This window comes from Mesorhizobium sp. M0898 (assembly GCF_040319695.1).
Classification (GTDB): domain Bacteria; phylum Pseudomonadota; class Alphaproteobacteria; order Rhizobiales; family Rhizobiaceae; genus Mesorhizobium.
On record NZ_JAMYOE010000036.1, the window covers coordinates 1 to 57671 of the forward strand.

Annotated in this window: 36 protein-coding genes, 11 pseudogenes and 1 riboswitch; of the genes and pseudogenes, 21 read left to right on the forward strand and 26 right to left on the reverse strand. The window is 59.4% G+C overall.

The annotated features are described in order from the left end of the window. Positions 1–472: 472 nt before the first annotated feature. Positions 473–3187 (forward strand): lyase family protein, encoded by a 2715-nt coding sequence (locus NKH90_RS26815; RefSeq protein WP_352822048.1) that lies wholly within the window; start codon positions 473–475, stop codon positions 3185–3187. A 289-nt stretch (positions 3188–3476) separates the two neighbouring features. Here the strand turns inward: NKH90_RS26815 and NKH90_RS26820 are convergent. The 3 genes and pseudogenes from NKH90_RS26820 to NKH90_RS26830 form a co-directional block, all read right to left on the reverse strand. Beyond that, positions 3477–3619: pseudogene (locus NKH90_RS26820) on the reverse strand (transposase); the annotation flags it as partial. A gap of 119 nt (positions 3620–3738) precedes the next feature. After that, positions 3739–3969 carry a 3-methyl-2-oxobutanoate hydroxymethyltransferase gene (locus NKH90_RS26825; protein WP_352822051.1) on the reverse strand — a complete coding sequence of 77 codons (231 nt, stop codon included), beginning with the start codon at positions 3967–3969 and terminating at the stop codon, positions 3739–3741. A 163-nt stretch (positions 3970–4132) separates the two neighbouring features. Continuing rightward, a pseudogene (locus tag NKH90_RS26830) lies at positions 4133–4899 on the reverse strand (transposase); the annotation flags it as partial. A 304-nt stretch (positions 4900–5203) separates the two neighbouring features. Between NKH90_RS26830 and NKH90_RS26835 the strand changes: the two are divergent. The 4 genes from NKH90_RS26835 (at position 5204) to NKH90_RS26850 (ending at position 11294) form a co-directional block, all read left to right on the forward strand. Further along, a complete protein-coding gene (locus tag NKH90_RS26835; RefSeq protein WP_352822054.1) occupies positions 5204–6436 on the forward strand; it encodes an ATP-grasp domain-containing protein in 1233 nt (410 codons plus the stop codon). Between the two features lie 278 nt (positions 6437–6714). Next, complete coding sequence (locus NKH90_RS26840) at positions 6715–6921, forward strand: hypothetical protein (RefSeq protein WP_352822057.1); 207 nt, start codon at positions 6715–6717, stop codon at positions 6919–6921. 611 nt (positions 6922–7532) lie between these two features. Continuing rightward, positions 7533–10211: a condensation domain-containing protein gene (locus NKH90_RS26845; protein WP_352822060.1), complete on the forward strand. Its 2679-nt coding sequence runs from the start codon at positions 7533–7535 to the stop codon at positions 10209–10211. A gap of 15 nt (positions 10212–10226) precedes the next feature. Next, entirely contained in the window at positions 10227–11294 is a 1068-nt protein-coding gene (locus NKH90_RS26850; protein WP_352822063.1) for a methyltransferase domain-containing protein, read from the forward strand. 541 nt (positions 11295–11835) lie between these two features. Here NKH90_RS26850 and NKH90_RS26855 read toward each other — a convergent pair. The 7 genes and pseudogenes from NKH90_RS26855 to NKH90_RS26885 all read right to left on the reverse strand — a co-directional run. Beyond that, a pseudogene (locus tag NKH90_RS26855) lies at positions 11836–12651 on the reverse strand (ATP-grasp domain-containing protein); the annotation flags it as partial. Between the two features lie 271 nt (positions 12652–12922). Next, positions 12923–14559, reverse strand: a pseudogene (gene tnpC, locus NKH90_RS26860) (IS66 family transposase). A 76-nt stretch (positions 14560–14635) separates the two neighbouring features. Continuing rightward, entirely contained in the window at positions 14636–14980 is a 345-nt protein-coding gene (tnpB, locus tag NKH90_RS26865; protein WP_258597190.1) for an IS66 family insertion sequence element accessory protein TnpB, read from the reverse strand. Then, on the reverse strand, positions 14977–15363 hold the full coding sequence (locus NKH90_RS26870; protein WP_352611277.1) for a transposase: 387 nt from the start codon (positions 15361–15363) through the stop codon (positions 14977–14979). Before NKH90_RS26870 ends, tnpB begins: the two co-directional genes overlap by 4 nt. 227 nt (positions 15364–15590) lie before the next feature. After that, positions 15591–16586, reverse strand: coding sequence for a D-alanine--D-alanine ligase family protein (locus tag NKH90_RS26875; protein WP_352822067.1), 996 nt, complete (start codon positions 16584–16586; stop codon positions 15591–15593). 272 nt (positions 16587–16858) lie between these two features. Beyond that, positions 16859–17407: a GNAT family N-acetyltransferase gene (locus tag NKH90_RS26880; RefSeq protein ID WP_352822070.1), complete on the reverse strand. Its 549-nt coding sequence runs from the start codon at positions 17405–17407 to the stop codon at positions 16859–16861. A 245-nt stretch (positions 17408–17652) separates the two neighbouring features. After that, positions 17653–17873 (reverse strand): annotated as a pseudogene (locus NKH90_RS26885) (transposase); the annotation flags it as partial. 252 nt (positions 17874–18125) lie between these two features. On the opposite strand from NKH90_RS26885, the gene NKH90_RS26890 reads away from it, so the two are divergent. Next, positions 18126–18452 carry a LysR family transcriptional regulator gene (locus NKH90_RS26890; protein WP_352822073.1) on the forward strand — a complete coding sequence of 109 codons (327 nt, stop codon included), beginning with the start codon at positions 18126–18128 and terminating at the stop codon, positions 18450–18452. 849 nt (positions 18453–19301) lie between these two features. Further along, positions 19302–20806 (forward strand): annotated as a pseudogene (locus NKH90_RS26895) (trimethylamine methyltransferase family protein). Positions 20807–20879: 73 nt separating this feature from the next. Here NKH90_RS26895 and NKH90_RS26900 read toward each other — a convergent pair. After that, positions 20880–22036: pseudogene (locus NKH90_RS26900) on the reverse strand (IS110 family RNA-guided transposase). 44 nt (positions 22037–22080) lie between these two features. Between NKH90_RS26900 and NKH90_RS26905 the strand changes: the two are divergent. From NKH90_RS26905 to NKH90_RS26920, 4 genes are all read left to right on the forward strand, one after another. Next, a complete protein-coding gene (locus NKH90_RS26905; protein WP_502898881.1) occupies positions 22081–22308 on the forward strand; it encodes a trimethylamine methyltransferase family protein in 228 nt (75 codons plus the stop codon). Between the two features lie 8 nt (positions 22309–22316). Beyond that, entirely contained in the window at positions 22317–23426 is a 1110-nt protein-coding gene (locus NKH90_RS26910) for a mandelate racemase/muconate lactonizing enzyme family protein (RefSeq protein ID WP_352822076.1), read from the forward strand. Then, positions 23426–24481, forward strand: a complete 1056-nt coding sequence (locus NKH90_RS26915; protein WP_352822078.1) for a GlxA family transcriptional regulator — start codon at positions 23426–23428, stop codon at positions 24479–24481. The genes NKH90_RS26910 and NKH90_RS26915 overlap by 1 nt, the downstream gene beginning before the upstream one ends. Positions 24482–25036: 555 nt before the next feature. After that, on the forward strand, positions 25037–25762 hold the full coding sequence (locus NKH90_RS26920) for an autoinducer binding domain-containing protein (protein WP_502898882.1): 726 nt from the start codon (positions 25037–25039) through the stop codon (positions 25760–25762). 232 nt (positions 25763–25994) lie between these two features. Here NKH90_RS26920 and NKH90_RS26925 read toward each other — a convergent pair. From NKH90_RS26925 to NKH90_RS26935, 3 genes and pseudogenes are all read right to left on the reverse strand, one after another. Beyond that, positions 25995–26191: pseudogene (locus NKH90_RS26925) on the reverse strand (hypothetical protein); the annotation flags it as partial. Between the two features lie 65 nt (positions 26192–26256). Further along, positions 26257–26937, reverse strand: coding sequence for an OmpW/AlkL family protein (locus NKH90_RS26930; protein ID WP_352822082.1), 681 nt, complete (start codon positions 26935–26937; stop codon positions 26257–26259). A gap of 184 nt (positions 26938–27121) precedes the next feature. Then, positions 27122–29209 (reverse strand): prolyl oligopeptidase family serine peptidase, encoded by a 2088-nt coding sequence (locus tag NKH90_RS26935; protein WP_352822084.1) that lies wholly within the window; start codon positions 29207–29209, stop codon positions 27122–27124. 982 nt (positions 29210–30191) lie between these two features. Here NKH90_RS26935 and NKH90_RS26940 point away from each other — a divergent pair. Further along, on the forward strand, positions 30192–30338 hold the full coding sequence (locus NKH90_RS26940) for a hypothetical protein (RefSeq protein WP_352822087.1): 147 nt from the start codon (positions 30192–30194) through the stop codon (positions 30336–30338). Positions 30339–30645: 307 nt separating this feature from the next. Here NKH90_RS26940 and ggt read toward each other — a convergent pair. Next, a pseudogene (gene ggt, locus NKH90_RS26945) lies at positions 30646–32339 on the reverse strand (gamma-glutamyltransferase). 333 nt (positions 32340–32672) lie between these two features. Then, a pseudogene (locus NKH90_RS26950) lies at positions 32673–33062 on the reverse strand (prolyl oligopeptidase family serine peptidase); the annotation flags it as partial. A gap of 1570 nt (positions 33063–34632) precedes the next feature. On the opposite strand from NKH90_RS26950, the gene NKH90_RS26955 reads away from it, so the two are divergent. From NKH90_RS26955 to NKH90_RS26970, 4 genes are all read left to right on the forward strand, one after another. Further along, the gene (locus NKH90_RS26955; RefSeq protein ID WP_352822089.1) at positions 34633–35937 is read left to right on the forward strand and encodes a lysine N(6)-hydroxylase/L-ornithine N(5)-oxygenase family protein; all 1305 of its coding nucleotides are present in this window, start codon (positions 34633–34635) and stop codon (positions 35935–35937) included. 506 nt (positions 35938–36443) lie between these two features. Then, positions 36444–37223 (forward strand): phytanoyl-CoA dioxygenase family protein, encoded by a 780-nt coding sequence (locus tag NKH90_RS26960; RefSeq protein WP_352822091.1) that lies wholly within the window; start codon positions 36444–36446, stop codon positions 37221–37223. A 22-nt stretch (positions 37224–37245) separates the two neighbouring features. Beyond that, positions 37246–39561: a class I tRNA ligase family protein gene (locus tag NKH90_RS26965; protein WP_352822093.1), complete on the forward strand. Its 2316-nt coding sequence runs from the start codon at positions 37246–37248 to the stop codon at positions 39559–39561. A gap of 129 nt (positions 39562–39690) precedes the next feature. Beyond that, positions 39691–40020 carry a hypothetical protein gene (locus NKH90_RS26970; protein WP_352822095.1) on the forward strand — a complete coding sequence of 110 codons (330 nt, stop codon included), beginning with the start codon at positions 39691–39693 and terminating at the stop codon, positions 40018–40020. Positions 40021–40391: 371 nt separating this feature from the next. Here NKH90_RS26970 and NKH90_RS26975 read toward each other — a convergent pair whose 3' ends face one another. From NKH90_RS26975 to NKH90_RS26985, 3 genes are all read right to left on the reverse strand, one after another. Beyond that, entirely contained in the window at positions 40392–41849 is a 1458-nt protein-coding gene (locus NKH90_RS26975; protein WP_352822121.1) for an NAD-dependent succinate-semialdehyde dehydrogenase, read from the reverse strand. 505 nt (positions 41850–42354) lie between these two features. Continuing rightward, on the reverse strand, positions 42355–43776 hold the full coding sequence (locus NKH90_RS26980) for a M16 family metallopeptidase (RefSeq protein WP_352822098.1): 1422 nt from the start codon (positions 43774–43776) through the stop codon (positions 42355–42357). A gap of 962 nt (positions 43777–44738) precedes the next feature. Beyond that, a complete protein-coding gene (locus NKH90_RS26985; protein ID WP_352805403.1) occupies positions 44739–44993 on the reverse strand; it encodes a hypothetical protein in 255 nt (84 codons plus the stop codon). A 345-nt stretch (positions 44994–45338) separates the two neighbouring features. Here NKH90_RS26985 and NKH90_RS26990 point away from each other — a divergent pair, with 345 nt between their 5' ends. Further along, positions 45339–45551, forward strand: a complete 213-nt coding sequence (locus tag NKH90_RS26990) for a cold-shock protein (RefSeq protein ID WP_023679670.1) — start codon at positions 45339–45341, stop codon at positions 45549–45551. A gap of 213 nt (positions 45552–45764) precedes the next feature. Here NKH90_RS26990 and NKH90_RS26995 read toward each other — a convergent pair whose 3' ends face one another. Further along, a complete protein-coding gene (locus tag NKH90_RS26995; RefSeq protein ID WP_023679671.1) occupies positions 45765–46235 on the reverse strand; it encodes a Ros/MucR family transcriptional regulator in 471 nt (156 codons plus the stop codon). A gap of 1341 nt (positions 46236–47576) precedes the next feature. Between NKH90_RS26995 and NKH90_RS27000 the strand changes: the two genes are divergently transcribed. Beyond that, on the forward strand, positions 47577–48632 hold the full coding sequence (locus tag NKH90_RS27000) for a cytochrome-c peroxidase (protein WP_352822123.1): 1056 nt from the start codon (positions 47577–47579) through the stop codon (positions 48630–48632). A 274-nt stretch (positions 48633–48906) separates the two neighbouring features. Here the strand turns inward: NKH90_RS27000 and NKH90_RS27005 are convergent, their stop codons facing one another. From NKH90_RS27005 to pdxR, 5 genes and pseudogenes are all read right to left on the reverse strand, one after another. Further along, complete coding sequence (locus tag NKH90_RS27005) at positions 48907–49233, reverse strand: helix-turn-helix domain-containing protein (protein ID WP_352822101.1); 327 nt, start codon at positions 49231–49233, stop codon at positions 48907–48909. A gap of 191 nt (positions 49234–49424) precedes the next feature. Next, entirely contained in the window at positions 49425–49946 is a 522-nt protein-coding gene (locus tag NKH90_RS27010) for a hypothetical protein (protein WP_502898879.1), read from the reverse strand. A 44-nt stretch (positions 49947–49990) separates the two neighbouring features. Beyond that, on the reverse strand, positions 49991–50398 hold the full coding sequence (locus NKH90_RS27015) for a B3/B4 domain-containing protein (protein WP_352822104.1): 408 nt from the start codon (positions 50396–50398) through the stop codon (positions 49991–49993). Between the two features lie 193 nt (positions 50399–50591). Beyond that, positions 50592–50687, reverse strand: a pseudogene (locus tag NKH90_RS27020) (MOSC domain-containing protein); the annotation flags it as partial. A gap of 162 nt (positions 50688–50849) precedes the next feature. Next, complete coding sequence (pdxR, locus tag NKH90_RS27025; RefSeq protein ID WP_502898880.1) at positions 50850–52346, reverse strand: MocR-like pyridoxine biosynthesis transcription factor PdxR; 1497 nt, start codon at positions 52344–52346, stop codon at positions 50850–50852. An 83-nt stretch (positions 52347–52429) separates the two neighbouring features. On the opposite strand from pdxR, the gene NKH90_RS27030 reads away from it, so the two are divergent. The 3 genes from NKH90_RS27030 to NKH90_RS27040 are packed head-to-tail and all read left to right on the forward strand — an operon-like array spanning position 52430 to position 54870. Further along, on the forward strand, positions 52430–53662 hold the full coding sequence (locus NKH90_RS27030; protein WP_352822107.1) for a trans-sulfuration enzyme family protein: 1233 nt from the start codon (positions 52430–52432) through the stop codon (positions 53660–53662). A 52-nt stretch (positions 53663–53714) separates the two neighbouring features. Then, on the forward strand, positions 53715–54617 hold the full coding sequence (locus NKH90_RS27035) for a dihydrodipicolinate synthase family protein (protein ID WP_352517524.1): 903 nt from the start codon (positions 53715–53717) through the stop codon (positions 54615–54617). Positions 54618–54651: 34 nt separating this feature from the next. Next, complete coding sequence (locus tag NKH90_RS27040; protein WP_352517525.1) at positions 54652–54870, forward strand: FMN-binding negative transcriptional regulator; 219 nt, start codon at positions 54652–54654, stop codon at positions 54868–54870. Between the two features lie 98 nt (positions 54871–54968). On the opposite strand, the gene metE is transcribed toward NKH90_RS27040, so the two are convergent. Next, positions 54969–57314, reverse strand: a complete 2346-nt coding sequence (gene metE, locus NKH90_RS27045) for a 5-methyltetrahydropteroyltriglutamate--homocysteine S-methyltransferase (protein ID WP_352822110.1) — start codon at positions 57312–57314, stop codon at positions 54969–54971. Positions 57315–57409: 95 nt separating this feature from the next. Next, a riboswitch (cobalamin riboswitch) is annotated at positions 57410–57610 on the reverse strand. Positions 57611–57671: the final 61 nt, after the last annotated feature.

The window sequence follows — 57671 nt, forward strand, 5'->3', positions numbered from 1 at the left end:
GCCTGGTCGGAGTTGACACCTTCAATAGCGTCATCTTTGGCCAACCGGACGGCGAACGGAAACTGCGGGGGCTGGGGAACAGTCTTGTCCCCAAGAACGTGAGGCACGAACTGTATGACGAGGTGCATTTGCTCTCCGCTCCGCTCTCATTTGCGGCAACTCGCACCCTCCACGAGCGGCATGCCGTTTTCGCCGGTCCGACCTCAGGAGCGAGCTACATCGTTGGGCGTTGGCGCGCTCGGCAGGATCCGAAAGAAATCGTAGTTGTAATATGTCCTGATGAAGGGCACCGCTATGTCGAAGCTGCTTACGACCACGAGTGGCTCCAGCAGAACGGGTGTCTACATGAAGGTGTTCTTCTGGACGCTCCCTCTAGCGAAGAGCATCCTTCGACGGCTCTCCCACCATGGAACCGATATCATTGGAATCGGAGAAGCCGGGAAGCTGTCCTAAACGTGCTGGAGAATGCTTCATGATGAACCGAGGTAGCTTCCTTTTCGTGGAAAGCAACACGACGGGCACTGGCGAACTATTGATGAAGCGGGCCAGGGTCCTGGGCTTTGAGCCCTATCTCGTCACGCGCAATCGTGCGCGCTATCCGTTTCTCAAGGGCTCCTTCGCCCAAGTGATCGAAGCTGAAACGCGTAGTCCGGATGAACTCATCGAGGTCGCCGCCAAATTAAGAGGGCTGGAAGGAATATATTCATCGTCGGATTATTTTGTGGAAGCAGCGGCGCGTGTAGCGACGGCAATGGGGTTACCAGCGCCGAATCCGGAGGCTATAGCCACATGCCGGAACAAATGGAAGCAAGCGGCCGAGTTAGAGCGACAATCAATCACGATCCCTGAAACTCGGTTGGCCACATCCATCAGAGACGTTGAGAACATTCTTGCCCAAGCTTCTCTGCCCGTCGTCGTGAAGCCGGTCTCCGGAAGCGGTAGCAGCGGCGTGCGGTTGTGCGATAGTGCCACAGCCGCCATCAAGGCGTTTGAAAGTGCAAAGGACGTATTGTTGGATCAAGTGGCTTTGCCCAGTCCCGACATCCTCATCCAGCAATATATAGAGGGTAAAGAATACTCTGCAGAGATAATTGCCTACGATGGGGCGCTGCATTGCCTAGGTATCCTTGCCAAGCACAAGGGACCGGCTCCTTGCTTCGTCGAGGTAGGGCACGACTTCCCGGCCCCGCTTCCGGAACCATCCCTCCAGGAACTGGCTTCTTTTTCTGCGCGAGCGGTGTCGGCGCTGGGCCTGAAGTTCGGACCGGCTCATGTAGAGTTCGTGATGGCGAAATCGGGCCCCGTCATCATCGAAGTCAACCCCAGGCTGGCTGGAGGAATGATTCCAGTCATGCTCTCGCATGCCTTGGGCACGCCAATCCTTGACATGGTGATTAGACTTTATGCGGGAGAAGGGTTCACGCCTCCACGCGCGAGCACAAGGGCGGGAGCCATTCGTTTCTGCCTTGCTGATAGGCCTGGAAAGCTCAAACACCTGAGCTTTTCTCGAAGTCCAGACGAGGCAGTACCAGAAGCGGGTCTTCTGAAATCTGAGGGAGTGGAAGTTCAAATAAATGGCGACTTCAGAGACCGGGTAGCCTACGTCATAGGCGTCGCTGATGAACTCAATGCCGCCGCCGCGGCAGCTCAACGGATGATCGATTCCATTGTGATCAATATCGAGTCGGCTGCTGGCGAATCGAACAACAAGCAGGTCGCTGGGTCAAGCGAGGGCAGGTGGAACCTACATCCCGAAGCGATGAAGTTGCTCGCTCCGCCTATCGAGATTTCGCGTGACGGTCGCCTTCTGCGGTACCAGGCGACCATAGACGAAGCACATCTGGTGATGCTCGCGGACCAGGGCTTGGTCAGCCAAGCAGACGCTGCCGAACTCCTCAAGCACATCTTGGCCCTCCAGGACGAGGGCTTTCAGTCTTTGGAGGGCCGTGATGCTCCGCGTGGTGTCTATCTGGCTTATGAGGCAGAACTTACCGCGAGAGCTGGCCCCGAAAAGGCCGGCTGGCTGCACCTTGCGAGATCCCGCAACGACTTGAACGCGACCATTTCTCTCCTGGTGCTTCGGGAAGCTGTCTGTTCCATCTCTCAACAGATCGGAACTGCACAAGACGCCTTGCTTCAGCGAGTGGATGAAGCATCGAGACTTGTGGCGCCGTTGTACAGTCAGTATCAGATTGCACTCCCCGGATCGCCAGGGCACTACCTGCTCGGCGTCTTCTTCGCTCTGGCGCGCGAGCGCCAGCGGCTCCATTTCCTGCTGGAAGACATCAGAAATTGCCCTATGGGGGCCGGGGCAGGCGGAGGCACAACCGTCCCAATAGATCCCTTGAAGACTGCGAATCTTTTAGGATTTAAACTGCCGTCATTCAACTCTCTTGATGCGGTCGCAAGCCGTGACCATCATCTACATGGGCTTTCACTCTTCGCTGGCGTTTCAATCTTGCTCAGTCGTGTGGCCCAGGACCTGCAGGTTTGGACGACGAGGGAGTTCGCGCTTATGGATGTTCCTAACAATCTTGCTGGCGGCTCTTCCATGCTGCCCCAAAAGAAGAATCCCTTTCTGCTGGAACATATCAAGGGGTCGGCAAGCACCGTAATTGGCGCATATGTTTCTGCAGCAACGGCAACCTGCAAAGCGCCTTTCAGCAACTCGATCGAGGTAAGCAACTACGGCTGCTCTTCACTGAGCCTTGCAGAAGAAGCGCTAAAGCGCGCGTTAACCCTCACGTCGCTAGTCGTGAAGTTCATGTCTTTCAACGTTCTGTCGATGCGTGAAAATCTGGAGGATGGTTTATCGATGACGACGGTCGCCGTAGAACGGATGGCGTCGCAAGGGGTTCCTTTTAGAGAAGCGCACACAAAGATTGGCGAGATCGCCAGGCGCTTGTCTCTGGATAGCAGCGTCGGTGAACGCCGAAGCCAGTTGATCAGATATCTCGGTGAGGTATTGCCAGCGAGTCCTGAAGAGTGCAGGGACGCTCTGCAGTTCGGAGGCGGTCCCGGAAAAAGGTCAACCGTGGAGCAGCTTTCTGCAGCAAAAGGGGTATTTCTGGACATGCAGGTCAAATGCGCGGATGTGCGAAAGCGCTGGACGCATACTGACATGCATCGCAAGTTAAGGGTGAGAAAACTCATTGACGAGCACCAAGCCACCTCTAGGATCGTCTGATCGTCATTGGCACGCAAGCATCTTGGCGCTTGGAGATGTGATGCCAGGTACACGGTTGTTTTGGCGGTCGACATAGGTCGCACATGATCGAGCTTCGTGGGATCAGCCTTCAACGTCGATAATGCACTTCTAGCCCGTCCTATTCATGAGCCCTGTGGTTCGAGCGCCGCTGAGCTTTGGTCATGCAGCTGCGGGCGTGCTTTTCACCGTGCTGTGTCCGGACTTGTGACTTGTGAGCGCGCTGGGGGTTCGAAGCTGTCTGGTTCGACCCGGGCTGCTGCCCCGGCCGTTATGGTCCAGCGGGCAGCAGATTGCTGGCGAGTGCCCGGAACACGCTGGCCTGGGGACAGGTGAGGCAAAGGCCAGGCGAATGCGCGAGACGGTTTCGATGACGCTGGCGCCGGGCTTGAGGAGCCTGAGGCGCAACGTGGCCAAACGTACGCCTCCGGCGAAGGCGTCACTGGGCGCTTACGCTTCTGCTACCCTGACGGTTTTTGGTTGCTCGCCGAATGTTCGGCAGCTGGAAAGCGGCGCGCGCGCACGTCCTGCGCCTAGGCCGCAATGGCCGCAGATGCGGTATCGGCGAGTACAGGGAGCGCTTGACACATTTCGCCCGGAACTCGCCGACAGGCCAAGCATGTCATCGACGTCTGCCCGTCGCAGGCTGGGGAGGCGCCGATGCCGATCATCGGGATCGCGATTTCTTCGGTGATCCTGCGGGCGAGCGCCTCGGGTGGCTCGCGCGGGCGCAGCTCAAACTCGATGCGATCGCCAAGGGACAAGAATAGTGTCGATCAGGGCTGTCCTCCATCAGCCGACGTATCGAAAACTTCTGTCGACCCTTAGCCTCGCGCCTGCCCTTACCACTCCGCACTACACCCATTGTCATTAATGTTTGTTGAGCTCGATAGAAGTGAATGGAACCATGCGCCATTCCGGTGGCTAGACCCGGGCTGTCTTGCCGCTTCTCCTGGAGACCAGACAGGCTTCCTCGAGGGCCGGGGCGATCTTGGTTTCCAGTCGTTCGTTGCGGGCGAGCCCGAAGACGTAATCGACGCGGTTGATCTCGCACCAGGCCATCAGTTCCTCGCGCGCAAAGCTGGATCAGCGCGCAGGATGATGCTGACCCTGGGCCAATTTTGAGGATCTGGGTCACGATCCGCTCAACGTCCTCGACCTCCTTGCTGGCGTCGATGTGGAACGCCTGAGCTTTGCCGCCAGCAGGTGCCGGTCGCAGAAGATGTAGAGCGGCAGGTAGCAGTTGTAGTAGCCGTGGAAGAATCTGTCTTCCTACCGGCCGTGCAGCGGATCATTGGCGGCGTCGAGCACGATCTCGGCCGGCGCCTTGTCGGGCTTCCAGGAACAGGTCCACGAACAAACCCTCCAACGCGACCTTGTCCTAACTGATCTTGTGATAGGCGTTTCGGCTCCCCGACCCGGCCATGCTCCAGTCGGTTCAGCGTCGACTTGCCAGCAAGCACCGCACAATCTTCTTCCGACACAAGCGCGAGCACCGGGTCGTGCCGAAGCCTGTCGTGGTCGTCGATGTCCTAGTATCCCAGCGCGAGCACTGCGATGCGTTGCCCGACTAGCGTGCAGACGCGGTGAACCGTGAGATCCTGATTGCGAAATCGACGAAGCACGTCGAACCGCCCTCTGGCCCGATCAGCATGACTCAGAAGCAAGGCACCAGCGTCGGAGGTAATAGCTCCGCACGACTTGTCGAACGGCGGCATTATGCGCCGAAACATGCCCTGGCACCTTACTGAAGTTCCAGATTGGATTGCTTTCGACTACTGGCAGAGATCGCTCGATGCCCCTTGAGGCTATGCAAAGCAGGATCACTGATTGAGCCCGGCGTCCCTGAACACCTCAAGGAAAACGCTGCAACAATCCTTTAAAGTAAATTCACTGACTCTTTGCGACGACAGATCGGTCAGAGTGGTACCTTGCCTTCGCCAGAAGCCTGAGGCCAGGCACACTAGAAAGCTGCGCACCAACTGAGGGTCTATAGCAATGGCAATAAGAACGCTCATATTGCTTGAAGGACACAGGAGTATTGGTCTGCTATATATCAAGGCGGCTCAGCATCTTGGGCTTCATCCAATCACCCTGGCATCAGATCCAAGTCAATACGGATATCTTTCGACGGAGGGAATTCACTCAGTCAAGGTCGATACAAGCAATCTGGATGCCATTATCGATGAATGCTCTAGGTTGTGTGATACACATAACATTGCTGGCGTTACCGGCTTCACGGGAGCCGACGAGTCGATATATATAATGGTTTCTAAGCTCTGCCGACATTTCGGTCTACTTGGGCCGGACCCCGCATCCATTGAACGATGCTGCGACAAGTTCGTTCAACGTCAGTTCCTCGCGCAAGCTGACGTTTCAATGCCTGCATATAGATTGGCATCTGATTTGATAGGTGCGAAAAGTTCTGCGGCGGAGATTGGCCTGCCGGTCATTGTTAAGCCAACGGTCGGCAGCGGCAGTTGCGGTGTCCGATTGTGCCGCACGGTCGATGAGTTGACTGAACATGCGGCCTATCTGTTGGGCCGGAAGCACACATCGCACTCCTCGGCGAGGATACTGGTCGAAGAATTCGTACAAGGTCCCCAGTATAGCGCTTACGCGATGGGAAATTCGATCGTTGGCATTTGTGCCGCAGACTTCGGTTCGCCACCGTATTTCGTGTACCGACATTTCAGCTTTCCGGCCCCGCTGTCCAATCACGAGCATGAGCGTATCGCCCACATGTCGCTGAGCTGTTTGCGAGCCCTCGGTCTTGGCTGCGGGCCGGCGCACATCGAATTCCGGTGGACGAACCGTGGCCCAGTGGTCATTGAAGTCAATCCGCGCCTCCCAGGTGGGACCGCTCCTCGGCTGATTCAGTTGGCGCACGGTGTCGATCTCGTCACAGAGCACATCAGGTTTGTCATCGGCGAGGAATGGGATTTGCGCAGAAGGCACTCGCACAATGCGGCCGCGCACTTCCTAGTTCCTGATCGCGATGGCATGCTCGACTCGATCGATGGCGACAGGGCAGCTGCTATACAAGGTGTCGCCGAGGTCAAATTTTACGTTGAACCCAAGTCCCCAATCCTCAGGACAGGCGATTACCGCGACACGATCGGACATGTCATCGCTACTTCACCCAGCCCTGCCCAGACCGAGGCGATACTTCAGCGCGCCGTCGATTTGATCGAGTGGTCGATCACACCATATCCGCCTCTTGGCCAATAGATCAATCGCACGCCTCTCATCTCTCGCGCGGCCCGAGGTGATGCCCACGTCAGAGAGTGATCGTCACTCACATTGGTATAGTCAAGATCGGACAGGTTGGCAGAACTACGAGCGAACCACCGTCTCCTAGCTTTATACGTCGAATATGTTAGCCATCTAGCATCAAAGGAGAGACCCATGCGAATAGCCGTCGTGCGGAATTATGATCATACGGGCGTCATTAACCAGTCCGGTCAGCCTTGTCCGCAGGAATATAGCCTCGACGGGGAGCTGAAGACGTGCAGGCGGCGCTGCAAGAGGGCGGCGGTCACGAGACGCTGATGTGTGAAGGCGATAAAGGACTGCTTGCTGAGCTCGAGCGATTCATGCCACCCGATCCGCAAAGCCGCCCGTCGGGAATCGTCTTCAACATGGCACCGGGAATTCAAGGCGATCACCGTTACACCCACGTTCCGGCCATGCTCGAGATGGCCGGCCTTCCGTAAACCGGATCGAGCCCGCTCGGGCATGTGCTGGCGCAGGACAAGGTCCTCGCAAAGAGTGTTCTGCGCGATGGCGGCGTGCCAACGCCGAACTTTCGCGTGATGCGTCGCGGCACCGAGAGTACCGGCGACCTGCGATTTCCTGTGGTAGTGAAGTCGCGTTTCGAAGAGTGCAGCCTCGGATTGCAAGGCGTGCAGACACCGGGGGCGCCGGCCGTCGTCCTTGCGACCGATTCCGGCGGTCTCGAGCAGCCGTCTCGATGCATGGTCGACATTGTGCTTCCTCACCTGCGTTCCGTCACGGTTTGCAAGGAAGGCGGACGCTATCCCTTGTGGCAGCGGACGGTCCGAACGTCGTTCGGCATAAGCCCTAAGCGCGCCGGCGAGTTGGGGAGCGACGGGACCGTAACTCCGTCCCGGCCGTATCGGGTTGAAGACACTCTGTGTTCGGAAAGCGACACACTTAAGGGAAGTATTCCGCGGTATGCGGCGCGAAACATGGAGTGGCGGCTCTTGCTCGTGCGACCTCTTCGGTGGCACGCCGATTGCTTGGGACACGGTGACGGACGGTCACGACCATAGCGGCATCGCAATCCGCCGCCCAGGAGGTCTACATGAAACTTGCTCGAACAATCCCACTCAATGCGGCGGACGCTGCAGTATCGAGTGCGGTCCTGCTAATTGAAGCTTTGCCGCGTCCGTCACGGGTGCCACTGTCGCTCCCCCAGCAGCGGCTTTGGTTCCTGTCACATCTGAAGGGCGGCAGTATGGCCGATCTTATCTATGTGGGGCTTCGGCTCCGCGGCGAGTTGGACGAGGCGGCCCTGCAGTCGGCCTTGGACGGGTTGGTGGCACGTCATGAGGTGCTGCGCACCACCTTCGGGGTGGACGACGGCGAGCCGTTCCAAAGGATTGGACCAGCGGACGTCGGCCTGCCGCTGAAAAGAGACGATCTGACGGCGGCAGCGGATGCGGAGGCGATCCTTGCGGAGCTGATGCGCTATGAAGAGCAGGCGGGATTCGATCTGGAAGCCGGGCCGCTGATCCGCGCACGATTGTCGCGCTTGGCGGAGGACGATCATATGCTGCTGATCGTGATGCATCACATAGTCTCGGACGAGCCGTCGCGGGAGATTCTAATCCGCGACCTTAGCGAGCTCTACGCCGCGGCCCGGGAAGGCAGCGCGGATCGGCTGCCGCGATTGCCCGTGCAGTATGCGGACTACGCGATTTGGCAGCGAGGTTGGCTGGCAGGTGAAAACTTGGAGCGGCAGTCGAATTACCGGCTGCCAATGCTGGATGGCGTGCCAGCGGTGCTGGAGCTGCCGACAGACCGGCCGCGTCCGGCGCAGCAGGACCATAGCGGCAGTTACGTTGAGTTCGTGTTGCACGAGCCGCTGAGTGCACAGCTCAAGGCGCTGAGCCAGCGTAATGGAACGACGCTGTTCGTGACCCTGCTGGCGGGCTGGGCGCTGGTTCTGGCGCGGCTGTCGGGTCGCAACGAGCTGGTGATTGGCACATCTAGCGCCAACCGCACCCACTCCGAGATCGAGGGGCTGATCGGCTGCTTCGTCAGGACCTCGGCGCTGCGGATTGATCTGTCGGGAGACCCGACACTGGAAACATTGCTAGAACGGGCGAATGCCGCCGCGCCTGGGGCGCAGGATGATCAGGACCTGCCATTTGAGCAGGCGGTGGAACTCGTCGATCCGCCGCACAAACCGGAGGTTATACTTACATGGGAAAATAATCCCGGGCAGGCGGCGGAACTGCCGGGGCTCGAGCTTGAGTATGTTGGCGTTGGCGATTGTGTCGTGCAACATGCTCTTGCGCTGAACCTTTCCGAGATCGGCGAGGTGATCTGTGGAAGGCTGATCTATCCGACGTCTCTGTTTGAGCGGAGCACGGTGGAGCGGTTTGTGAGTTATTTGCAGCAGGCGCTGAGCCAGATGGCGGCCGACCCCAGGCAACGAGTTTGGTCGGTGGCGTTTCTGCTGGCGGAGGAACGTCGATTTGCGGTTGAATCGAACCCGACGGAAAAGGCCTCTCCCCAGGATTCCTGGGTTCACGAACTGCTTGGGGCGCAGACGGAGCGGGATCCGAAAACGATCGAGGCTGTGTACAAGGATCAGAGCCTTAGCGACGGAGAGCTGAAGGTGCGGGTGACCGCCGCGGCGCCTCTCGTTTGCCCTTTTCAAGCACCACCCACTAACTCGGCCCCGCGGCCCGACACAACGGTGATGAATTTCATCGAGGGGCCGCGCGTCGTTACCGAGGGAGAACTGCAAGCCAGTAGCATCATGCGCTATCATGTCACAAAGTCTTATCGTGAGCAGATCACCAACAGCGGTTATTACGAACAGCTTAAGTACATCGTGGAACCTTCATTCCAAGAGTTCGAAAGTCCCGGAAACCTGGACACGAGCGGCGAGCTAGATAACACGGTCTTTCCCGGGTTTCAGCACAAGTACGCCCAAACCGGGTTGTTGCTGGTCACGGACCGTTGCGCTTCGTATTGCCGCTATTGCCTTCGCAAACGCCTTGTCGGGAAGGATTCCGATGAAATAGCAGCTGATTTCGCGCAAATTGGGCAATATATTCGCGACCATCCCGAGATTACGAACGTGCTGATAACAGGGGGCGACCCGCTGGTACTCAGCACGGCCAAGCTCGACAAGATGCTTGATCGTCTGCTGCCAATCCCACATTTGGATTCGATTCGATTCGGTACAAAAACACTAGCCTATCAGCCCAAACGGTTCGACGATCCCGCTTTACCGGCTTTGTTCAAACGGATCGATGAAGCGGGTAAGGCCGCAGTGATCGTTACACACTTCGACCACATCGGCGAAATCTCCGTTAAGGCGGAACACAAGGTTCGATCCTTGCGCGCTCAGGGCGTGCAGTTCCTGAACCAAACCGTGCTTCTCGCGAAAGTCAACGATGATCCTGAGATCTTGGCTGCCACATTCGCCAAGTGTCACCAAATAGGTATCCGACCGTATTATCTATTTCAGGCCAGACCAGTGAAAGGCGCTTCCCATTTTCAGGTTTCACTGCGCCGAGGAATAGAGATTGCTCGCGGCATCAACCAACGCCTCAGCGGCATCCAAAAAACCTTCAAATACATCATGTCCCATCACACAGGAAAGGTCGAAGTCCTCGACCTTGGAGCCGATGGCCGTATCTATATGCGGTATCATCAAAACAAGAGTCCCGAAAAGATCGGAAAGATCTTTTCTCGGCCGCACCTTGAGGGCGCCTGTTGGCTGGACGATCTGCCCGAAGGATGAGATCCAAAGGCGCGCATGAAATACGGCGTGCTCAAGACACCCACGGCCGCAACAGTCTCTCCAAGGCCGGTGGCCGTAAACTCAACCAAGAACAGGTTCTATCGCTCTACCCGCCGGCACCTGGTCACCATGGAGAACACAATGTTTCCCAATAGTGTAGATTCGCACCTCTCCCAGTTGGAAAAAATAAACCCGGTAGCCTTCAAGGCGATCGAGCCCCGAATCGCTAGAGAGTCATTCGACTGCCTTGCCAAACTGTCGCGCAACGAGTTCACCCCGGAAGGGCGTGGTTCGGATTACCTCGATAGCATCCAACTGTCCCTGCTGGCGCGATCGGAGGGTGTGATGGATCTATTGGGAAAAATGCACCCAAATGGTCGCGACGGACTATGTTCATCACTGATCTTCTGCGATCTTCTCGCCGGTGACGGCTACGTAAACAAGGTAGCGCACCAGCTCTTGGGTGCGGCGCGCTGCCCAAGTTTCATCAACTCTGACGTCTCACAGTTCATGGTGGACCGTTGCATCCGAGATGGCCTGTTTGCGACCTGGCAGGGCGCGACCGATCCGTTCTGGATAAAAGATGGATCGGTGGATGGTGTGCTGATGGCTTACGGCACGCACCACATCGCGCGCGCTGAGCGCGCCACTGCTGTCCGGGCGGCTGCGCGAATTCTCCGGCCCGGTGGCATCTTCGTTCTTCATGACTTTGAAGAGGGCTCCCCCGTTGCCCGCTGGTTCGCTGACGTGGTGTCATCTTATTCAGTGACCCCACATGACTACCCTCATTTTACCGCGGGCGAGGTGCTCGATCTGTTCGCTGCTGCGCAGTTCGATGAGGTAACTGTGCAGCGAATCTCAGACCCGTTCGTCTTCCACGGAGGAGACGAAGAGAGCGCTCTCCGACTGTTAGCGGAATACGTCGTGAAGATGTATGGGCTAGAGAAGCTCCGGAGCCACACGCAGCGCGTGCTCGCGCTCCTTGATGAGTATTTCGGGCTCGTCGTGACACAAACCTCCCACGGTGAGTTCGAAGCGCGCATAACGCGCAATGCATTGGTCGGGAGCGGGCGACGCGTGTGAAATCGATTATCGCTGGTCCCATCAAGAGCCAGAGCTTCTGCTTGCCTCACTCGCCTCGCCACGGGCGGGGCATCCGTAGGAGGAGAAGTTGTAGCGATCCTGCCTTGATGAGACGTTCTAGAACTGCGCCTCGCAAAACCGTCAGCCCAAAATCTTCGCGGATCATTTGCCGGAGAGATGCGACCCAATGCCATGCGTCGCGCCGACCGCGTCACGCTCGTCGACATCGCGAGGCGCGTTCGATTCTGTGCACGCTTGCGGAGGGAAGGGGTTCGCTGTTCGAAACTGCTCCTCACCCAAGGAGGCCGGCGAAGCATCGCCGAAATCGCGGACTTTCGACTGCCCCTGTGCACCGGTATCATAAGCCGTTTGCCGTTACCGTCCCCCGGACTCGCGCGATGCCCTACAGTTCGTATTATTGCCCATTCGAAATTAATCTCGCTCACAAGATGTTAAACGCGCAACAAATCTTGGGGTTAGGGTTGGAATGCTTCGGCATAGAGGAGCAGGCGCGCCTGTTGCCGTAGCCGTGGAGAACGGGTCGGGGCACAAAATCTGCAAGACAATAAGAAGGGAACGTCCACCGGGATTCAATGTGCGCTGGCCCCCAGCCAAGGCCGAGAGCCCGCAGACAGCTCAGCTAAGCGTCCGCGATACGTTCCTGCTCGTCCTCAGTCAGCAGAGCTGGAAGGTAAAATTATGATAGACGAAATGCGGTAGGGCGGGCCGAAGTTAGCGGCGCAGATCCCAATGACCTCTTTCCCATTGCGTAAGCGCTATACTGGCGGCCTCGTGCGAATTCTTCGACCAGTATCCTCGGCGAAGATCCCCAAATGTGCTTCCCACCCAAGGCGACAGGTCGTATGTTCGGCTAACTCATCGACGTTGCAGCACAATCGGACACCGTTGCTGCCGCTGCCTACAGCTGGCTTAACAATCACCGGCAGGCCGATCTCCGCGGCAGAGCTTTCCACCTCCGTCGTATCCGCTGCCAAGCGATAAGCAGGCATTGGAACGTCGGCCTCCGCGAGGAAGCGACGTTGAACGAATTTGTCGCCGCATCGTTCAATCGATTTGGGGAAATGCCGGCAGAGCTTAGCAACCGTCGCATAGATCAACTCATCGAGCCCTGAGAAGCCAGTAATGCAAGCAATGTCATAGGTAATACGTAGCCCGGAACATTCGCGGATCAGGTCATCGAGATTGTCTGTATCGACACGGATTGCCTCAAGTCTTTTCGGCCGCGAGATAGTGATACTGAGCTGGATCAGATGACAGGGTGATTGGATGAAGCCCAAGACCCCGGGGCCACTTTCACATAAAGCAGACCGATACACCTGTGTCCTTCAACCAGAATAAGCGCTCTTCTATTGAAGCGTGCGGTACGGCGGTGTGAGCGAACATCGGGCACCAGCTTTTTCAGCAGTGCCTGACCTCAGACCTTGCGATGAAGGTACCATCGTCAGCGATCTGCGGTCGCAGAGAGTCTGTAGTTTTACTTGAAGGTTTTGTTGCTACTTTTTTCGTTGCCAGCGTGTGGTACGGAGCGTCTCGACGAATTTTTGAGGGTTGCGATGTTCAAGCCACATCGGTTTCAGTTTTTCAGTCGAGCCATCTATCGTAAGCGGTCAGCCGATAACGTCAGGCCTAAAGTTCCAAGGCATGAGCATTTCGATCTCGGATGCCGCCCATCCTTGAGCGATGCGGGTCAAGGTCTGCGAGAGCCAGTCGAGCGGATCGACGCTGTTCATTTTGCAGGTTTGCAGCAAGGTGGCTACCGTCGCCCAGGTTCGTCCACCGCCTTGGCTGCCGGCGAATAGACTTTCTTTCGCGTGATCGTCTGGGGCCTGATTGCACGCTCGACGATATTGGAGTCGATTTCGATGCGACCGCCCATCAGAAAGCGTTCCAGCGCCTCCCGCCGGGTGAGCGCGTAGCGGATCGCCTCGGCGGTTTTGGATTTTCCGGAGACCTTCCCCAGTTCCGCTTCCCATAGATCGAAGAGGCTCGCGACAATGGCCACGGACTTTTCCTGACGGAGCGCGGCGCGGCTTCCGGCATCCTTGCCGCGAACCTCGTCCTCGACCTTCCACAATTCGGTCATGGCGATGATCGAATCCGTCGCGGCCTGCGAGATCCCGCTGATGTGCAGGTCGTAGAATTTGCGCCGCAGGTGAGCCCAGCACCCGGCGAGCAGGATTGTTTCATTGCTGCCGGCTTTGGCCCGTGCCTTGACCAGGTTGGTATAGGCCGAGTAGCCATCCACTTGCAGGATACCGCTGAACCCGGCGAGGTGGCGCGCCACGCAATCTGCGCCTCTGCTGTCCTCAAAACGATAGGCAACCATTGGCGGACTGGTTCCGCCATAGGGTCGATCATCCCGTGCGTAGGCCCATAGCCAGGCTTTCGTGGTTTTCCCGGAACCGGGGGCAAGGGTGGGCAAGGTCGTCTCGTCGGCGAAGACCCTTTCGCCCTCCTTCACACGCTCGAGGATATAATCGGCGAGCATCTGCAACTCAAAGCCCAGATGCCCCATCCACTGCGCCATCAGCGACCGGCTGATCTCGACACCGTCGCGCAGATAGATCGTCTCCTGCCGGTAAAGCGGAAGGCCGTCGGCGTATTTCGACACGGCGATGTAGGCGAGCAGCCGCTCCGTCGGCAGGCCGCTTTCAACGATGTGCGCCGACGCCAGAGCCTGGACCACGCCGTCACGGCCCCGGAAAGCGTATTTGGGACGGCGCGTGACGATGACCCGGAACTTCGGCGGCACGACGTCCAGCCGCTCGGATCGGTCCTCGCCGATCAGAACCTTTTCCAGCCCCTCGCAGTCGCCAGGGATTTCCGGCTCGATAACTTCCTCGATGCGTTCGAGGTGGGCAGCAAAACCCTTGCGCGGACGCGGCGCGCGCTTCGGCTTATTCCCGACCGCGCGGTCGAGTTCGCTCCGGATTTCCGAAAGGCCGGTCTCGACCTCTTCGAAGGCAAAGGAGGCCTGCTCGTCGTCGATGGCCAGGCGTAGCCGCTCGGAACGCGTGCCATGTTGCGTGCGCTGTAAAACTTTTATCGACGTGAGATTGGCGATCCGCTCGTTGGCGCTCCTCTCGACGGCCTTCAGCCGGGCGACCTCCGCCTCGGATGCTGCGATCCGAGCTTCGGCGACTGCGATCCGGGCCTGGCTCGCAGCCTGCTCGCGAGCCATGGAAAGGATCATCGCCTTCAGCGCATCAACGTCGTCGGGAAGGGCAAGACCCGGTAGAACCATGGCAAGCAACAGAGCACAAAAACAGCCGCTTTCCCAACCGTTCCAGCCGCATGATTCATCTTGCCGCAGGCCGGTTTCAGCCCGTCGATAACGGCCGCCTGATCCTGGCCGGACGGATCTTTTTCCAGTCTAACCCGGCCAGAAGCGCCATCAGCTGGGCGTGGTCGAGACGCATGCGCGCGGCCGATATCGCAGACCAGCAGAAGCTGTGATCTTCCAGAGTCTTCGAATAAAGACAAACCCCGCTGCCGTCCCACCACACGATGCGAACCCGGTCCGCACGCTTCGAGCGGAACACGTGAAGCGCCCCCGAGAACGGGTCCAGGCCGCCATCCCTGACCAGCGCCATCAAAGATGCCGCGCCCTTGCGGAAGTCGACAGGCTGGCACGACACGTAAACCACCACACCGGAAGCGATCATGCCTTGCGAACCGCGCGGATGATCCTCGCCAGGCGATCGGGATCAACATCGCCGCCGGCGCGCACCACGGCATCGCCAATGACGATTTCCACCATGTCGCTGCCCATCGCTTCAAAGCGCGTGAACTTCGCCGGCTTGCTCGCTCCCTCCGTCAGTGGCGCAACCATGCCCGACGAAAGCGCCTTGCGGCGCCATGCATAGAGCTGCGAGGGGTCCAGCCCCTCGGAACGCGCAACTGCCGACACATTACCCCCTGGCGAGAAGGCTTCGGCGACAAGCCGTGCCTTCTCTTCGTCCGACCGATGGCGCGGCTTGCGTCGGGACGGCACAGGCTCCGCCGTCAAAATCTCGAATGTTCGATGATGGCTCATACTGTCGCTCACAGGATTCTCCGCATGATTCATGCTGAAAATGAGCGATCAACCACCTGCACGCTACGTGGGGATGCCTACGCGCTTACCATCTATCGAGGGTCAGGACCTGTCGGTCATCATGGCTATCGATGTGAGGGAAACTCCTACTCACGCGGCCGACAGGATCGAACGCAACATAGGCCTGTGAGCTTTTCGGCCATGCGAAGAAGCCTCTCGCTTGGCGGAGTGTTTGCGTGTCAGGGGAGTGCGGATCCGAAATACCGCGCGTGAGCGACATCCAGGATGCGATTGACCAAGCCCGAGAAGCTGTATCCCGCGGTCATCGCGGCTAAGGCGTAAGCACTGCCTGTATCGAACCCCGGCATGGTATTGATCTCCAGCACAAGCGGCTGGCCGGAGCGGTCGATCCGGAAGTCGATGCGAGCGTAATCACGGCATTGGCAGGCACGGAAAGTCGCAACCGAAATATCCCGCAGCACCGTCGCAAGGCTGCTTCCGATCTGAGCCGGGCAAATCTTCGGCGGCGGCGCGACCGCCATGTGCTTCGCTTCCCAAGTCACAAGACGGGTCTCGCAATCGCCGAAGTCCTGCTCCACGAGAGGCAACACTTCAAGCTCTCCGTTTCCCAGCAGCGCGACGCAGATTTCTCTCCCTTCGATGTACTCTTCCACAAGCGCATCCTGCGCATACTGCGTGACGATCACTTCCACAGCCTGCCTTAGCTGAGCGGGCTCATGGACGAGTTGCACTCCGCAGCTGTCGGATTCGTGGCGCGGCTTCACTACCAATGGGAATTGCAGGTCGCCAGAACTCTGCGTGCCGCGACGCATCACGCGAAAGTTCGGCGTCGGCATGCCACGATCGCGGATGAGTCTCTTAGTAATAACCTTGTCGAGCGCCAGCCCATGCCCGAGCGGGCCGGATCCGGTGTAGGGTACGCCAGCCATCTCGAGCATGGCCGGAACGTGGGCGAGACGGCTCTCGCCCTGAATTCCGTATGCCAGGTTGAAAACGATTCCCGAGGGGCAGGCTTGGTACGCAGGTGGCATGAACCGCTCGAGCGTAGCGAGCAGTCCTCTATCGCCTTCGCACAGCAGCGTCTCGTGCCCGCCCTCTTGCAGTGCCGCCGCCACGCGTTTGCCTGTATCGCGGCCGAATTTCTCGGGACAAAGTTGACCAAACCGGTTGATCACACCCCTGTTTTCATCATTCCGTACAATAGCTATTCGCATGAGCTACTCCTTGGATATTTGCTCTGCTGTCACCTTCATTCGTTCGGATTCGATCGACCGAAGACAACAACTCGTCTGGCGCCGCGTGCCCCGCTGGTATCGGTTGGCCAAGCGGCGACCGAGCTTGGTCCGACCTCCTCGGTCGGAGCATGCGACACCGCTAGGGGAACGGGTCCTGCACCGTGTCCAAGCAATCGGCGTGCCAACGAGGAGGTTGTGCGAGCGAGGGGGCAAACAGCGTGTTTTACGCCGCGACAGCGGAATGCTGCGCCTCATCGTGTCGGGTTCTGTTTCCGGTAGACCACGCCCGGCCGCAACCAATGACCCTCGCCGAACGTCGGGTTTTCGTAGTCGCCGGTTGGATCATAGATCATGCCGATCTTCTGCATGACCCTTTGGCTCGGCGCGTTCTCCCTGGCCGTGCGGGCGGCGACCTCAGGCAGACCGATTAACCAAGCGTAGTCGAGCCATGCCCGCGCGCCTTCCGGCGCGAGTCCTTTGCCCCAATGCTCCTTTGCGAGCACCCATCCGATTTCGACGCGCGGATGGCTGGGAATTGCCGCCTGCACCGTTTCCGAGAGGACGCCAAGCCCGATCAGACCAATAAGCTCGCCGCTGCCTTTCAGCTCCGCCGCCTGATAGTGAAACCCGTTGGTCCGGGCGCGCTCGATCGCAAGGTCAATCCTGACATTCGCGTCCTCGACCGTCAACACTTTGGGAGAGAACCGTCTGACGTGCGCATCACCGTAAATTCTTGCCATTGGGCCCCGGTCTTTGTCCTCCCAGGGACGTAATATTAGACGTTCCGTCATCAGCCTCATCGGTCAACTCATCGATATTTCGAGATGGATGTCGGCGAAGCTTGTCCAACCTCAATTTCACTTGACGACGGCTTTCGTGCTGGCTCGACATAGTCGTTCCACTGAAAAACCGGCATCAATCTTTCAGGGGTGCTTAAGCTCAAACTTTGCAGTGAGGTTACCATCGTCAGTGATCCGCGGTCGCAAAGGTTCTGTAAACTTATTTGAAGGATCTGTTGCGACGTAGATTAACTTCGTTGCGGAAGTCACGCAGTCGTCGCTACACCGATTGTGTTCACTAATGGCAGCAACGCGTCAACGCCTCTGGGCATTTTCCAGCCGAGCGTCTTTCTCGGACGGCATTGAGGGCTGCTGCCACGGCGGGGATCTCGTCGGCGCAGTGGATTGTCAGGTCCGTGCCTTTCGGGAAGTACTGGCGCAGCAGCCCGTTGGTGCTCTCGTTGGTGCGACGCTGCCATGGGCTTTGCGCGACCCCGATCCCGCGCATCTATGTCCACAAACCTCGTGTCCTAAGCTGGACAAGAATGTCGAAAACCTGACGAAACCGATGCCAGGGCCGGGCCGTCGGTACGGGTGAGTGGTGCAAATAAAACGCGCCAATTCGGCACGCAATTTGCGGGGGTCGCGGCGGACGGCCGCAATCCGTCACGGAGACCAGTGGGACACGGGATACGATGTCGTTCGGTTCGCGATTGCCAATTCTCTATTGGAGTGCTCAATGGTCCATCTCCATTATGACATCCCGTCCCTGACTGCCCTTGAGGTATTCGAGGCATCGGCACGCCATTTATCGTTCAAGCTTGCGGCTTCCGAGCTTGAAGTGACATCGGGAGAGATCCGTCGGCAGATCAAAGCCATTGAGGAGGAGCTTGGCGTTCGGCTGATTGTAGGGCCTGGCGCTGACGTCGTGCTTACCAGCGCTGGTGAAGACCTCTATAGGTTGCTGGCAAGCAGCTTTGCACGGGCGTCGGAAGTCGTGAGGATCTTTAAACGCCGCGATTATTCCCGAACTGCCACTCCTGCACGTCGAATGGATCGAACCTGACTGGGCCGGGTGCGGCGCGGGAGGATGCCACGGAACGAGGAAGGGCTCTGGCTTTGTTCCTTGTTGTGGCGGGATGACGCCCCGCCCGAGCCGCCATACTGGCAATGCCCGGCGACTGCAATGATCTCGGCCGGAATGCATACGACGGTGATTCCCACCCTCGCTGATCTCCGCGAAGCCGTGAGCTGAGCTGCGGCCGCTTGCAGGAATTCACGCAGCGCGGCGGCGCCGCCGGCCTTCAGCAAGGTTCTGCGCGACGTGCTCGCGCCGAGTACATCATTCACGAGATTTGACCTTGGCATTCAAATCCTCCTGTCGATACCCATTTGATGCCTAGATGAGTCCGAGGTTGTCATTTTTGTTCACCTCGCCTGATCCGGGAATGGGCTGTTCTGTTCTTGCCCCAGACCAAGCGAGAAACGTGCTACCACGGAACCGCGAAAGCCAGTCGACGCAAAAAGGTCGCCTCCCGATTGACTTTATTTCGCTCGCTTGCCGCAATGCATCATCGTCTCTGCCTGTCGCGGTTCCTACGGTTGGCGATTCCGTCCAAGTTTGCGCGATATCCGTAAAGGCTGGGGCTGCGACGTGGAACGGCTCCGCCTGCTCGACCTGGACCATCTCTCGAGTGTCCGGGTGAGCGAGCCGGCGGTGCAGCCCTTTAGTCAACACGCGCGTGAGACTTTTGCAGTAGGTCAAAAGCTCAAAGCTCCGGCAATATTTGAACGCGGTCCGGTTTCGGTGTCGCGACTTATTTATCTGGAGGCCGGGATGACTGCTCAACTACAGCTCTCTCGTAGAGGAGGGCGGGAAGCGCGGCGGACGATCCGCACCGCGCCAAAGGTTGACATGTTGCCGACGCTGAAGCGCGGCCTGCCCGTGGTAGAGCCGATGGATGCCGAACAGGTTGAACGCATTCACGAGGCTTCTCTCGCCATCCTGGAAGAAGTAGGCGTGGTGTTTCGCGATCCGATCGCGATTGAGGACTGGAAGAGAGCCGGAGCGGACGTACGCGCGGATGACCGTGTTCATCTCGACCGCGGGCTGGTTATGGAGCTCATCAAGACCATTCCCCCCAACGTCGATATTTCGCGCGCGACGCAGCGAAGAATGTCGAGCTCGGAGGCGACAAATCCATCTTCGTGCCGATGACCGGCGCACCGTATATGCGTGATCTCGATGATGTGAGGCGTGGCCCGACGATTGCGGACCTGGGGACGTTTCATAAACTCGCCCACATGATGCCCGCGCTACATTCGTCGGCTCACCACATCGTCGAGCCGATGGACATTGTCGTCGCGCATCGGCACCTGCACATCACCTATTCGTCAATAAAGCATTCCGACAAGATTTTCATGGGCATGACCACCTCGCCTAACAATGCCGAGGATGTGCTCGACATGTGCGACATCCTTTTCGGTGAAGGCTTGCTCGAGACGCATGCAGTCACCACTGGAAACTGCAATAGCAATTCGCCGCTGGTATGGGACCAGGTCATGCTGGGCGGCATGCGTGCTTTCTGCCGGCGCAACCAGCCCGTCTTGTGCTCGCCCTTCGTTCTCGGCGGTGCGAATACGCCAGCATCCACCGCGGCGGCAGTGGCGCAGCTCAATGCGGAGGCGCTTTCTGCACTCGCTTACACGCAGGTGGTGCGCAAGGGCTGCCCTGCGATTTATGGGCATTACCTGTCGACCGTGTCGATGCAATCGGGAGCGCCGATGGCGGGAACGCCAGAGATATCGCTCATGAATTTCATGATCGGCCAGATGGCTCGTCGCTATAACGTGCCCTGGCGCACTTCGAACTTGCTTGGCGGCGCCAAGATCTTCGATGCGCAAGCTGGCTATGAAAGTGCGATGACGATGATGGCCGTGCTGCTGTCAGGCGCAAACTACATTTGGCATTCTGCTGGCTGGAATGAAGCCGGCATGCACTGCTCGATCGCAAAATTCGTCGTCGACGCCGAAGTCTGCGCCATGGGCTATCGCATGACGCAAGGCATCCAGTGGGACGATTTCGATGAAGCCCTGGCTGCGGTCCGTGATGTCGGGCCGGGCGGCCATTACTTTGGACATCCCCATACACAGGCCAACTTCGAGAAGGCCTTCTTTATTCCGAAACTCTTATATGGGGATGGTCAACTACAAACGGCATCACGTCGACATTGTCATGTACCTCCGCGGCAATCCGTAGATCCATTCGATGGGTCCGTTAGCGTGACGCGGTTCGCGAACGAACCCAGTCCACCTTATATTCGGTCAGGGCGCATGCACCTGTTCCATGATCCCGCTTGCGGCGGATTCGGAACCCAAGAGACGAAACCATTCTTCAACGGCGGCTGTTTGAGGCCATGAGTTTCGTCGGTTCGTCTACCGAGGATCTGCCAGGCCCTGGTCGGTCCTGGAGATTATTAGAATCGATTGGCGTCTACGCTGATGGTTTCGTCAGGAGAGCTCCTTCTATAACGACTCCGGCGTTCACGTATTTCCACAGCGCAACAAGCAGTTTCCGAGCGAGGGCGATGATCGCCGTCTTCTTGTACCGGCCACCATTCTGGATGACTCGCGCCCTGAACCACTGGCTGACTGCGGAATTGGGTTGATGGCGAACCCAGAGCCACGCAACCTGGACAAGCGTCGACCGGAGCCTTGGATTGCCGGACTTCGAGACTCCCTGCTCGCAATTAATCTGCCCACTTTGCCAGGGCGTTGGCACCAAACCAGCGTAGGCGGCAACCTGTCGTGGATTGTCAAACTTGCGCGATAATCCCTCAGACCACAGGACGGCCGCGAACTCCGGACCTATTCCCTTGAGGCTGAGCAGCAGGGCCGGTGTTGGCTCATCTGCCGCGACGAGCAAGGCGTCGCGTGCCTCTTCAACATCCTTGATCTGCTGGATCAGCAACTCGATGCGTCAAGCTCGCGGCTGATCTGCGCCATGAGCGCTGGCGGCAGTGGACGCCCATCTCCGGTAATGAGCGCATCGAGGCATTTGCGTCGATCGCCTTTCAATGGTTCGTATCCGGACACACCTTGGCTGAACAAAAGGCCCTTTATCCTGTTGACGTGCCTGATCCGCTCGTTCGTCAGCGCCTTCCGCTCCCGCACCAACCGGCGACGGTCTTCCTCCTCCGGCGTTGGCACTCGCAACATCGCGCAAACCCGAGGCTCGCCGCGGTTGTAGGCCAACAACGCTCGAACCAGTGCTTCCCCATCAATCCTGTCGGTCTTGGCCCGCCGGCGGCGACGTGATGTGGCAATGGATGCCGGGTCCACGACATAACTCTCGATGCCTTCGCGTTCGAGGACCCGATGTATCCAGAATCCATCCAGACCAGCTTCCTGGATTGATATGACCCGGAAACGCTGCCCTGTCCGCACTTCCACCTTTCGTTGCAGCTCTGCGAAGTGATCGAGCAAACCCGGAATGTCGCCCCCCGACACGAGGTGTCTCGACATTCTCTCGCCTCCACCTGGCGAAAGCGAAGTCACGAGCCATTTTGAACGAGACAGTTCTAACGAGACAAATATTGCGGCAAGATCGACGCGGATAGCGGCCGGGGCTTTGGTGGTGTTGGCTTGCATGCTGACCTCCAGGTGATGTTTAGCGACTTCACTCTGGCAGAGCGCTGGTCGCCTTCCATCCCCATAGGATCTTCGACAATAACTCGGTCGAGCAGTGGTACGCTGATGGCTCCAAGGACATCAAGCAACGTGCCCTCGAGCATGCGCGCCGCCTTCTGGCCGAATATGAAGAACCTAAGCTCGACGTCGCGAAGGACGAGGAATTGCGCGCGTATATCGACCGTCGCTCGCGGGAAATCCCCGCTGTCGACGCGCTCAATGAGGAATACTGAGCATCCTCATGCGCATTGACCAGATCAACGTCTATAAGGTCCAGCTGCCTGTTAAAGGTGGCACCTATCGAATGGCAAGCGACGATGTCGACGCGCTTGACAGCACCCTTGTCGAGCTTGTGACCGATGAGGGGCTGACTGGCTGGGGCGAAACCTGCCCGGTCGGGCCGGTTTATCAGCCGCATCATGCACTCGGCGCACGCGCGGCGATTGCCGAAATCGCGCCAGGTCTTATTGGCGCGGAGATTGCCTCCATCGGGCTTCTTGCCAAACGCATGGACGAGCGCTTGAACGGGCATGGCTATGCCAAGGCGGCCTTGGATATGGCCTTTCTGGATCTCCTCGGCCAGAAGCTGCGCGTCCCGGTTTCAACCCTCTTGGGCGGCGCCCTGACCGACCGTGTTCCGGCCTACTATTCGCTTATCGTCGGCCCGCCAGAGGAGACGGCTCGGATTGCTGCCGAGAAGGTGAAGGCGGGGTATCTGCGGCTTCAGGTGAAGATCTCGGGAAAAGATCTCGAAGAGGACGCGGCGACGGTCCATAAGGTTTGGGAGGCGGTCGGATACAGGTCGCGCATCGCGGTAGACGGTAACAGAGGCCTCACGGTCGCTGCCGCCATCCATCTCGATCGGTTATGCCAGGCAATCCCCTTTGTTTTCGAGCAGCCCTGCAACACTATGCAGGAGGTCGCCACTCTGAAGGGCAGGGTCACGCATCCGATCTATCTGGATGAGAACACCGAAGATCAGAACGCAGTACTCAGGGCGATCTCCCTCGGCATCGCGGATGGCTTCGGCTCCAAGGTCACCCGTCTCGGCGGCCTCACCAAAATGGCGACGATGCGTGACCTTTGCGCCATCCGCTCGTTACCGCACAGCTGTGATGACGCATGGGGTGGCGACATAATCGCGGCGGCTTGCGTGCACTTGGCTTCCACTGTGGAGCCGCGGCGTTTTGAGGGCGCCTGGATCGCGCAGGAATATATCGAAGGGCATTTTGACGCGAAGAATCCGATCGTCATCGAAAATGGTCACATCGCCGTACCGCAACTGCCAGGCCTCGGCATCAAACCGGAACCCGGCATGTTCGGTGAGCCGGTAGTCACGTACAGATCCTAGTGAACGCGCCCGCCAATATAATCGCAATGACGTCATTGGCCACGCCGAATATTTCGGAGGCGGCCGATCGACCGTTTGACTTAGTGGTTCTTTTGTTACCCGGGTTCTCGCACCTGGCGCTTCACGCCTATATCGAACCTTTTCGCATCGCCAACACGGTATCCAGGCTGCCGCTGTTCCGGTGGCGAATCGCGGGGCTTGATGCTCGGCCAATCGAGGGCGCCAACGGCCTTTCGGTTGCCGTTGATGTCGCGATAGACGAGCTGGTTTGCGGCTCGGACGATCGCAGACCGAACCAGCTCGCTATCGTGACGGGCGAGCTGGTAGAACAGCAACTGACGCCTGAACTCAACGGATTTCTCCGAACGATGGCGCGCCGCGCGGTGCCGATATCTGCGGTTGGGACAGCGACGTGGCTGCTCGCTCGGACGGGCCTTCTGGCAGGCACACGCTGCACGATACACTGGTCGCGGCTCGCTGCTTTCGCCGAAGTGTTCAACCAGCCCCGCATAAGCGATTCCTTGTTTGTCAAGGACGGCCAGTATTCAACCTGCGCAGGAGAACTGGCAGCTTTCGACTTGGCGGTGGATCTGATCGGCAGCCATGCCGGCGGGTACATTGCACAGGAGGTCTGCCGCCACGCGACTGTCCAAGGTCAGCGCTCAGGATCGAACCGCCAGACCGGGCCGTCAGGTCTGGCCTTTGCCGGCGTGAGCGACAAGCTCTTGATGGCAATGCGGATCATGGAAGAAAACGTGGAGTTCCCGCTGACAATGGAAGAGGTTGCACAACAGGCCGGAGTATCGCGGCGCCAGCTGGAACGCTTGTTCGCTTCCCATGTCCGACTTCCGCCGGTGCGCCACTATCTCCGGATTCGCACAGACCATGCGAAGCGCCTGATCGAAGGCACGCGGATGCCCATTATCGACATTGCCATGGCCTGCGGGTTTACGTCTGCTTCGCACTTCGCAAAATGCTTCAGAGCCTTCAATGGAATGTCGCCGCAGCAGTGTCGAGCGATAGTGCCGGCTTGGGTTGGGCCCGGCTTAAGATGATAGATTGGTATTTGGATTTAGCGGAGAACAGCGGCACCTCTATCCATGCCAAATGTTTGGAGTCGATCTGCCCACCAACAATCAGAAAGCGGCGCAACAATACGTCCGGATCATAGCGCTCAAAGCGGCGAGATGCGCCTGTCCGTTGTCCCCTTCCGTGTCGACCGACGTTCACGCGGCAGCCATTGGATTGATCACGGCTTCGATACGGCCCCGATCATGGTGGCGCAGGATGACTTCTCACGATTGCATGATGCGAGGGCGGCGGATTTCATTTCGCCCCAAGAACCTCTCTGATTCTCTGATTGCACTATTGCGTTGGGAAGATGCTGTAGCTTCTCGGTGATGGCCGTTCAAACAGTCCAGCGCAGCTGCGGTTGGCGACGCCGGGTGCGAAGATCATGCAAGCTCCGTCTTATTTTGTAACGACGGTCAGCCCGGCCACTGCCTGCAAAACCGGGCCGCAGTTGTGCGGCCTGGGTTGGCCGGGTCTCCAGATCAGGGTGGCGCGCAGTAGAGGGATGGAGGAATCGAGTCAGGACAATGACGAAGAAGATGCCGCTTCTCTTCGAGACATTTGTGGAAAAGCTGTCGGAGAGTGTCGATGAAACAGATTTCCGGGATGCCATGGCCGGGGCGGCCACAGCACTTGATCTACTCACCTTTGCCTATTTGGCGTTGCCATTGCAATCTTGTGACGAGCCCAAGCTGATCTCGAATTATCCGCCTCCCTGGACCGCGCACTATCTGCAAAACCAGTATCAGAAAGTCGATCCCGTCATCATGCGTGCGCGGTGTGGCGGCTGCCCGTTTCCATGGGGATCGGATTTGCGTGGCGTTGAGATGTCGCCGGCTCAACAGAAGCTTTTTGATGAGGCGGCCCAGTTCAGCATCCGCTGCGGTTTGACGATCCCGATTATCGATCGTAGAGGCTGTGTTGCAGCGATGACTTTTGCCGCTGATAAGCCCAATTCCGCATTCCTGCGCGTTGCTGAGCGATATGAACAGGCGCTCCAACTCATGGCGACATTTTTTCACATTTATGCTCGTCGAAAGCTGTCCGGCAATCGAACAGTGGACGGCGTTTCGTTGACACCTCGTGAATATGAATGTCTGCAATGGGCGGCGCGCGGAAAGTCCGCCTGGGCTATGGGCTGCATCTTGGGCGTCAAACCGCGCACCGTCGCTTTCCACCTCGACAATGCGAAGAAGAAGCTCGGCGTGCACACCAAAGACCAGGCTGTAGCCCTGCTGGCCTCCTCACGATCTTCAATCCTCTGAGAAACTGAATACGTCTTTGGTCGTCCTCAGCATGAACACAGGCGTGTTTCGGCTGGCCATTCGCCTCCAATGCAGGGCCATTCCTTCCCAGACGCCATCATGCTGCAACTTATTGCACCCGATGTACGGTGACTTTGCCAACGAACTACATGCAATGAACCCTCTGCGAAACTGCGTTTTCAGGAGCGTTTCCTTGCTTGAAAGGCGAAACGGAGCGGCACAGCGGGATTGTTCAGCCGGCGAACAATTCCTTGTAGCCAGTTGTGACCATCCAGTTCGCACGGTCAAGATGACTACGAAGAGCCTTCCTGGCGCGCTCCGGTTCGCGTGCGGGATCGATGCCGAAGAGACGTGGGCCATCTCTTCTTCGCTCGCATCATCGGCGAAGGCGTCTAGGTAAGTCGTGAAATGCGCTTTATCATATGCCGTGAAAGGGCGCCCGAGGCGCCCTTCATTTCAGATCGGCTGTCAGCAGCCCGCCTTCGCGTTGCGCATCAGAAGCGGTAGGTGACACCTGCGCCTATCAACCAGGGATCGAGCTCCGCCTTTCCCGTCAGCTTCGCGCCGTCGACCGTTACGTCGAAGTCTGGCTTGAGGAACAGCTTCTTCACGTCGAAGTTAACACCCCAGTGCTGATCCACCATGTAGTCGAATCCGACCTGCAGCGCGGTGCCGAACGTATTCTTGACCTTGAGAGCATCGGCACTGCCGGCACCCTGGTTATAGAAAATCGTGTAGTTCACGCCGGCGCCTACATAGGGCTTGAACGCGCCGAAATCGGTAAAATGATACTGCAATGTGAGCGTGGGCGGCAGCAGCCAAAGTTTACCGATATTGCCCAGCGCGCCGATCGCTCCTTGGCCCTCGATGTTGGCGTAGGTGGTGCCGAGGATAAGCTCGGCGGCGATGTTGCCCGTGAAGAAATAGGAGATATCGAGTTCCGGCGTCACAGTGTCCGAATAGGAAAGACCGGAGCCGGGCACTGCATGTACGTAGCCAGAATCCTCAGTGACGACCCCCAAAGCACGCAGGCGGATCTGCCAAGGGCTTGGCGCTCCCGCCTGCGGGACGCTCGCCGCTTGCGCAAGGTCCGCCGCGATGGCCTGCTGTCCCATCACGATGAGGACAACGGCCGCTGTTACTCCCCGTGCCGCGCGCATTTGGTTTCTCGCCATGATATTCTCTCCTTGCTGTTTAGAAATGATGCAGTGGACTACGAAAGTCTTGCTCGATTGCGTGAGATTGGCGGAGCGCTCATGCGCAGTTTGCGTGGGCCGCGCACACGTTATTTGCGCCGTGCTCGCAATCATCGACCTGTACTCACTTATAGAAACGTTGCTCTTGTCTGGTCCCGCCCACCTATCGAACGCCATCGGCTTGCCAACCGATCGCACTGCGAAGGAAATTGGTGCCCAAGGCAATGAATGGGGCCCGCTCTCGATTGTTCTTGCCGTAGCCGTGCCCGCCCGCGCCGGGCTCATAGAAGTAAGCGGGATAGCCAAGAGCCTGCAGCTTTGCGGCCATCTTACGCCCGTGGCCCGGGTGGACGCGGTCGTCCCGCTTCGTGGTGGCGAGCAGGATCGGCGGATAGTGTTGTCCCGGCGTTGCGGCGTGATAGGCGGAGATTTCCTTTAGGAAAATCCATTCCTCCGGCTTGTCGGGATCGCCATATTCGTCAATCCAGCTCGCGCCCGCCAAAAGCTTGGTGTAGCGGCGCATGTCGACAAGCGGCGTTTTGCAGAACAGCGCGCCGAAACTCTCAGGATAGCGGGTAAGCAAATTGGCGATCAGAAGGCCGCCATTCGAGACGCCCTCGGCGGCAATCCGCCTCGGCATCGTAATGCCCCTTCGCACGAGGTCGACGGCAACGGCGGCGAAATCGTCATGGGCGAGACGCTTGCCCTTCCTGCGCCCGGCCTCGTGCCAACGGCTGCCGAACTCGCCGCCGCCCCGAATGTTCGCCACCACGAACGTGCCGCCGCGTTCGAGCCACAGCTTGCCGAGGGAGGAGTTGTAGTGGGGCAGGACCGATTTGCCGTGCACGCCGTAGGCGGTGAGGTGAACCGGGGCATCCCCGTTCCCGTTCGCCGGACCGACGTGCGTATAGGGGATCATCGCCCCATCGGTCGAGACTGCCTCGTGGCGCGTGGCCTCCAGCCCGGATGCGTCGAAATTCTCTGGGTTGCGCTTCAGGATTACTGGAGCGCCAAGAGGCGGCGAGACGTTGAGGTCTAGTAGGAGAAGCTTCCGAGGCGTGATCGGGCCCTGAGCCGAAAAGAGGACCTCTCCATTGCTCTCGTGACGTTCCGCATCGAGCGACCGAAGGTGAATAGTCCCTTCGGCGGGCTTGGTGAGCGCTCGGCGCGTCCATTCCTGGCGGTCGGGGGCGAACATGTCGAAACTCGGATCGAGGTTGACGAGGTAGGAGATAATGAGCTTCCCGTTATTCCAGAAGAATGACTGCAGGGAGCGCCTGTCGGCTGGTTCAAAGAAGATGGCAAAACTGCGCTCGCCGGCGATGAAGGAGGAAAGCGAGATGCCGATCAGCGCGTCCGCGGCATGGGTCATCCCTCTCACTGTCCATGGCTTGCGCGGCTTTATCGCCAGCCAGTCGCCGAAGCCGCTCCACCAGGCGTCCCGAGGAAGGTCGATCTGCATCTTCGGCCCGCTCCTGTCGCCGATTCTGCCGATCTTCTCAAAGAAGGTCGACTGCTCGATGAACCAGAGGCGCTCGCTCTCGGCGGTGCGGTCGAGACGGCAGACCACGCCGAGAGATTCGGAACCGGTCTCGAAGATTACGGGCGCGGTGAGCGGATCCGCGCCACGCTTCCACAGCCGCACGGTGCGCGCGTAGCCGGAACGGGTGGCCATGCCATCACCAAACGCACTAGAAAGCAGAAGCGTGTCAGGGTCGAGCCAATTAACCTCGCCCTTGGCCTCCGCGAGGTTGAAACCGTCGGCGACAAAGCTAAGAGATCCCAGATCGAATTCGCGATGCACGACCGCGTCGCTGCCGCCGCGCGACAGGCGCAGAACGGCTCTTTCCCGTCTCTCCGGCTCAAGGGACGCGCCGCCCCAGATCCAGTCCTCTCCGTCGCTAGCGGCGAGGGCGTCCAGAGCGAGCAGTAGCTCCCACTGGGGATCAACTTTCATGTAGGCGGCAAGGGTGGTCCGGCGCCACAGTCCGCGCGGATTTCGGGCATCTTGCCAAAAATTGTAAAGGTACTGGCTGCGGCGCCTGCTCAAGGGGATCCTGTCAGGACGATCGAAAATCGCTGTCAGAGCGTCGTGGTCGCGATCGAACCGCGTTACGCCGAAGTGCCCCAGGGTTCTGGCCGACTGGCTGGCGGCCCAGGCAAGTGCCCGTTCGCCTTCAACATTTTCTAGCCAAAGATAGGGGTCATCGTCGGGAGCATTCAGCGTTGGGCGGAAATCGAATGCGGTCATCTCAGGATAACGCGAAGAATGATGTCGACTGGAAACAATTTCAAGGTTCTCCTTAGGCTCGGGAGAGCTTTGTTTTCGCGGCGGCGACCGCATGTTCGGCGGGTATGATCATGGGATGATTTCTCCTCTGTCCGTGCCGCAGCGCGTTTTGAGGACTGCGTTGCAGGTGTCGTGCCAAGTGAGAAAATCATTCAGAACAACGCGATCACCCTGATGGCGCTGTGTCTTATCTCCGACATCGTCGAAGATCCGACAACGAATGCAGCCGTGACGGCCTGATAGGACCTCCTGTGCGAGCTCGGTGGGCACTGCGAAATAAGCAGTGAAGCTCACTGCGAAACTGGGGTTGTGCAAGCCAAGCTAGCATTCCGGTTTTCTGCGTTCGAACGGACGCATGCGACTGGTCCCTATGGCAACTTGGCCTGCGGTCTGCCCGTCAGATATGCAAGACGAGGCTCTGAAGTATCTCGGTCAGGACGTACTCTAGTCGCCAGGAAGAGGTCTGTCGGCGGCTGATGAGCGTTCCCGGCATGGTGCAACAACTTCATAATGCCCGCTATCAGTCGCGTGAAGCGACTATCCGCTATCGATTCATCCGCGTTACGGGGAAGCGGTTATTGTTGCCGGGCGCAATCGCCATGGTGGCGAGGTCTTCGCTCTGATCATCTGCCAGTCTGACAGCACGCTGGTACAGTTGCCGATCTGGATGACGGACGATGTGCGGAGGCGATGATTGTGACGGAGAGTCCCCGTCTGCCACTGACGAATCCGCGCGAACTTCGTCTGATGCTCGACGCCTGTCTAAGCTTGCTACGCGACGATTCCCGTTGCGAAGGAGGAGACAAGCATGAAGCATCGTCAATCCTGTCACCGTAAGACCACATCGGCGCCGATAGCACCGGCCGAGCGGACGAAGCTGTGGCACTGGTGAGTGCGCTTCTGTCGGAAGCATGCGGCGCAGCTGCAGCGACGGAGGCCGGCGATGAAGATCACGTCTGACCACCTGGCGCGCGGCGCCTTTATCTACATCCGCCAATCGACCGTCGACCAGCCTGCCAACAACCATGAGAGTCGGCGGCGTCAATATGGTCTTGTCGAGTGCGCCCGTGCTCTTGGCGGACGGATGTGACCGCGTCGCACGTTCAGCCAATCGCGTTTGGGCGGGTCCACATCCGCACCGGTCAGCCAGCCTGTCGCGCAAAGTGCGGTGGCCAGCGCGGTGGCGAGGTCGCTCATTAAGTCTCCTCCCATCGATATAGGGCAAAGAGGCTTCCGATGACGGGGGGCAGTGTCCCAGAGCGCGCGCGAGACCCGCTTCGTGCGATCGTTCTGGGCAGACGTGAAGAACTTTCAGGAGGCGCCTCTTCGACATGTGCTACTTTGCATGCAGATCACCTGATCGTCGGCGCGCCGGAGCGGCCAGACGCCGGCCGCGCTCAACCCCGCGCCTGGTCCGGACTGAACCTCGCTCCACGCCGCGCCAATCCGCCGCCGAGACCGATCGGCGTGCCGTCGGCCCGCCAGCACGCGGCGCCGGTCATCGTGCCGTCCGCATCGAACTGAATCGACTCATGCCGCAGCCAACGCTGTTAACCGTCGCCACATCGTGACCGCGGTCGCGCAATGCCGCGAGCACGCCTTCCGGCACCGAAGCCTCGACCTTCACCCCATAGCCGCGCGTCCAAAGCCGCGGCGCCTCCACCGCCTCTTGCACGCTCATGCCATGATCGATCAGGTTCGACAGCGCTTGCATTACCGAGGGGAACATGCGCAGCCCGCCAGGCAGCCCGATCGCGTAGCGTAGCCTACCGTCGTGCAGTACCATCACCGGAGACATCGACGAGGTCACGCGCTTGCCGGGTGCGACCGAGCTGGCGCGGCCCGGATGCGGATCGAATGAGGACATGTAGTTGTTCGGGATCATGCCGGTGCCCGGCACGATGTAGCTGGCGCCGAAAAGGGAGCAGATCGTCTGCGTGCTGGCGACGACGTTGCCGAACCCATCCGCAACTGTCAGGTGAGTGGTATGCGCACCTTCGTTTGGTGCCACCCCTGCGCTCCATGACTGGGCGCGGTCCATTGTGATGCGAGCCCGGCGCTCCGCTGCATAGCCCTTGGACAGCAGCTTGCCCATCGGCTCCTGGACGAACCCCGGATAGACGGACGCCGCGGCCCTGTCAGCGAAAGCGATCTTCAGCACTTCGGCCAGCAGGTGCAGCGTGTCCGGCGTTCCGTAGCCAAGCGTGCCGATGTCGTAACCCTCCACGATATTGAACATCTGAATGATGTGCAGAGGACCGAACGATGGCGGCGGCGGCCCGACGACCTCATAGCCGCGATAAACCCCGCGTAGCGGCTCGCGATCGACGGTGCCATAGCCCGTCAGGTCCTCGAGTCTCAGAAAGCCCTCTTTCTGCGCGATGTGCTCCGCATAGTGACGTCCCAGTTCGCCGCCATACAGGATGTCCGGCCCCTTGCAGCCGATCGATCGCAGCGTCTCGGCATAATCGCCAGTGACAAGGCGGGTCCCGGGCTGGATCGGCATGCCGCCCGGCAGATATAGTTTTGCGATTTCGGTATCGCGCGCGAGATCGGCCGCCGACTCGGAGACGCATTCCTGTAGATAGGGAGTGACGCGAAAGCCGCGCGAGGCATGACGGATCGCGGGCTCAATGACGTCGGCCAAAGAGAAAGTACCGAATCGCCGCAGCGCCTCGCACCAGCCCCGCAGATTGCCGGGTGTGGCGACGGCGGTGGGGCCAATTGCGTTCCGGCGGCCGACCGCGTCCATCGTGCCGGGCGCAGCCTTCGGATCAGGCGTGTAGGTGGTGGGGCCGGTCGCGAGTGGTGCGGTGCTCATGCCGTCAAGCACATGATGCGTTCCATTTGCGAGGCGGATATGCGCTATGCCGCCACCCAGCACTCCCACCATCATCGCCTCGACGACCGAAAGGGTGAACAAGGCCGCGATGGCAGCGTCGATCGCGTTGCCGCCGGCGGCGAGCATTTCCGCCCCCGCGGCGGAAGCGAGCGGGTGATTGGTTACCACCATGCCACGCGAACCGGTCACCGGTTGTTTCTCACAAGTGAAGGTCGCGCCCGCATGAGAGCGCCAGCCAGTATGCCGCATCAATCAACCTCCCTCTACGGACCTGCAAATAGCGACACAGTGACGTTGTTAATCTTTCGACACTCCGCCATGCGTCAGCGGGGATTGCGAACGTGCAGCAGAACGCGCGGCGAAGCGGTGAGCGGCCTCGGCCGAAAGGCGGCGCGGCATTGAGGTCTCATAGGAGAAGCTTCGGCGGGCACGGTGAGCGCTCGGCGCGTCCATTCCTGGCGGTCGGGGCGAACATGTCGAAACTCGGATCGAGGTTGACGAGGTAGGAGATAATGAGCTTCCCGTTATTCCAGAAGAATGACTGCAGGGAGCGCCTGTCGGCTGGTTCAAAGAGGATGGCAAATCTGCGCTCGCGCCGCCCCAAATCCAGTCCTCTCCGTCGCTAGCGGCGAGGGCGTCCAGAGCGAGCAGTAGCTCCCACTGGGGATCAACTTTCATGTAGGCGGCAAGGGTGGTCCGGCGCCACAGTCCGCGCGGATTTCGGGCATCTTGCCAAAAATTGTAAAGGTACTGGCTGCGGCGCCTGCTCAAGGGGATCCTGTCAGGACGATCGAAAATCGCTGTCAGAGCGTCGTGGTCGCGATCGAACCGCGTTACGCCGAAGTGCCCCAGGGTTCTGGCCGACTGGCTGGCGGCCCAGGCAAGTGCCCGTTCGCCTTCAACATTTTCTAGCCAAAGATAGGGGTCATCGTCGCGAGCATTCAGCGTTGGGCGGAAATCGAATGCGGTCATCTCAGGATAACGCGAAGAATGATGTCGACTGGAAACAATTTCAAGGTTCTCCTTAGGCTCGGGAGAGCTTTGTTTTCGCGGCGGCGACCGCATGTTCGGCGGGTATGATCATGGGATGATTTCTCCTCTGTCCGTGCCGCAGCGCGTTTTGAGGACTGCGTTGCAGGTGTCGTGCCAAGTGAGAAAATCATTCAGAACAACGCGATCACCCTGATGGCGCTGTGTCTCATCTCCGACATCGTCGAAGATCCGACAACGAATGCAGCCGTGACGGCCTGATAGGACCTCCTGTGCGAGCTCGGTGGGCACTGTGGAATAAGCAGTGAAGCTCACTGCGAAACTGGCCGAGCTTCGGATCGACATCGGCGACGGGGCGATCGACGACCACTACGTCGCCGGTGTCGGGCGCGGCACAGCCTGAGGACTCCGCGGCGGCGATCATCGAATAACTGCGTTTACGATGGCTCCATCCTGGGCCACCGGCGCGGCGCGCAAAAGACTGCTTTGCGGCCTCATCCCTCCGCCTGGATTGAGTCGCAGGGACCGAATGGCGCACGTGCTTTTTGAACCGGCAGAGTGGTCATAACGCAATTGTCTTCCGGCTATCTTTACAGAGATTCGATAATCCAGTTGGTGAAGGTCCCAGATCGCACAATCATTGATGCGCTCAGGTCTGGGCATGCGGCCATCCGCAACCATCTCATCAAGAGCATCGATCCGACACCAACATAGAGAATTGCTTTCCCATGAGAGAGGCCTCGCGGCGGACACGAGATTGCGTCGCCCTTCATGATCGCGGCCTCCGAGGATGTCGGGATCGAGCCAGTGCAACGGCACGATAGGGCGAAGGATCTGGCAGCTCTTGCAACTGTCGACCTCGATGGGAGAAGGCATATCGCGATCTGTCCGGCAGAGACACAGGTTCTGCACTGTCGGTTCACGAAGACTTCGTGCTGGTCTCCATGAGAGAAGTATTCTGGTGCAGAAGGTGCCCGACTAGCTATTCGGAAAAGACGACAGGGACGTGCAAATCGGGCGCCGCCGGTAGGCGTCCCCTCAATGTCAGATTTCCGACAGGATCGCAAATCCACCAACCCGTTGTTAATAAGGGTTTCCTTCTCTGGCACGGCCTATGCACGGGATTCTGCGAATGCATCAGCGAGAGGTCGTCCATGATAATGCGAACGGAAAATGCCGTCACCGCACTGAAAACCGCGCTCTCGCCTGCCATCAAGCCGCCGAAAGGCCTACGCGTCATGGTTGAGGCGGGCGATTGCGCCGGCCTCAAACACCTTAATGGGCCTGGAAAGCGTCTCGCGTGACCGCGACGCGGGCATCCAGACGGGCGGAAAGGACATACGTCGTTGCCCCACGTCGCGGGCATGACCCGTCGATTGTCACCGCGCTGGAATGCTGGGGTCCACATTCGACTACCCGAACGCGCTGGACAAATTCTCGCAAATTCGGTCGGGACCGGGGCTCGAAAACGTCCGCGAGGGGCCCAATGGCTATGGCCGATACTAGCCGCGAACAAGCCGCCTAGTGGGAAGATTCTATAGGAGGAAAGCAAGTGGAGTTATCTTGCGTTGGAGTCGGTGCTGGGCCGTCCAATTTGAGCCTTGCGTGTCAGATACACGAGCAAGTTGGGCAAGGGGCACTGTTCCTGGATCGGCAGGTCGACTTCCGCTGGCATCCAGGCATCGCATTCGATTCCTCGGAGCTCCAGGTGAGCCACTTCAAGGATCTGGTCACGCTGGTGAATCCGCGATCAGCCTACACTTTCGTAAACTACCTGTACGAGAACGGGCGTCTGTACCACTTCCTGAACGCACAGTTCGAGGCTGTGTTCAGAGCTGAGTTTGAGCAGTACCTGAACTGGGCCTTCCACAGGAACCCACTTGTCCGTGGCGGCGAGACCGTGCACGAAACCCGCTTTGACGGCGAGTTTCGGGTGCGAACGGATAAGGCGGTTCTCGGCGCCAGAAACGTCGTGGTCGGCATTGGCAAGCAGGCGCAAATTCCGCCTCAGTTTCAGGGCTGGACTGGACGCAACCTGTTCCACTCATCTGTTTTATTGCACATCCATCCTGAGGTGCGGAGAAAGCATGTCTGCGTGGTTGGCGGAGGCCAGTCGGGAGCCGAGGTGATGTTGCACCTTGTCGGCCTGCCGAAAGAACGGCGGCCTGCCTCGATCACTTGGGTCTCGCAGCGTGAGAACTACCTGCCTCTCGACGACAGCCCGTTCACAAACGAGTTGTTCATGCCCTGCTTTTCGGATCGTTTCGCGGCGATGAGCGAGTCGCAGCGCAAGCTGCTCCTGCGGCGTTTCGTGCTTGCCTCGGACGGCATTTCGGAAAGTACATTGCGCGCGATCTATCAGGCGCTGTACCGCCACGCATTTTTCGAGCCAAACCGATGCGACATCACACTGCGGCCGGGCTGCACCGTCTCGCACTGCATCAACGCCGGCGCGGGTCACAGACTGACCCTGCAGCACGGCATGGACGAGGTCGAAGAAGTCACGGCTGACATCGTCATCCTGGCCACCGGTTACGAGAACGCGGTGCCAGACTTCTTGGCACCCATCGCGCACCGGCTGGAGCAGATCGACAATGAATTAGCTATTCGCGAGGATTTTTCGGTGAGCTGGGACGGACCGGGTGACAGACGCATCTTCGTACAAAACGCGAGCCTCGGGCAGCGCGGCCTGGCCGATCCGAACCTAAGCCTGCTGGCCTGGCGCGCGCGCCGCATCCTCGATAGCCTTCTTGGGCGCGCGCCATGCGCGAACCCCGAGCATCCGGGCTTCATCAGCCATACCTGGATCGAGAGCTGGCCCGACCCCGTAGCCGAAGAAATGGGCAGCGGGATATGACTCGTAGACTTTTGATTATCGGCGGTGGCATCCTAGGAATGATGTCCGCCTCCGCTGCGCCGAAGGCCGGAGGCTTCTCCGAAATCATCGTGACCGAACAAGCCCTTGGACCAAGCGGCGCATCGCATTATTCTGGGGGCGTGCATTTCCCCTACGGTTGTCAAGACCGTACCAGGTCGCTCACTCGAAAGAGCGCCGTGGTCTTGCCGGCCATGGCTGGGTCGGCGGTCAGCGGATGGTGCCGGCCTTTAGCAATGCGTGTCGTGGCTGGACCGGGTGAAGCGATTGATCCGGCCCAGTTTACGGAACCCCTGGACCCGGCTGAGCCTGACATAGGCAGTCTCGCGCCGAGCTTCTGCGGGCAATATCCGCCGAAGCGGAACGCACTTAGCATCGCCGTCCCACATGACGTGAGTCCGTCTCTGTGGACCCGCAACTTGACCAGCGCCCGACTGCCCTAATTGGGATGTCCGACCAACCAGTCTTTCCAACAGGAGGCTTTTCGTATGTTGACTGATGCACAAAGAGAAAAGTGGCAGAAAGACGGATACGTCAGGCTCGAAAGGTTCTTCGCTCCGGCGGCTCAGGAAGATATCTCTATTTTTGTCGAAGATATGTCACGCTGGGATGTCAGCGATGATAAATGGCTCATGTGGTTCGAGAAGACGACGGACAATCGAAAGATCATCTCCAAGATCGAGAATTTTCTCGACTTCCATGATCCATTGCGTCGTTTGCTCTTAGAAGATCAGCGCATAAAGTCAGCGGTCGATGATTTGCTTGGCGAAGATTCGCGCAGGCTCAAGGAGTTGCTTATTTTCCACTACCCCGACAGCGGCGGCTATCTCCCGCATCAAGACATTTATCACATTCCACACAAACTCCCCGACCGGATGGTCCATGCGGTGGTTGCCATAGGCATCGACGACTCCGACCCGGAAAACGGCGGGCTTTTCTTCAGCCCCGGCAACCACAAGAAGGGGGTGTTTCCCATGGATGCAGGTGGGGTGATCGATCCTCAAGTCGCCGAAATGTTCTCCTGGGAACCCGTAGTATGGAAGGCTGGCGACATCTTCATCTTCGACGATTACGCACCGCACTACTCACGACCGAACAAAAGCAATCGTTCGCGGCGGACACTCTACTTGGTGTTCCAGCGTGCTTCAACCGGTGGACCGACCCGCGCTGAATATAACGTGCTTAAGCGCGCCCTTAACCCGCCCGAGGGCAAAGTGGCCGATCTCGACAATCTCAAGCCCCCAAATGGCATTTTTTATCGCGATTGAGCTCACGCAGCCAGGCGGAGGCATGCACACGAAACTGATCGACCGCTCAAAAATGCGCGGACGGTATGGCGTTCTGATTTGCGGGCTCGCGGAGCATCGACCGCAGCCCGTTACGACGCTTTGGCACGTGGATGTGGAGGTGGTCGCAGGGCGGTCTTCTATGACGCCTACAGCCCGACTCGCGCCCCCCTCGTCGCCCGCCTGGCGGCCCAGAGCTGCATTATCCTGGCCGGGGCCGCCAACGGGTCGGGCTACCGTTTCTCTCCACAAATTGCACGGGAGGCTGTTGCGTTGGCAGCCGAAGATCCCACTGCTTCAACAGCTTAGGTTCGTCATGCGCAAACACAAGTTTTCTCGAACCGGGCTGTCGCGCGCGTTCGGTATCGACATGGCCACGCTTGGAACGGGAAGCGCCGGCACGGGGTTTTCGTTCGGTAGGGTGGCACCGGGCGTTACATCCGAGCCCCATCGGCACGACGAAATCGAGGCCTTCGTGATCCTGTCAGGATCGGGCAAGGTCAGGACCGACCTTGGGGAAATCTCGGTCGAGGCGGGCGATGTCGTTCTGTTCCACCCTTTTGAAGCGCATGTGCTGCGCAACGACGGAAACAAAGACCTAGATTTCGTCGATGTCTACTGGCGAGACGGCGAGGCCGCCCTTGATGCCGCTGCAAACACCACGGCTCCACGCGGGCCGATCTTCGTCTTCTCCACGCCGCCAACGCCAAATGGCGATCTGCATCTGGGGCATCTTTCTGGCCCCTATTTCGGCGCCGACGTCTACACTCGTTTCCTGCGCATGAAAGGAGTCGAAGCATATCACCTCACTGGAAGCGATGACAACCAGAGCTACGTCACGACACGCGCCGACGCCGATCAATCGACGCCTGCAAACGTGGCGCGCTACTACGCCGACGAGATTCGCGCCACGCTTGCACTTCTCGATTGTGACGTCCACAGCTTCCAACCCACAATGGGCGATGACGGTTACGGCGAGTTTCAAGCCGCGTGTTTCCGCAGTCTTCTGAGCAGCACGGCGGTAGATCTGCGCCAGAGCCCTGCGCTTTTCGATGGTGTGACAGGCCACTATCTTTACGAGCCGGATGTTAGCGGCCTTTGCCCCGATTGCGGCGGCTCCGCCGGTGGCAACATCTGCGAGGAATGCGGCGCCCCAAACCTTTGCCACGACTTGGGTGCAGCCCGGTCACGGCAGTCTGCCGAGGCGCCGCTGGTCGGCTCCGTCCGCCGCCCGGAACTTGCCTTGGACCGATGCTACGACAATATCGACCGGCATCTAAGGGCGTCGGGCGTCCCGCTACGGATCTTGGATCTCTTCGCGCGCCTACGCCGACGCGGCAACTTTTCAGTGCCCATTACCCATCCCTCGGACTGGGGCCTGCCGGCCGAAGGGTTCCCGGGGCAAGTGATCTGGGTCTGGCCGGAAATGGCGTTCGGTTTTCTTTACAACATCCAGGCGCTCGGCCGCTTGCTGGGTCGCGACTGGAAGGCGGAGATGCCCGGCAACGACTGGCAGATTGTCCATTTCTTCGGCTTCGACAATTCGTTCTACCACGCGCTACTCTACCCCGTTCTTTACGCCGAGGTCTTCTCCCACTGGACGCCACGCATCCTCTATCACGTCAACGAGTTCTACCTGCTCGACGGCAAGAAGTTCTCAACCAGCTGCCGCCATGCGGTCTGGGGCAAGGAGGTTCTGAGCCCAAAGACAGTCGACGTCGTGCGCCTCCATTTGGGCCTGACACGCCCGGAAGGTGAGCGGACCGATTTCACGCTGGACGCGCTGCGCCGCACCGAGAACGAGGTGTTCCAAGGGATTTGGCTGAACTGGCTTGATGCGTTGAACCAGGAAATCAAGCAGGATTTTGCCGGCCGTGTACCCGATGCAGGCGACTGGAGCCCGGTCGACCGCGCCTTCTTTGCTCGGATAGAGATCTATCGCGCGGCGATGGAACGCGCCTATTCGGACGAAGGCTTCTCGGTCCGGCGCGCGGCCGCTCAGGTCTGCGATTTCGTGCGCGATTGCGTGATCTACCGTCGGGCGCAAGACTATGCGGCGGCGCGACGTTTCTATCCCGCCCGCAATCGGACTTCGCTAGCCCTTCAGACGACGGCCGCTGCGATCCTGGCACCGACACTCGCTCCGCTGATGCCCCGATTCGCCAGAACGCTGGCGCGAGGCATCGATGGCGTCTCAACCGAAACATGGCCCCGGTCCGTCCAGCGCCTTGCGCCCGGGACGCGCTTTGATCTCGGGCCCGTGTTGGTGTTCTACGCCAAATCCGGCAATCCTCATCTCGATGAGGAGGAAGCACTATGAGCCCAAAGGTGCGCCAGTGAGCTATCCCAATCTCGACCAGATCTGCGCGGCAATCAAAGCCGATGATGCCAAATATCTTTACTCGCTGTCACTGGCGACCGAAGCCGCTATCAGAGGGTAGAGACCAGATTGGCGGACCTGAACCAACGCATCGTCGACACCCTGGCCCGCGCCTTCGAGGACCGCTCGGCTGATCGCTTCCCAGCCCTTGCTGTTTCGTGCCGCAAATGCCGTGTGGGCTCGACTGCGCTGACCAACCTCTTCGGCATCGCGGGATTTTCCGTCCTCCAGCCGGTCAAGACTGTCATGCGGTTCGAGGCGCTTGGTCAACCTGGCGCGCCCTGGATCGTGCGCCGATCACCGGAAATGTCGAATGCGAATGCCTGCCTGATGGTATCTTCGATTCTGTCCGAGCCTGTACCGGCGCGGCAGTCGGCCGAAGAACAACTGAGCTACTGACAATCGGAAGGTAGCAGGTTCAAAATTCTGCCCCAGAAACCGGATATTGCGCACAACCAGCGTTCACGATCGCGATGGTGCACAAGCTTCCAACCATACCCGCGCAACGACAGCCCGTCGCCTGAAGATAGTCGGCGAGGGCCGCCAAATCCCTCGCAAGCGTATCCTCCGTCACATGCACGCCTCTTCGCCGACAATGCAGACGCTTGTCTCGTCGAGAGATAAGTCCAGCCAGGGTGCTCCTTCAGGATTGCGTGTTTGCTCGGGTACGGAGCCGCCCCTCAGTTCCCAATCGAGGAGCGATCCTACAATTCACATATTTGGAGATCGCTCGCTAGGTTACCCGGCTGTGAACCCTGCAAGCCGAAAATTCAGATGCCGCCCATGCAGAGATATTTCATTTCTAGGTAGTCCTCGAGGCCATGGCGGGATCCCTCCCGCCCGATGCCGGACTGTTTTATCCCACCGAACGGCGCCGCTTCTGAAGACATCCGGCCGGTATTTACCCCGACCATTCCATATTCCAAGGCCTCGGCCACACGCCAGACACGCTTCAGGTTGGAGGCATAAAAGTAGGCCGCGAGGCCGTAGATCGTGTCGTTGGCCTCACGCACGACCTGATCCGCATCTTTGAAGCGAATAATCGGTGCCAGCGGCCCGAATGTCTCGTCTTGCGCGACGGTCATCTCGCTGGAGACACCGGTCAGGACTGTCGGTTGGAAAAACGTGCCATTCGTGCCGATACGTTTGCCCCCGCATTGAATTGCGCCGCCTTTTGCGACGGCATCGGCAATATGGGATTCGATCTTGGCCAAAGCGTGCTTGTCGATGAGCGGTCCGATGTCCACTCCGGGAGCGAAACCGTCACCAACTTGAAGTTGGCGAGCCCGTTGCAAGAATTTCTCGACGAACTCGTCGTGAACGCCCGACTGGACGTAAAGGCGGTTCGCCGAAACGCAGGTCTGGCCGGCATTGCGGAACTTCCCCTGGATCGCACCGTCAACCGCGGCATCGATATCGGCATCATCGAAGACGATGAAAGGTGCATTGCCGCCGAGCTCAAGGCTGACTTTTTTGATCTGGTCCGAGCACTGGCGCATGAGAAGGCGCCCGATCTCAGTCGACCCGGTGAAGCTGATCTTGCGGACCTTGGGATTGGTACAAAGTTCGCGGCCGACCGCGTCACCTTCGGACGCATAGATCAGGTTGACGACGCCTTCGGGAAAGCCAGCCTGATGGGCGAGGGCGAACATTGCTCCCGCCACGAGCGGCGTCTGTTCAGCGGGCTTGAGGACGATCGTGCAGCCCGCCGCCAAGGCTGGCGAGATTTTGCGCGCCACCATCGAGGCCGGGAAATTCCATGGCGTTATCGTGCCAACAACTCCGATGGGCTGCTTGATTACCAGCATTCGGCGGTCCATCGATGGTGCGGAGATCGTCTCGCCATAGACGCGATTGGCCTCCTCGGCGTACCATTGCAGATACGCCGCAGCATGCGATATCTCCGACTTGGCTTCGGCAAGCGGCTTGCCCATCTCCGCGGTGAGAATCGCGGCGAGATCGTCGGCGTGATCGATGATCAACTGATGCCATCGCCATAGAACGTCGCTGCGCTCACGTGCGGTCAACCCTGCCCATCCAGGCTGCGCGACATAGGCCTTGTCGATCGCAGCGCATGTCTCCTCGACACCCATGTCGGGTAGTTCTGCCAGCACTTCGCCAGTCGACGGGTTGAGGACCTCGAATGTCCGCTCGCTAATCCGCGTGCCAAGTGCCGGCAGGCGATCAATGGGTCCAAACAGGTCGGGGGATGTCAGGTGACGGATCATCGGCAGGCACAGGGGCAATACCGGATTCCTCCTCAACGCAGCAGGTATATATAGCAGGTGCGGTGTGTACTCCGCGACGTCCGGGTTCCTTATAGGGCCTCGGCCAGACAGCTGGTAGACCACGGTACCCAACTGGAAGGGGAGAATACCTGAATACGCTAGAAGATGCCTCGCGGTTCTACTAGTCGAACGATTGAACAACGGACGTCGGCTTCGCCAGCCGCGCCGAGTGGATGCTGGTGGCCTGCGCCTACAATCTGCGGACCACCAATCGGCGACTCTATCGACTCGAAGAGAGGCTGGCCTGAGGAGGAGCGCACCCCAATAATGACGCCTGAACCGGCAAATGCCTGGCAAGGCCTGAAACCGCTCCTCGCGGCTTTAAACAGATCCGTTTACCCGGCGAGCGCCCGCAAGATGAGAAAGAGGATGGAGAGGAACAGGGTGGCGAAGGCGCGCCGAAGGAAGACCGGCCGGCGCATTTGCATGGTGATGGAGCTCATGATCAATTCCCCGCCTGTTGCTGCGGCAAAAGATAGCCTGTCGTCGAATGGTCGAGCACCAGATAACGCGCGGCGACCGCCTTGACCTCGTCGGTGGTGACCTTGCGGACGCGGTCCGGTCTCTCGAGCACGTCCTTCACATTGCCACCGGTGGTGAGCGTCTTGCCATAAATGTTGGCGATGTGGTCCAGCTCGTCGTGCGCAAAAATCACCGAGCGGATATAGCGGTCTTTGGCCTTGTCCAGCTCGTCGCTGGTGACGCCATCCTTGGCGATCCGGGCGACTTCGGCAACGGCCGCCGCTTCGAGATCGACGAGCTTTGCATCGCCGCGCGGCGAGCCGGAGATGGTGAAATTGGTGTCGTCTAGCATGGTGCCCTGGAAGGAGGCGCCTGCCGCCGAGGCTATGCCTTGCTTGACGACAAGTTCCTGATATAGCCGGCTGCGGTTACCGCCGCCGAGGATCTCGGCCAGCAGGTCGAGCGCCTCGGCCTCGCCGGGCTCTGCCGTATGATAGGACGGCACCACCCATTGAGTGGAAAAGCTCGGCACCGAAACGCGCGCATCGGTCAGCGTCACTGTGCGCCTGGTGTTCTGCTCCGGCTCGACCGAACGGTTGCGCGGGGGCAGGTCCGGCCCGCGCACAACCTTGCCATAGGTCTTCTCGGCCAGCGCCTTCACCGTCTCAGGCTCTACGTCGCCGGCCACCACCAGCACGGCGTTGTTCGGTCGGTAGTATTTGTTGTAGATGGTGAATGCGTCGGTGCCGTTCAGCTTCTCCATCTCCTGCATCCAGCCGATGACCGGAATGCGGTAGGGCTGGTTCTGCCGCAACGTCGCGTTGACCTCCTCGTCCAGCAGAGCCTGCGGGTTCGTCTCTCTGTGCCAACGGCGCTCCTCCAGGATCACGTCGCGCTCGGTCTTGATATCATCCTCGTTGAGGATGAGGTTGAACATGCGATCGGCCTCGAAGCCCATCATCTCACCCAACGCCGAGGGCGCCACCGTCTCGAGGAAGGTGGTGTAGTCATAGGCGGTGAAGGCGTTATTGTAGCCGCCAATGGCTGAGACGGCTCGGTCGAACTCGCCGGCGGCGTGGTTGATCGTCGCCTTGAACATCAGATGCTTGAGGAAATGGGCAAGGCCGGATTTGCCGGGTGGCTCGTCGGCGCTGCCGATCTTGTACCAGACCATATGAGTGACGATCGGCGCGCGGTGATCGGGGATGACGACCACTTCCATGCCGTTGTCGAGCAGGAAATCGGTCACCTTGCCGCCGTCGGTGGCGGCCAGAGCCGGAGCGGTCGTCACCAGGGCCAGCGCGGTGGCAATGAACGCGTTGCGCAGCCAGGCGGACGATCGATGGCTCCGGTTGTGGTGGCTGGTCGAAAGGCAAGGTTCGAGGCAACGTGATTTGTTCCTCATTTTGATGAAGGCGCTGCGTCCCCGTCTCCCTGCGTGGGAGGATCGGCGGGCAGCGCCGAGCCAGATGAATAAGCTCTTCATGGTGCCAGGCCTTACTCGAGCCTCATCTTTGGATGGACCCAGGAGACCTGCGGCAGTATTTCTTGGTGAAGTGATCATTGGACGGATTCTCCTTGGTCCGCGACGGCCTTGCGAAAGCCAAGCATGCACCGTGCCAGATCAGAAAACCGTTCGAGGCATGTGGACAAATCGGGCTCTGCCATGTTGCGCATCCGACATTGTCGGACATCGGACAGGGCCGAACGCGACGCGCGCGCGGCTGAGAATATCTTCTTCGTTCGGAAGACGATTGGGCGCGCTGCCGGGGGAGGGGTATAGGATGCGCTTCGAATGGCCGCTGCACTGACGGTGAGAATGGAGATGTTGGTCGCCCCAGCGGAACCCTGTCCTCGACAGCCAGACCGGGTCGATGCTGAAGGGCAGAGGCGTGAGCAGCCCAGCCAACTCGAGCGCGGAGCCTGCTCGCGCGCGAAGACGGATCTGATCAAAGATCGGCGAGTTGGGCGATATCCGCGAGGCGCTGGAAAACGAAGATCGTAGGACTCGGGCCGGAAAAAACGATGCGGTTGCGCGCTTCTGGCGTAATGCGCCTGCCGCGAGGCCGTTGAGCCTGATGAGTTGCTGCGGGAAAGGGGAGTGTTTGCGCGGGACCTTGGTCAAACGTAAGAAACAACCGTCGAGCTCGCCGTGGATGGGGGCATGCAGGCACGTTTGTCGCTGGAGGACAGCAGCACGGAAGGTGTCCGCGCTTGCCGTCGTCGCTGGGTACCAAACAGGAGAATTTGGCGGTCGCGATCGAATTCATCTGCGTAAATACCGCCTGGCTGTGCTCGGTTTGCCGGCGAACAGATTTTGCCTTCTTTGCGGCTGCAAACGCATCGCTGGCGGCGTGGTCCCTTAGGTCAAGAGCATCGGGTGAGTAACAGCCTGATCCTGCTCAATCTGATACGCGCCAACCGCCTCGCCGGATTGTGGAACCGCTCGCGGGTAGCTTCTACCACAAACAGCAAGGTCATGAAATCAAGTAGGAAGTCATCGATCGCTTGGGCGATTGTTTCTGACTTGCCCTTGAACTGGTCCAGCAAAACGCGCGCGTTATCGATCGCTTCCACGCTGGTGGCATCGATTAACTCCTCGACCCTCTTGAAACAATCCAATTCGAAACTCCTTCAAGCGCTTGCCAAGCCGTTATGCACGAAGGTAGCTCCGTGAACCACCCGGCCTTTGACCTGGCGGCACGAGCAGCGGTCGGCCTTACGTCCCGTGCCTCCAAGCACCAGCCATAGACGTGGCGCTGAGGAGCGTTGGAAGGATCGGGCGCTTCCGGCCATGCTCGAGCGGTAGTGAAGGACACTGCTTGCTGGCGACTACGGCCAAAATGGAGTGCGCCAGCTGATCGGGGCTTAACAATTTTTCGCTTTTTGCTGCGCCCAAGTCTCGGCTATGAGTCGGGCAGGCCTAATGGCCTGCCCACGTTGCAATTGTTAAGGAGGAACACGTATATGCCTACTGGAACGGTAAAGTGGTTCAACAGCACCAAGGGGTTTGGATTTATCCAGCCCGACAATGGCGGTCCGGATGTTTTCGTCCACATTTCGGCTGTCGAACGTGCGGGCCTCTCGACCCTCGCTGACGGCCAGAAGATCAACTATGAGATCGAGCAGGATCGCCGCACCGGCAAATCCTCCGCTGGCAGCCTCAGCAAAGCTGGTTGAAACGTCCTGGCAAGAGTGGGCGCGTAGGTCCGGAGGTCCTCACGGCCGATAGGAGCGAGCAAAAACTGAGGGCAGCAGATTGCTGCAGGCGTCGCGAATTCCTCATGAAACAAAGTTGTTTGAAAGGAAGGCGGGGTTGGCCCCGCCTTTTTATATGACGCGCAGATTAAGCCGATGGCTGCAACGCTCCAGAACGAATCTCCATTGCCGAAATCAAGCCGCGACCTTCTTGCGGGTTCGCTTCGTCGGCGCCGGCTCCGGCGCTTCCGGCGCTTTCGGTTTGCGGCCGAGCCCCATTGTCTTGGCCAATGACGAGCGCGCCGCGGCGTAGTTCGGCGCGACCATGGGATAATCCGCCGGTAGGCCCCATTTGGCCCGATATCCATCCGGCGTCAGCCCATAGTGGGTCGACAGATGGCGCTTTAGCGATTTGAATTTCTTCCCGTCTTCAAGGGAGATGATGTAGTCCGGTGTCACCGACTTCCTGATCGGGACTGCAGGCGTAAGGGCAACCGGCTCTTTTGCAGAGACACCTTCCGCCGTCCCTTTCAGAGCCGCGTGCACTTGGCCGATGAGGGCAGGGAGATCCCCCACCGGGATCGGATTGTTGGAGACATAGGCTGAGACGACATCGGCCGTGAGCTCGATGAGGGTGTCGATGTTTTTTTCGGCTTCTTCTGTCATGAAACTCTCCAGGCGGCGTGAAACACAGTCGGCGAAGCGTCGCTTCATAGTGGCGGTCGCCGCTGAAAGCAACCAAGGTCTCGACAGGGTTATTGCGATGCTCGTCCAGCAGCGAGATCTATAGCGCGGTATCGCGCCGTCATGACCGTTGATGCGTTCCGTTGTTGGCGACCTGCCGCGGTGCTTGCGCATTTTCAGGCGCGTCTCGGCCGTAAGCTTTGCGCCAGACGACCAGTAATCTCGAAACGAAGCGGGCTGTTTCTGTTCGCCATCCTCTCTTTGGCTGTGAAATCGGTGGCAGAGCAGTGGCCGCTGATTTTCTCAACGAATTGCCAGAAGATCGCAGAGACCGGATCTACGAAGCCGCCCTCACGGCGTGCTTTGATGCATAGAACGGACGAAAACCTGCGAGCGCAGCGCGCAAGACTCTTTTCCGCTTTGCGAAACAGGTCGTCATATTGGAAGATGCAACCTCCGCGATGCAATGGCTCGCTGCCTGCATGTCGGGCAGTGGAAAAGCGCAAATATAGGCGTCGCAGTCGTATGTGAGGCTGGAGCGGGGACGCCGACGAGGGTATTGTATCGAGATTTCGCCGGCATCTGAAGCGTACTATAGCGAACAAACAATATTTTGCGCCCTATGGCGATGTTAATCATCTTGTTGTATTTTAAATCAGCTTATCGCGACAGGACTGCTACGCTTCCGATGTGAAAATCACTGCGTGGGACTTGGTTCTCTCAAATTCATGATGGTAAATTGCCGTGTAGTTATTGCAAAGCAGTTGTCCCATTGAAGCAAGATGATAACGAAGCCAAAATTGTGCTCCATCGTCTGCCAATATTCGCTCGATGGACGCTATAGGCCTCACAAGCCAATCAAAACAGCTACTCGGGCGCCCTTTGAAATTCGTCTAATTTCGCTCACCCCAAACGGCCCTCCACAGTCGAAAATAAGATTGTCCCGCAAAGGGTGCTACAAGACGCGATCGCGGATCGTTTGGGCCAACGTCGATCTGGCGAAGGCACGCCGGAAATCGAGCAAGAGCTGCAGCGGAACAGATAACCCCGAACCGAAATCTGAGACAGCGGCGGACCCGATTTCTTCATGGTAGAAGGCGCAGAGAGAACCGGAGCACGGCTCCGGCGCCGCCGCTTGCCGAGCAGCGATCCTCCGCCTCCCAAAATCCAATCGAGAAGAGCGTTCAATTCCGGGACGGTCCAAGCTCTGCCGCAAAAACAGGTGTCAGACCACCCCGTCCTCTCCCGCAACTGATCTAGCGCAGGGCGTTCGTGAGCCGCATATCCCAGAGTGGCTGCGTGCACGACGCAGCGAGATCATTTATGAAAATCCTATTCAGTACGATGGCTGTCCCCTTGCTGACAGCCACCGCTTTTGCTGCCGATTCGATCCCCGCAGACCTCAGAGAAACGGCACTGGCCACTTTCAAGGCTTTGCCACCCACCACGCGGGCAGTCGCCAACAACCCGATCACCCCGGAGAAGATCGCTCTCGGCAAGGCACTGTTCTTCGATCCACGCGTCTCGGCGTCAGGCGTCTTGTCGTGCAACTCGTGCCACAACTTGGCCACCGGCGGCGACGACAATCATGAAACCTCGATCGGCCATGGTTGGCAGAAGGGACAGCGCAACGCGCCGACTGTACTGAACGCTGTCTTCAACATCGCCCAGTTCTGGGATGGTCGTGCCGCAGACCTGAAGGCTCAGGCGAAGGGACCGGTCCAAGCCGGCATCGAAATGGCCAATACACCGGGCCAAGTCATCGCCACGCTCAAGTCCATGCCGCAATATGTCGAGTGGTTCGATGCAGCTTTTCCGGCTGAAGCCGATCGGGTCACCTTCGACAACCTCGCCAAGGCAATCGAAGCCTTCGAGGCGACACTGGTCACGCCGGCCCCCTTCGACAGCTTCCTGAATGGCGATGACGCCGCCATGACTTCCGAACAGAAACAGGGCCTGGCGCTTTTCATGGACAAAGGCTGCTCGTCCTGCCATGGCGGTATCAACGTTGGTGGGCAAGCCTATTACCCATTCGGCCTCGTGGAACAGCCCAGCGCCGAGGTCCTGCCGGAAAAAGACAAGGGCCGATTTGCGGTCACCAATGCAGCCGACGATTCCTATGTTTTCCGCGTGGCGCCGCTGCGCAACGTTGCACTCACCGCGCCATACTTTCATTCGGGCAAGGTTTGGGATCTGAAACAGGCCGTTGCCATCATGGGAACCACCCAGCTTGGCGTGGTACTGGCGGACGAAGAAGTCGACCTGCTTGTTGCCTTCCTCAACTCGCTGACCGGAAAGGCACCCGAGGTCGCCTATCCCATCTTACCCGCCGAAACGGCGACAACACCCCGGCCTATAACGCAGATCTTAGGAAAATAAACGGCCAGCTGACTGCGGAACATCGCAATTGACAATGATTGCGACTTTTACTGGACGAGACGAGTCGCGACGTCCATGAGAACGCAAATGGCTCGTTTCCAAAGTGCAGACACTGCTTCCGTCACCAGCTGGTTGCGATGGAATCATGTTGGGATCTGGCGTGCGACATGCCAAGGAAGGCGTCTGACGCATGAGGCTCGCGCGCTGTCGATACCGCGGCGGCCGGCCATCGCGCTGGCGGCCGAATTGCCGCGCGCCGAAGTGATCGGCCCCCTTACGGCGAAGGGGCAGCCACTCCGTCCTCCATGTCCAGCGATTCTTCGACTGCTTCCGGATTCCGGGCGATGGTCCAAAGGAGAGTATTCGCCGCTGCATCCGGTTTCGAGCGACCTTGCTCCCAGTTTCGAAGCGTTGCCAGATCGAGGCCATACCTCACGGAGAATGCCTCCTGAGAGAGCTTCGTGCGATCCCGGACTTCGCGAACACTTATCGGCCGCGGCGCATGAACCTTCGCGATCACGCCTGCGGACGACAGTTCATTCTTCAGTGCCAATAGGTCGACGCAAGGAACCGTCACGAACGCCTTGCCGTGATCGACCATCTCCGTGAGTATCGCGTGGGCCGTCCTGAGCGGCAGCTGTCTCTTAACGAGAATCCGGGCGGCCTCAGGAGTATTCGCGCCGTGAAGAAAACTGAGGCTCAGTCGGACGGGAGAGCCTGACGACACCGGGACGACGTCCCGGGTTCGCACCCGTTGTCCGTACCGCTCCATGAATTTCGATGTAGTCGACATTAAGCTTCTCCGCGATCACTCGACCGAGCTTGCGCAATTTGGACCATCCCCACTGGAGGCATCGCGATAAAAGTACGCCAAACAACGCTAAGGAAGAACAGGCAGTGATCTGATTTCGTTCGACGCTCGTTTTCGAGAGCCGTTCTGGGTCGTTCGCAATCAACTGTGTAGGCCAGCGGAGCGAGCAAGGAGCGCCAGATCCGGACAGGGCTGAGTGGGGTGTTTTTCCGGAAGGTGGGGCCATGCCCTAAGGGACACGAGATGTAGTGGACTCGTCGATCCGCGCGGTTTCGATTCGCGCACCCCGGGCACAACGCTGGGATAAGTCCCATCAGATGCTCTCCGGTGGCCGTCATCTGTTTAGCTGACATTGGGCCGAGGGCTTCCAGCACGAGCCACATGGCGCGGGTATCGACCGTGACCATGGTGCGCCGCCCCTGCCGCCAGTTCCAGCGGCGGCACGTGACACCGGCATCATCGCACCAGATGACTTCGCCCGGTTCAGGATGCTCGGTTACCATTTCACCTTGCTCGATCGTGCCGAATGGCTCCGCTCCCTTCGCAATTAAAAGTCTCGGGACCCCTGGTAGAGATCGAGATCTTCCCCGCCAATCGGAACGCCATACAACACGCTGAGGGCATTGTAGGCATCAACCAGTGGGGAAATCCGCGGGAGAGAGCCATCTTTCCGCACCCGCTTGAGAAGCGCGGCGGCCGAGCACGGCGTTCGATTGGCCTTTGTGCCGAAAGCCTCGTAGGCAACGGCCCACGCCGCAAGATGCGCGTCCCTTTGGGCGTCGTCGCGAAGCGCCGCCTGTTCCGCCGCCGCAATCGTGTCGTTCAACGCCTGTGCATCCGGCACGGCGATTTCAGCGTTCCGCACCGCAATGCTGATCAGATGAAAATCCGGGTAGCGGGCCTTGATCTCGGGGTCAATCAATGGCGTGAAAGACATGGGATGCTCTTTTCTCATCTCTTTTCTCATGGGGAGGCTTTGCGCTGCGGGTCGTTCGGGAAATGTTTGAAGAAAGGTGCTTGTCGAGCGTCCAGATCTTCTGGCATCGGCATAGTGCATGCCGCACCATGCGCTGGATAATTCCATCATTCGGCCGTGGACAAGGCCTGGTAGAGATCGTCGATTATGTCTTGCGGGTGCTCGAGCCCGCTCGGCCGGCAATAAGCTGCGCCTCCGCTAGCTCCTCCATTTCATAGGAGGCAGCAGGCGCGATATGGATGTGAAGCAGCTTTCCTTGCCAGGTCATGCATCGCTCTCGGAAATTTGTCTCGCACGAAAATCTGCCGCCAAACTGGCCTGATCAACAGCACCAGTTGCATGGCGTATTCCCAGTCCAGTTGGCTTTGCAACGAAATGCGGTTCAGCCCAAGGGTCGGTTTCCTCGCCAGCACGCCACGTCCCCGCCGTTTTAGCCACCGTGTCCCGGCAACGCGTCTTGCACCTGCTTGACAACCGCTCGCAGGATCTCAACGCCCTTCTCGATCTGCCGAATGCTCAAGGCGGCATAGCCCATGACAAACCCGACGCGATCGATGTGGCCTTCGTCCGATTGCCGCTCGTAAAGGGGCGAGATCAGGTGCAGCCCCAGGCCCGCCCCTCGGGCGGCTTCGACCAGGGTCGTTTCCTGCGACCGCGGCAGGTCGTTGAACCAAACGGCGACGTGCAGTCCGGCATCTGCTCCCTGGACAGCGATGCGATCTCCGAAGCTGCGCCGCAAGGCGCCCAACAACGTCTCCCGACGCTCGCCGTTCAGCCTGCGCACACGCCGCACATGGCTTTCGTAGCCGCCACTCTCGATCAAACAGGCCAGAGCCTCCTGTTCAGCCACCGGCGAATGCCGGTCCGCGAATTGTTTGGCGGTAGCGAAGACCTCCTGCAATTCCGTCGGGACGACGAGATAGCCGATACGCAGCATCGGCGAGAGCGTTTTGGAGATCGTGCCGAGGTAGATGACAGCCCCGTGGTCCTCAAGACTGTGCAGCGGAGGGACCGGATTGATATCGTAGCGATATTCGCTGTCGTAGTCGTCCTCGATCACATAGGCGTTGTTGTGCCGCGCCCATTCCAGAAGCTGATGGCGGCGCGCGATCGGCATGACGCCGCCCAGCGGAAACTGATGCGATGGCGTGACATAGGCCAGTCGTGCCCCGATCCCCGCCAGCAACTCCGTCTTCATCCCGTCCTCGTCGACGGTGACCGGAACGGGCGAGGCACCCGTACTGGCAAAGACCTGACGCGCCATTCTATAGCACGGGTCCTCGATGACGAAGCGGTCGGCGGGATCGAGAAGCAGGCGAGCGCACAGATCTAGGCCCTGCTGCGAACCGTTGACGATGATGATCTGCTCGAGGTCGCAGCTCAGGGTTCGGGCGCGCCAGAGATAGCCCTGGAGCGCCTGGCGCAGCCGGCGCGAGCCGCGAGGATCGTCATAGGCAAGACGCAACGGGCGCTGCCCCATCGCCTCGTTCATCGCACGTTTCCAGACCAATGCGGGGAAGTCTGACGGCGCCAGGTCGCCATAGCGGAAATCGACCTTCAGTCCAGTCGGCAGATAATCCGGCCAGGGCGGCGTGACGCGCAGTCGTTCGCCATAGGCGGACAGATGAACCGGGCCGACTCGTTTCGCGACAGTGCGGCTCGTCTCAGGACCGCTCAGCGAGGATGCAACGCGAGGTCGTGCGCCTTGATGGACTTCGATGAAACCTTCCGCGGTCAGTTGCTCATAGGCGACCGTCACCGTCGTTCGCGAAACCCCAAGGTTATTTGCGAGGCCTCGGGAGGACGGCAGCTGACTACCGGTTTCATAGACGCCGCCGAGGATTTGCTCGCGAAGAGCCTCGTAGATCTGGCGTGCACCCATCGCGTGCGTGCGACCTGCAGAACCGGCACTTGAAGACTGGACCATTTCATTCATCGCCAACTGGATATTTCACATTGGCCAGTTTGCCGTCAATCTTTCGGAAACCCAAGCAAGATCTTAGAGGCCGAATGACCCGCTCCTATCAATCGGAAACCGATGCTCTCACGCGGTCGCTCAACGACACCGGTCCCGGATTCGCCACTCGGGCGATCCATCATGGCTACGATCCCGCCGGCTTTTCCAATGCCGTTCAGCCGCCAGTCTTCTTGACCTCGACCTATGGATTCGAAAGCGTGGCAGCGAACGAGGCCGCCGCCGCGCTTGGCGGAAGGCTCTATGCGCGCGAATACAATCCGACGACGGAGATCCTCGAGCAACGGCTCGCCAATCTGGAAGGAGCCGAGGCAGGTCTGGTCGTTGCCTCGGGGATGGCGGCTTTCGGGACGCTGATCCTGTCGCTCCTGTCCCAAGGCGATGAACTCATCGTCCACAGGACGCTTTATGCGAACACGCTTGCCATGGTCGAACAGGCGGTCCCCCGCTTCGGCATCAAGGTCGTCGCCGTCGACCTGTCCGATCCTCACAATCTCGATGCCGCGATCACCGAGCGGACCCGGCTTGTTTTCTTCGAGACGCCGGTGAATCCGCTGAGCCGCATCCTCGACATCGCTGCCATTGCCGAGCGCGCCCACGCGCGCGGTATAAAGATTGCAGTCGACAGCACCTTCGCCTCCCCCGCGCTCCAGCGGCCGCTCGAACATGGGGCAGACCTCGTGCTCCACTCGCTGACCAAATACATCAATGGGCACGGCGATGCCCTTGGCGGGGCGATTCTCGGCGACGCGCAAACGCTCCGCACGCTGCACGAAACGGGCCTGCGCTACATCACCGGCGCAGCGCTCTCGCCCATGTCAGCCTTCCTGATCCTGCGCGGTCTGAAGACGCTCACGCTGCGCATGGAACGGCACAGCGCCACTGCCCTTGCGGTGGCTCAGGCGCTCGAGGCGCACCCGGCGGTGGCATGGGTGAGTTATCCCTTCCTCGACTCGCACCCTGATCAGGTGACGGCGCAAAAGCAGATGTCCCAAGGGTCGGGCATGTTGGCCTTTGGCCTCCACGCTGGGTTCGAGGGCGCGCGGCGGATGATGGACCGGCTCAACCTGATCACCCGGGCTGTCAGCCTCGGCGATGCCGACAGCCTCATCTATCATCCGGCAAGCCTGACCCGTGCTCGTCAGCCGATCCGCAAGGATGCGCATCTGGCCGATGGAGTCGGCGAGGACCTCATGCGTCTCTCGGTGGGTCTTGAAGACGTCGATGACCTAATCGCCGACCTGCGGCGGGCTCTGGACGCCTTGTGATGACCTGTCGTCCGGCCAGTCCTGCGCTCACGCACAAACCTGGAGCCTTGCCATGGCATTCCTGAGCGGTCTTTCCGCGTTTCCCATCACGCCCGCCGATCGTGACGGCCGCGTCGATACCGTTGCTCTGCGCAGGCTGATTACTCGGCTTGGCGCCGCTCAGGTCGACTCCATCGGTCTTCTCGGCAGCACCGGCACCTACATGTATCTGACGCGCGAGGAACGGCGACGGGCGCTCGCCGAGACCTTGGACGAAACCGGGGGACAAATGCCGGTCGTGGTGGGTGTGGGCGCGCTGCGCACCGACGAAGCAGTGAGGCTCGCGCAGGACGCTAAGGCCCTTGGGGCTGCCGCGGGGTTGCTTGCCGCCGCCTCTTACACCCCGCTCACTGATGACGAGGTGTTCGAACATTTCTCCACGGTGGCGCGCGAAAGTGGCCTTCCGATCGTCATCTACGACAATCCAGGAACGACGCATTTCCGTTTCACCCCAGCACTCGTCAGCCGCCTGGCAAAGGTGCGGGGGATCGTCGCTATCAAGAATCCGACAGACAAGGGCGATGCGATCAAGAGCCATCTGGCCGACCAGAGGCGCACTGTGCCGGAAGGGTTCTCGATCGGCTACAGCGGCGACTGGAACGCCGCAGAGGCCATGATCGCCGGCGCCGACACATGGTACAGCGTCCTCGCCGGCATCCTGCCCGAGGTCTGCGTGAAGATCGTCACGGCGGCGCAACAGGGCGATGCGGCCGAAGCGCGACGGATCGATGCCACGCTTGCGCCGCTCTGGAGCCTCTTCAAGGAGTTCTCGAGCCTTCGCGTCGTCTATGCACTTGCCGAATTGCTCGAGATTTGCCGTGCCGACCCCCCGCGTCCCATCCTGCCTCTGCCCTCAGCAGCGAAGCGCCAGATCGCCGCCGCGTTGGAACGCTTGCCATCGGATGTCAACCGGTGAATAGCGAACCCGGCGGCCAGTGAAAGGAACTATCATGTATGTACCCGCGCATTTCGATGAACCGAGCCGAGAAGTCCTCTACGAACTGATCGAGAACAGTGCACTTGGCATGCTGATAACCCATGGCCGGAGCGGTCTCGACGCCAATCACATCCCCTTCGAACTCGACACGTCACAGGGAGAAAACGGTACCCTTTACTCCTGCGCGATTAATACACGTGCCGAAGGAAAGTGCACATTCTCACTCGAGTGACTTATTTCAAAGGATGTGATCGCGTTTTGGCACATTCACAGCCGACATGCGGCAGCCGGTAACTCACCACATGGTGAGCAACCAGGAAACCTTCCGGCCTACACTTTCTCCCGGAGCGCGCGTGCTGCAGCAACCATGTTCATGAGGGCAGGGCGGACCTCCTCCCACTTGCGGGTTTTGAGGCCACAGTCCGGGTTTACCCACAGTTGGGCATCGGACAGTCGCTCGCGGGCAAGCATGACGAGATCCGAAATCTCGCCGACTTCCGGGACCCGTGGTGAGTGAATGTCGTAGACTCCGGGCCCGATTTCATTCGGATATTTGGAGCTCGTGAAGGCGTCCAGCAGTTCCATTTTCGAGCGCGACGTCTCAATCGAAATGACATCCGCATCCATTTCAGCGATCGCGTCGATGATCTCGTTGAACTCCGAATAGCACATGTGGGTATGGATTTGAGTCGCGTCCTTTACACCCGTTGAAGCGATCCGGAAGCATTCGACAGCCCAGTCGAGATAGTCGTTCCAATCAGACTGGCGCAGTGGCAATCCTTCGCGAAACGCGGCCTCATCGATCTGGATCATCCTTGCGCCGGACCATTCGAGATCCGTCACTTCGTCGCGGATGGCGAGCGCGATCTGGCGGCATGCTTCGGAGCGGGGTACGTCGTCGCGAACAAATGACCAGTTGAGAATGGTCACTGGGCCTGTGAGCATTCCCTTCACAGGGTTTTCCGTAAGCGACTGGGCGAACTGCCACCAGCGCAGCGTCATCGGATTGGGCCTCGATACGTCGCCGAAGATGATGGGGGGGCGCACGTAACGCGACCCATAGCTCTGCACCCAGGCATGCTGGGTGAAGGCGAAGCCGGACAGCTGCTCGCCGAAATGCTGTACCATGTCGTTTCGTTCGAACTCACCGTGCACCAGCACGTCCAGCCCGATCTCTTCCTGCCAGCGAATTGCAGCCTCGATCTCCTTCTTCAGGAAGGTCTCGTAGTCGACATAGCTCAGCTGGCCCTTCGCATGAGCGGCCCGCGCCCTGCGTACCTGCGGCGTCTGCGGGAAGGACCCGATGGTCGTCGTCGGGAACGGCGGCAGCCCGAGCGTGCCGGCCTGGACTCTGGAGCGCTCGGCAAAAGCGCTCTCTCGTCGCTTCATGCTGTCGTCAATGCTGGCGATCCGCCCCTCAACCAGCGGGTCATGGATCTTCGTGGATGTCACGCGAGTGGCGGCAGCCTCGGCAGACGCTTTCAACGCGCCTGCCACCGCATCCCTGCCTTGGGACAGGGCCCGGGCAAGCAACACCAACTCGTGGGTCTTCTGGGCCGCGAAGGCGAGCCACGACCTGATGTCCGCGTCGAGTTCCGTCTCCATGCGGAGGTCGATCGGCACATGCAGCATCGAGCAAGAAGGCGCGATCTCGACGCGGTCCAAGGGCCAGCCGGCGACGATCGGTTTGATGCGGTCGAGAATGGCGGGCAGGTTCGCACGCCAGACGTTGCGGCCATCGATCAAGCCAAGCGAGAGCACCAGATCCTTCGGTGCGAGCCGACCCACCGTTTCCAGCTGCCCGGGAGCGCGCACGAGATCAATATGCAGCCCGGCCAGGGGCAGAGAAACCGCGGTTTCGAGATTGTCTCCCAGCGGCCCGAAATAGGTAGCCAGCATGATCTTCAGCTCGGGCGCGGCTTTCGACAGCTGGCCATAGGCGAATTCGAACGCAGCTCGTTCGTTCGGGTTCAGATCGAGGACAAGCGCTGGCTCATCGATCTGCACCCAATCGGCGCCCGACAGCTTCAAGCTCCGCAGGAGTTGCTCGTAGACGGGCAGAAGCCGTGGTAGGAGCGCGATGGGATCGAAGCCTTCGGCAGGCGATTTAGCCAGCTTGAGGAAGGTGACCGGTCCAAGGATGACTGGGCGTGTGTGAATGCCGAGGGCTTTAGCCTCGAGGAAGTAATCAACCGGCTTCGTCGACGAAAGAGCGAACGTCTGATCATCGTCTAGTTCCGGCACAATGTAGTGATAGTTGGTGTCAAACCACTTGGTCATTTCCATCGCGGCTACGCCAGGCCGATGAGCCGCATGCTGGTGACCACCGTGCCCACAATCCTCCGTCTGACCTTGGTTGCCGCGCGCCATAGCGAAGTAGATGTCGAGTGGGACCTCGCCGCCATTCCAGCCGTAACGGGACGGAAGGGCGCCGACCATGGCTGCGGTGTCGAGCACATGGTCGTAAAGCGAGAAGTCGTTCGACGGGATTTTCGACACGCCGCGATCGCGTTGCTCCTCCCAGCTAGCGGCACGGAGCGCCTTCGCCGTCGTGAGAAGGTCGGCAGCGGACGATTTTCCGGACCAGTAGCTTTCAAGCGCGAATTTCAGTTCTCGCCGACGACCGAAGCGGGGCACGCCGAGCGTTGCTACAGGAATTTGCTGAGAGACAGTCATGCCAGACCCCGATGGTTGGGGCGTCGGTGACAAGGAAGGCGCTAGCAGGCCGGCACGAACGCCAGGCTGCAGCGGCCACCGAGACACCCCGCCCGTGGACGTAATTCGCCGTGGCAGGTCTCCTGGCTCGCGGGGTCATAGCCTCTACCCGTCTTCCCAAGGCTATTCGCCTCAGTGACATGAGTGGGGTTGGCTCGCCGCTAACAGTTGCGGGGGCAGCGCCGGCATCGCACCGGCTTCCCTCTTAGCTCCGCTGCGGCAGCGCCGTACGGAGAACCACGACGCGGGAGACAATTACAGCAGTTCGCTTCTCTGTCAACGCCGCATAAAGAAATGTTTATGTCGTTATGTTAAATT

Bases quoted from the DNA above. Each gene is read 5' to 3' on its own strand.
- NKH90_RS26845 (WP_352822060.1), top strand. From the start codon at position 7,533: ATGAAACTTGCTCGAACAATCCCACTCAATGCGGCGGACGCTGCAGTA.
- tnpB (WP_258597190.1), bottom strand. From the start codon at position 14,980: ATGATCGCTTCCGGTGTGGTGGTTTACGTGTCGTGCCAGCCTGTCGAC.
- NKH90_RS26995 (WP_023679671.1), bottom strand. From the start codon at position 46,235: ATGACAGAAGAAGCCGAAAAAAACATCGACACCCTCATCGAGCTCACG.
- NKH90_RS26980 (WP_352822098.1), bottom strand. From the start codon at position 43,776: ATGAGGAACAAATCACGTTGCCTCGAACCTTGCCTTTCGACCAGCCAC.
- NKH90_RS26975 (WP_352822121.1), bottom strand. From the start codon at position 41,849: ATGATCCGTCACCTGACATCCCCCGACCTGTTTGGACCCATTGATCGC.
- NKH90_RS26890 (WP_352822073.1), top strand. From the start codon at position 18,126: ATGGTCCATCTCCATTATGACATCCCGTCCCTGACTGCCCTTGAGGTA.
- NKH90_RS27040 (WP_352517525.1), top strand. From the start codon at position 54,652: ATGTATGTACCCGCGCATTTCGATGAACCGAGCCGAGAAGTCCTCTAC.
- NKH90_RS27015 (WP_352822104.1), bottom strand. From the start codon at position 50,398: ATGAGAAAAGAGCATCCCATGTCTTTCACGCCATTGATTGACCCCGAG.
- NKH90_RS27005 (WP_352822101.1), bottom strand. From the start codon at position 49,233: ATGGTCGATCACGGCAAGGCGTTCGTGACGGTTCCTTGCGTCGACCTA.
- NKH90_RS26930 (WP_352822082.1), bottom strand. From the start codon at position 26,937: ATGGCGAGAAACCAAATGCGCGCGGCACGGGGAGTAACAGCGGCCGTT.
- NKH90_RS26965 (WP_352822093.1), top strand. From the start codon at position 37,246: ATGCACACGAAACTGATCGACCGCTCAAAAATGCGCGGACGGTATGGC.
- NKH90_RS26875 (WP_352822067.1), bottom strand. From the start codon at position 16,586: ATGCGAATAGCTATTGTACGGAATGATGAAAACAGGGGTGTGATCAAC.
- NKH90_RS27010 (WP_502898879.1), bottom strand. From the start codon at position 49,946: ATGGTAACCGAGCATCCTGAACCGGGCGAAGTCATCTGGTGCGATGAT.
- NKH90_RS26920 (WP_502898882.1), top strand. From the start codon at position 25,037: ATGCCGCTTCTCTTCGAGACATTTGTGGAAAAGCTGTCGGAGAGTGTC.
- NKH90_RS26990 (WP_023679670.1), top strand. From the start codon at position 45,339: ATGCCTACTGGAACGGTAAAGTGGTTCAACAGCACCAAGGGGTTTGGA.
- NKH90_RS27035 (WP_352517524.1), top strand. From the start codon at position 53,715: ATGGCATTCCTGAGCGGTCTTTCCGCGTTTCCCATCACGCCCGCCGAT.
- NKH90_RS26815 (WP_352822048.1), top strand. From the start codon at position 473: ATGATGAACCGAGGTAGCTTCCTTTTCGTGGAAAGCAACACGACGGGC.
- NKH90_RS26935 (WP_352822084.1), bottom strand. From the start codon at position 29,209: ATGACCGCATTCGATTTCCGCCCAACGCTGAATGCTCCCGACGATGAC.
- NKH90_RS27000 (WP_352822123.1), top strand. From the start codon at position 47,577: ATGAAAATCCTATTCAGTACGATGGCTGTCCCCTTGCTGACAGCCACC.
- NKH90_RS26835 (WP_352822054.1), top strand. From the start codon at position 5,204: ATGGCAATAAGAACGCTCATATTGCTTGAAGGACACAGGAGTATTGGT.
- NKH90_RS26850 (WP_352822063.1), top strand. From the start codon at position 10,227: ATGAAATACGGCGTGCTCAAGACACCCACGGCCGCAACAGTCTCTCCA.
- NKH90_RS26960 (WP_352822091.1), top strand. From the start codon at position 36,444: ATGTTGACTGATGCACAAAGAGAAAAGTGGCAGAAAGACGGATACGTC.
- NKH90_RS26880 (WP_352822070.1), bottom strand. From the start codon at position 17,407: ATGAGGCTGATGACGGAACGTCTAATATTACGTCCCTGGGAGGACAAA.
- metE (WP_352822110.1), bottom strand. From the start codon at position 57,314: ATGACTGTCTCTCAGCAAATTCCTGTAGCAACGCTCGGCGTGCCCCGC.
- pdxR (WP_502898880.1), bottom strand. From the start codon at position 52,346: ATGGTCCAGTCTTCAAGTGCCGGTTCTGCAGGTCGCACGCACGCGATG.
- NKH90_RS27030 (WP_352822107.1), top strand. From the start codon at position 52,430: ATGACCCGCTCCTATCAATCGGAAACCGATGCTCTCACGCGGTCGCTC.
- NKH90_RS26940 (WP_352822087.1), top strand. From the start codon at position 30,192: ATGAAGATCACGTCTGACCACCTGGCGCGCGGCGCCTTTATCTACATC.
- NKH90_RS26910 (WP_352822076.1), top strand. From the start codon at position 22,317: ATGCGCATTGACCAGATCAACGTCTATAAGGTCCAGCTGCCTGTTAAA.